This is a genomic window from Nocardioides antri (assembly GCF_008373765.1).
Classification (GTDB): domain Bacteria; phylum Actinomycetota; class Actinomycetes; order Propionibacteriales; family Nocardioidaceae; genus Nocardioides; species Nocardioides antri.
On sequence record NZ_VUJW01000001.1, the window covers coordinates 844,272 to 900,427 of the forward strand.

Consider the following 56,156-nt stretch of genomic DNA (forward strand, 5'->3'; position numbering starts at 1 on the left):
CCTGGAGCGCGCGGGCGTCCCGGAGGACCGGCGCAACGTGGCATCGGCGATCGAGGACCCGGACGGCGCCGGTCCGCGGGTGTTCTTCCAACAGGTGCCCGAGGACAAGGTCGCGAAGAACCGCGTCCACCTCGACCTGCGGGCAGCGCCGGGCCTGGAGGGCGACGAGCGGATGGCCGCGCTGGAGACCGAGTGCGAACGGCTCGTCGCCCTCGGGGCCAGCCGCGTGCGCCGGTTCGAGCCGGAGCCGCCGATGAGTGCCGGTTTCATCGTGATGGCCGACCCCGAGGGCAATGAGTTCTGCCTCGACTGAGGCCGTGCGCTAGTAGTACGTCCTCCGGGTGCCGCCGATCGGAACGAAGTTCAGAACCAGGCCGACGATGATCAGGATGGCGCCGATGACGGCGAGGAGGTTGATCGAGGCTACGAGCCCGATGATGAGCAGGATGACGCCGAGGATGACCATAACTTGTTACTCCATTCGGTCTCCGGGTGGGGAGAGGGAGATACCCGAATGCGGCCCGGCGATCCTCAGGCCCGGGGGCCCGCCGGCCTCCGGCGACCACTAGGGTCGGTGCCATGAGCTTGTCGAAGCAGCTGTTGAACAAGCAGACCAGGCCCGCCGTGGTGAAGGATCTGGTCGAGGTCGTGCGGCAGGAGGTGGCCGCCAAGAAGGGCGTGAGCGGCACCGCGATCAAGGCCGGATACGCCGGCGCGACCAAGATGATGCCCGACCTCGTCCGCCGCGGCGTGCGCAAGCTGCTCCCCGACTTCGCGCGTGCCCTCGACCCGTTCTGGGACGACTTCGTGGCGTCCGGGAGCCAGGACTTCGGCCAGCACCTCGCTGCCCGCGGCCCGGAGGCGTCCGCGGCCCTGCTCGCCGTCACCGACGCCAAGCTGGAGTCGAGCTCGCGGGACCAGCTGAAGAAGGTCTACCGCGCGCTCCGCGGCAAGGCCGACGGGCACGTTCAGGCGGCCCTGCCGCGCCTCGGTGCCGCGCTGCAGCGGCACGCGTCGCAGGCCTGATCCGACGCCCTGGGGTTGACCTCCGAGGTCATTGCCCGGTTGACGCGGGACGTGTCACCGTCGGGCCCATGAGGATTCGAGAAACCCCCGGAGGCACCCTCGCGACGCTGCTCCAGGGGCTGGCGGTGGGACGGATCGCCCTCGGGGCCGGCTCCGTTGCGGCTCCCCGGTCCCTGGTCCGGGCCTTCGGCGTCCGCGACTCTCCCGAAGCCTGCTACCTGACGAGCGTGTTCGGCGGACGGGCGATCGCGCTCGGCGCGGCCTACCTGATGGCCGCGCCCACCGAGCGGCGGCGACTGCAGCGGCTCTGCCTCGGCGTCGACATGTCCGACACCATCGCCGGAATCGGGGCGCTCGCACGGGGCGAGCAGCCGCGCAGGGCGTTCGCGGCGATGGTGGTGTTGACGGGGACGTATGCCGCGATCGGCGCCGCCCGGCTCCTGACCGACCTGCGTCGCTGACCATCGTCACGGGCTGGTCAGCACGACCAGCTGCTGCGTGGCGCGCGTCATCGCGACGTACCGGTCGACGGCGCCCTCGATGCCCGAGCCGAGCCGATCGGGGTCGACGAGGACGACCAGGTCGAACTCGAGACCCTTCGCGAGCGCGGGGGAGAGGGACCGGACGCGGGGGGTGCCCGGGAGGTCCGGGCTGCCGATCACGCACGCGACGCCCTCGGCGTGCTCCTCGAGCCACCGGTCGAGGATCGAGGACAGCTCGGCCGTCGACCCGTGGTGGACGGGGACGCCCGTGCTGCGCACGGACGTCGGCACGTTCGCGTCCGGGAGGGCGGCGCGGATCTCCGGCTCGGCCTCGGCCATGACCTCCTCGGGCGTCCGGTAGTTGATGCTCAGCGACGCGAGCTTGATCGTGTCGATCCCAACGCGGGTCAGCCGTTGCTCCCACGACTCGGTGAAGCCGTGCCGCGCCTGCGCCCGGTCACCCACGATCGTGAGGCTCCGCGTGGGGCAGCGGCGCAGCAGCATCTGCCACTCGGCGTCGGTCAGCTCCTGGGCCTCGTCCACGACGACGTGCGCGAACGGTCCGGCGAGAAGGTCCGGGTCGACGCTCGGCACGGCAGCGTCGTCGACGAGCGCCGCACGGATGCCGTGCTGGCGCAGCTGCGCGTACATGCCCTCCTCGTCGTGCTGGAGGAGCTCGTCGACGACCTGGTCCATCCGAGCCCGGTCGGCTGCTTCCGCGGCCAGCCGGCGACTCCGCCGGCGGGACGCCTCCGGGTCGCCGAGCCGTTGCCGCGCGGCGTCGAGCAGTGGCAGGTCGGACAGGGTCCAGGCCTGGGGCTCCGCCCGCTGGAGCAGCCTGACCTGCTCGGGGGTGAGCCAGGGTGCGCACATCCGGAGGTACGCCGGGACCTCCCACAGGTCGCCGACGACGTCGGTCGCCTCGAGGAGCGGCCACGCCTTGCCGAACGCCGTGCGGAGCCCATCGTTCTGCGCCAGCGAGCGGCGCACCATGTCCGCGGAGACGTCGTCGTCCGCCTCGTGCTTGTCGACCAGGATCGTGAGCAGCGCTTCCCAGACCTCGTCGCGTGCCTCATTGTGAGGCGTGCCGGGATCGGGGGACTCGAACGCCTCGGCCCAGTCGCTGGCGCTGAGCCAGACGTCCGACCAGAGGGTCTCCACGTCCATCCCCTCGGTCGGTGGCTCCTCGTACAGCCGGACGGCCGGCTCGATCGCCTCGACCATCGCGGCCGACGCCTTCAGGCGTGCCACCTCCGGGTCGGCCTCCTCGGGGAACGCGGCGGCGCCGGGGACCAGGTCGCGCAGGGTGCACGTCTGCACCCCTTCCTCCCCGAGGCTCGGGAGCACGTCCGCGACATAGGCGAGGTAGGGCTGGTGCGGTCCGACGAAGAGGACCCGTCCCCGGCGGTCGCCGAGCCGCGGGTCGGCGTAGAGGAGGTACGCCGCGCGGTGCAGCGCCACGACCGTCTTGCCGGTTCCCGGTCCGCCGTCGACGACGAGCGCGCCGCGGGAGCCGGCGCGGATGATCGCGTCCTGGTCGGCCTGGATCGTGCCGAGGACGTCCCGCATCCGTGGCGAGCGGCTGCTGCCGAGACTGGCGATGAAGGCGGACTGGTCGTCGAGCGCGGCATGGCCCTCCATCCCGTCGGGCGTGAACACCTCGTCCCAGTAGTCGGTGATCCGGCCGTTGGTCCAGCGGTACCGCCGCCGGCTGACGAGACCCATCGGCTCCCCGTGGGTCGCGCCGAAGAAGGGCTCGGCCGCGGGGGAGCGCCAGTCGACCAGGAGGCGCCCGCCGTCCCGGTCGGTGAGGCCGAGCCGGCCGACGTACACCGTCTCGCCGCCGGTGCCGACCATCCGCCCGAGGCAGAGGTCGAGGGTGTAGCGGCGCAGGGTGCGGAGGCGGGCGGTCAGCCGGTGGATCTCGAGATCCCGGTCCATGGCCGCCTGGCCGGTCCCGCCGGCCGCCCTGCGCTCCGCGTCGAGGCGCTCGGACAGCTCGGCGATCGACTGATCCAGGCTCTCCGCGATTGCGGTGAAGTGGAGCTCGTCGCTGGCGATGAGTGCGGGGTCCGCCTTGGCCGATAGGTGCGGCGGAAGGGCGAACGCGTGCGTCGTGACGTGGGTCAAATCATCAGCTCCGGAGCGGGTTTCGCAGGGTGGAGCGGAGATTCTCCGACAGCACGGGGGCCTTGCCGCAAGCCCCCCGGTGCGCTATACGTTGAAAACGGAGGGGCGGTCGTCAGGCCAGCAGGGGTGGATCGAAGCCGGCGCGCCGCACGCACACGCTCGTCGATGTGCGTGCACGTACGACGCGCCGGGCTCGCTCAGGTCGTCAGAGCGACGGGTCGAACGGCTCCGTGCCGAGGACCAGCTGCAGGCCTGCGATGCCGGAGTGCGCCTGCGCGTAGGCCAGCTCGTGGGACAGGTCGCCGATGTTGTTCGAGGCCGGCAGCGGCGCCAGCCCCAGCGTCGACAGGGTGCCCACCGCTCGTCCCGAGGCGTCCAGGAACGCGCTGCCCGAGTCACCGGGAACGCCCGGCGTGACGGTGTAGAGCGGGTGCGTCCAGCCGCCGTCGGCCGGGTCCTGGCCGAGGCTGGTGCCGGTCTTCGGCGAGAGCTGCTCCACACCGAAGCGCAGCCCGGAGTTGCCGTAGCTGTAGACCCGGTCACCAGCGGACGTGCCGGTCGTGTTGATGCCCACCGGACCGCCCCAGAACGGGATCGACGGGTTCACCTTCGCGACGTCGGCCGGGTTGACCTTCACCAGGGCGAAGTCGTTGTAGGCGCAGGTGTTCGCGTCCTTCTCACCGCGGGCCTGCATGGTGTTCCACGACGAGTAGGCGAGCGTGCCGGAGCCGACCTGGGTGCCCGAGCTGAGCAGGCTGCCCCCGCGGTTGAAGGTCACCGCCGTGCCGAGCGGAAGGGTGCCGGCCGTGCAGCCGTTGGTGTCGGTCGCAGCGCCCGTGCCGGAGCAGTGAGCGGCCTGACCGAGGTAGACGTTGCCGGCCGCGTCGGTGAACACGAAGTTGGCGGTGCACTGGCCCGAGCCTTCGGTGTTGGTCTGGACGCCCGGCGTGATGGCGGCCGTCGCGGCAGGCGCCCAGGTGGTCGCACCCTGGGCAGGCGCATGATTGGTCACGGCGAAGCCGGTGGCGACCAGGCTGAGGGCGCCGGCGAGGGCGATCCTTCGGACCCGAGAGAACACGTCGTTGCCTTTCGGTTGGGGGAGAACGGGTACGTGTTCTACAACCTCGCTGCGGCGAAATCGTCACGCCACGCGCAGGAACGGGCGGAAGCGCTCGTCGTCACCTACGTCTCGGCCAACCGTTGAACACTGTAAGTCGAGGCTCGGGTCGAGGGGGATCGTCCGACCCAGGTGGTCGGCTGTCGAGGGGCGAGTGTGCAATGGACACGGACGGTCCCGGCTACATCACCCTCTCGATCGAACGCGTCGGCGACCAGGTCGTCATCGAGTTCGACACCGGCGAGACCCTGGTCCTGGGCCATCACGACGCCCTTCGGTTCGCCGAGTCGCTGCGGCACGTCGCGGCCCGAGGCCCTGACAGCCTCGAGAACATCCATGAGGAGCTCCGTCTGACTCGCTCCACTCGGGACGAGTAGCGAGAGTGGCGGCCAGGCGTCCCTGCACCGCCGATAAGTGACATTATGTCAGATTGCGGATCGGGACGCCCCTCCTCTGTCGGTGGCGCGCCCGGTCAGGCCGGCTGGGGTCCCGTCGTCTCGTCGGGCTCGGAGTCGGTGATCACGTCGACCAGCCGGTCGATGGCGATCTGGGTGTAGGCCTCCTGCAGCGCGGACTGGTCGCTGAAGTCCGTGACACCGATGGTGATCACGTTCTTGCCGATCCGCACGTACGACTGGTGGATCGTCAGGTCGTACTCGCTGCCGGAGGGGTCGGTGAAGGTGCCGGACGTCGTGACGTTGACCTGGTCGTCGGTGGCGTCGCTGACGACGGTGTCGTCGTAGCTGACCGTCATGTCCCAGGTGTTGCCCTCACCGTCGGTGCCGGTGACCGACGTGCAGGTGCTCAGCACCGCGTCGAGGTCCTCGAACGCCTGAGCGACCGCGTTCCCGTCCTGGTACGACGAGGCACCGCTGTTGATCACCGGGACGCCCGAGTCCCCGTAGCTGTACTCGACGTCGTGCTCGGCCACCTCGAGCGGGTCGAGGTTGTCACTGATGGTCTCGATCTCGCCGAAGCAGCCAGGCGCCTCGCTGTCCTCATCGGACTCGACCGGTCCACCGGTCCAGCCGTCACCGACGTTCTCCGGCGTCAGCACGACGACCTCGAGCTGCTCCTGGGTCAGGGCCGGCCCGGAGTCGTCCTCCACGTCGTCGCCACCGTCCTCGCCGGACGGGTCGTCGATGACGTTGCCTTCGGTGTCGACGTAGACGGTCTCCGTCTCCTCGGCGTCGGCGTCTCCCCCGTCGTCGCCGCAGCCGACGGCGAGCAGGGACACGAGGGCGAGACAGCCGGCCGTGGCCAGGACTCGGCGCGGGTGACGGGTGCGGACGTGGTTCACGGGAGACCTCCAGTTGAGCGACACTCCCGGATACTTCCACCGGCCTGCCCCCGACCAACGTCGAACGACGGAAATCGTCCGCAGGAACGAGGCCGGGCCGACGGCGTACCGTGGGCGCATGGCCACGCACGACGAGCACGCCAGTGTCCGCTACCTCGTCGACGACGTCGATGAGGCGGTCGAGTTCTACACCACCCACCTCGGCTTCACGCTGGAGATGAATGCCGGCGGCGCGTTCGCCGACGTCCGGCGCGGGCCGCTGCGGCTGCTGCTCTCCGGCGCCGCCAGCTCGGGGGCGCGGGCGACCCCGCACGACCGCGCCGACTTCCCTGGCCGGAACCGGATCCACCTCGTGGTCGACGACATCGAGGCAGAGGTCGCCCGTCTCGCCGAGGCGGGCCTGATCCTCGTCAGCGACCTGGTCTCCGGTCCCGGCGGCAGCCAGATCCTCGTCGAGGACCCCTCGGGCAACCTCGTGGAGATCTTCCAGCCGGCTGCCCGGCAGGACTGACCGGCAGGACTGACCGGCAGGACTGACCGGCAGGACTGACCGGCAGGACTGATCGGCAGGACTGAACGGAAGGTCGGACGCGGAAGGACGGGCCGGCCGCAGCAGGCTCAGAGCTGCTGCATCGCCGGCAGCACGTCGGCGCAGACCTGCTTCGTCCAGGCGACGGGATCGTCCCCGTGCGGCATCAGGGTGACCAGCTCGATCCCGAGCGCGGCGTACTCCCCCATCAGGGTCACGAAGGCGTCGGGCTCCAGCAACGGGTCGGCGGCGATGATCATCGTCTTCCGGATGGCGTCGTAGTCGCTGCCCACGTCGTCGCAGTGGCGCCGGAGCACCGCCAGCTTGTGCTTCATGGCGTCCGGCGTCTCGCCGAAGATGTTGCACCACTGCGCGTACTGCGCCACGAACCGCAGCGTCTTCCGCTCCCCCGCTCCCCCGATCATGACCGGCGGGTGTGGCTGGGCCACGGGGGGCGGCACGCTGACCGTCTCGGCGAGGCGGAAGTGCTTCCCCTCGTACGCGCCGTCGTCGTCGCCCCACATCTGCAGGCAGATCTGCAGGATCTCCTCGAGGCGCTCGAACCGCTCCGCGGTCGGCGGGAAGGGCACGCCGAGCCCGAGGTGCTCCCGCTCGTACCAGCCCGCGCCGATCCCGAGCAACGCCCGGCCGCCGGAGAGCCGGTCGAGAGTCGAGACCGTCTTGGCCAGCAGGCCCGGGTGCCGATAGGTCCCGCCCGTCACCAGCGCGCTGAGCCGGATCCGCTCGGTCACGGCGGCGACGTACGCCAGCGTCGTGTAGGCCTCGAGCATCGGCGCCGCCGGACCGCCGAGGTTCTCCATCTGGAACCAGTGGTCCATGACGGTGAAGAGCTCCGCTCCCCCGTTCTCGGCGGCGCGAGCCGTCGCGACCAGCTGCTCGGTCAGGCCCGACTCCCAGCCCGGATAGGAGAAGTTCGCGTAGTGCACACCCAGTTCCACGGTGCCACCGTACGCAGGTCCGCAACCGCCGGGTGTCTACGATGCCGGTCATGCGCGCTCGCTCCTTCACCCGTCCTGCCCTCGTGGCGTCAGCCCTCGTCCTGACCCTCGGACTCGCCGCGTGCGGGGAGGAGGAGCCGGAGGGCGCCGCGCGGGACGAGACCTCGCCGTCGGCCACGGAGTCTTCCGACACCACAGAGCCCACCGAGACGGCGACCGTCACGGAGACGACCGCCGGTGGCTCCTGCGAGTACGTCCCCGACGGGAGCGCCGCGGACGCCACCGCGCCGCCCGCCTCCCCGACCGTCGAGGGGACGGTTCCGGTCACGGTGACCACGTCGGTCGGCGACCTGGCGTTCGAGCTCGACGCCGCGCGCACCCCGTGCACCGTGAACTCCTTCGTCTCCCTCGCCGAGCAGGGCTACTTCGACGGCACCACCTGCCACCGCATGACCACCGAGGGCATCTACGTCCTCCAGTGCGGCGACCCGACCGGCACCGGCGCGGGCGGCCCGGGCTACTCCTTCGCCGACGAGCTCGACGGCACCGAGACCTACGGTCCCGGCACCCTGGCGATGGCGAACGCGGGGCCCAACACCAACGGCTCCCAGTTCTTCATCGTGTACGACGACAGCCCGCTGCCGCCGTCGTACACCGTGTTCGGCCAGGTCGACGAGGCGACGGTCGACCTCGTGACCGAGGTCGCGGACGCCGGGACCAACCCGCCGGGCGACGGCACGCCGAAGACCGCCGTCGACATCGAGTCCGTCAGCGTCGGCTGACCCGGCCCCGAGCACATCAGAGCGGCTCAGAGCGGCTCAGAGCGGGAAGGTGACCCCGCTCAGCTTCTCCGAGACCTCCCACAGCCGGCGCGCGAGGTCGGCGTCCTGCGAGGCCTTGCTGCGCCGGGCCGGCGCCGGCCAGCCGTGCAGCTCGAGCCTGCCGTGCGGCCCGATGTAGGTGTCGCCCGGGATGTCCATGGTCGCGGCGTAGACGGTGTTGAGCGCGCCGCGCCAGGCAGGCATGCTCACCAGCCGCTGCCCGTGGTAGCCGATCCAGGTGAGGACGGGGTGGCCGGAGCCGCCGGTGATGTTGGTCGACGACGCGCCGGGGTGGGCGCCGACGGCCCGGACGTCCGACCCGGCCGCGGACAGCCGCCGCTGCAGCTCCGACATGAACAGCAGGTTCGCCAGCTTGGACTGGGAGTAGGCGGCGAACGCCCGGTAGCGGCGCCGCTCCCACGCCAGGTCCTCCAGGTCGAGGTCGCTGCCGCCGCGGTGCTCCCGCGAGCTCGTCACCACCACCCGGTCCCGGATGCGCGGGAGCAGCAGGTTGGTGAGCGCGAAGTGTCCGAGGTGGTTGGTCGCGAAGTGCGTCTCGACGCCGTCGACGGTGAGCCCGAACGGCGCGCCGAGGACTCCTGCGTTGTTGACGAGCACGTCGATGCCGTCGACCTCGTCGAGCAGCGACTCGGCGAACGCGCGGACCGAGGACAGGTCCGACACGTCGAGGCGGCGTACGACGACCCGCCCCGCGTCGTGCCCCGGCACCTGTCGCGCCGCCTCCTCGCCCTTCTCCAGGTTGCGGCACGCCAGCACCAGCGTGGCGCCGCGCGACCCGAGGATCCGGGCCGCGTGGAAGCCGACGCCGCTGTTGGCCCCGGTGATCACGAACCGCCGCCCGGACTGGGGCGGCACAGCAGTCCACGGTCGCATGGCGCACAGGGTTCCACACGCCATGCGACCGTGGTGGGGTTCGCTCGTCAGTGGGCGGTCACTTCACCCGGATGTCGATGAACTTGGCCCCGTCGACCACCAAGTCGAGCTCCTCCGAGACCAGCGACGTGCGGAGCTTCCGCTCACCCCGGCCGATCCGGAAGTCGCTCTCGACCTGGTCGTTGCGGGTGCTGTCCTCGAGCGCGGCGAGCACGTCCTCCAGCGTGTCCGCCTCGAAGATGTCCTCGGAGTAGATCTCGTTGCCGCCGATCGCCGCCATGCTGCCGCGGCTGCCGGCGAGTCGCTTCGGGATGTCGAGCGAGACCGGGACGGTCGTCGTGGCCGTGCCCGAGACCAGCGTGACCCGCAGCCGCAGCGTCCGGCCGGCCTGGATGCTCGCGGCCTTCTTCGTGACGTTGACCCAGCCGGAGCGGCGCTTCTGCTCCACCTTCCGGACCGAGTAGCTGTCGGTCTCCCGGCTGATGTCGCCGATGCTGGCGACCGACGTGATCTCGACGCCGGCCAGCCTGCTCAGGACCCACACCACGTCGGCGAGCCCGTAGGACGCCTCGTAGGCGAGGTCGAAGTTCGCGAGGTAGCGGTCGGAGTAGGTGACGCTGAACGGAGCGCCGGTGGCGTCGGTGCCCTCGATCATCCAGGTCTGGACCTCCGACCCGCGGCCGATCTCGTCGAACACCCGGTCGTGGTTGCCAACCGAGCCGCCGAAGACGATGCCCGCGAGCGACTCCGCCACCAGGACATCGGTCTCACCGACGCGGTGCCGGGTGCCGAAGGTCAGGTCGGAGGTGAACGGGATCGCCTCCGGGACCGGGCCGAGCGCCCCGGAGATCCCGGTCAGCCGGTCGTCGGTGATGGTGCCCGCGAGCTCGCCGATGTTCGCCAGCTTGAACGGCACCCCGAGCGGGTCCTCCTGGATGTAGATGGCGTCCGCCGCGGCGAGGCCGTAACTGGTCGGCCCGGCGAACCGCATCGGGTGGCCGAAGCCGACGAGGCGGCCGTCGCAGACCGACGTCACCGTGCCGACACCTGCCGACGTGACGTCGCCCAGCGAGAGCGCGGCGGCGAGGTTGCCGCCGGCGACCAGCGCGTCCCCGTCGGCGGCCGCCGGGTTCGACCGGCCGATGCCCGTGGCGTTGCGGTTGATGTAGGGCTTGCGGTCGGCGCCTGCCAGGCGGTCGACGTCGACGCCGCTGATGCCCATCGGCACCGGAAGGCGCCGGAAGCCCTGCTCGGCCTGGGAGGTCGTGACCTCGCCGGTCGCGGAGATCGCTCGCGCCTCGGCACGCGTCACCTCGACCTTGGCGGCGAGCGGCGGCGCCAGGTAGTCGTCCATGTCCTCGAACGGCGTCACGCCGGCGACGGGCGTGGTCCCCCACGCCAGTCCGTAGGCGACCGCGCCGATCAGGTCACCGGTCGCGTCGTCGTACACCGGCGACCCGGACATGCCCTGCCAGATGCCGCCCGCGTCGGCGATGGCCGGCGAGTCGAGCCGCATCATGATCATGTCGAGGCCTGGCGCGATGCCGTCCTCGAGGACGCCGAGCACCTCCCCGGTGAAGGGCTCCGGAGTCGTGCCGGAGCTGACGGTCAGCCCGTTGACGGTCTGCCCGTCCGTGAGGTCGGCGACGGGGAACGCCGTCGCGCAATCGGGTGTCGGTGCGGCATGGGCACCGGTGCTGTCTGCCAGCACCGGCGCGAGCGTTGCGAGCCCGAGCGCGAGAGCGGCAGGGCCTATGAGTCGTGACATCAGCGTCGTTCCTCCCAAGAATGGACCGCGCGGGGGTCACGCGGTGTGTGGGTGTGACGCGCCGGTCGACGGAAACGTTGCGTCCGCCCGGAAGATACTTTGCAATTGCGGGTCCTAGGGTGGGTTTCGTGACAACCCGTTGGCGGAGCCTGACCAGGGACGAGGCGGTCCGGCGCAAGGAACAGCTGACGGTGACGTCGTACGACGTCCGGCTGGACCTGACGACCGACGACACGACGTTCGGTTCGGTCACCACCATCCGGTTCGAGGCGGCCGGCGGCGAGACGTTCCTCGACGTCAAGCCGGTCGCGCTGCACCGCGCGACCCTCGACGGGGCCGAGCTCGACCCGGAGGCTCTCGAGCAGGGCCGGCTGCCGCTGACCCTCTCCCCGGGCTCGCACGAGGTCGTCGTCGAGGCGACGATGCCGTTCCGCAACGACGGCGAGGGACTCCACCGCAGCGTCGATCCCGCCGACGGCCGCGCCTACGTCTACGGCATGTCGTTCATGGACGCGGCGCCGACCGTCTTCGCCTGCTTCGACCAGCCCGACCTCAAGGCGTCGTACACTCTGCACGTCACCGCGCCCGGCGACTGGCTGGTCGTCGGCAACGCCCGGGCCGAACAGGTGGCCGGGACCGACGACACCCGGGAGTGGTCGATCGGCCCCACTCCCCCGCTGTCGACGTACTTCGTCACGCTGGTGGCCGGGCCCTACCACCGGCTCGCCGACAAGCACGACGGGATCCGCCTCTCGCTCAGCTCGCGGCAGAGCCTCGCCGCCACCCTCGACCGCGAGGCCGACGAGCTCTTCACGCTGACCGGGCAGAGCTTCGACGAGCTCCACCGGCTGTTCGGGATCCGCTACGCCTTCGGCGACTACCACCAGGCGTTCGTCCCCGAGTTCAACGCCGGCGCGATGGAGAACCCCGGCTGCATCACGATCCGTGACCCGCTCCTGTTCGACCGGCCGAGCACCCGGGCCGAGCGCTCCTACCGCGCCGCGCTGATCGCGCACGAGATGGCGCACCAGTGGTTCGGCAACCTGGTCACCCCGAGGTGGTGGGACGACCTGTGGCTCAACGAGTCGTTCGCCGAGTACATCGGGTACCGGGTGGCCGCGACGTCGACCGCCTACACCGACGCCTGGGTCGACCAGTCCTACGCCCGCCGGGTCTGGGGGCTGGAGGCCGACCAGCGGCCGACCACGCACCCGGTCGCCGGCAACGGCGCCGTCGACGCGCTCGCGGCATTGCAGGACTTCGACGGCATCTCCTACGCGCGGGGGTCGAACGTGCTCCGACAGCTGGCCGAGCGGCTCGGGGACGACGTCTTCCTGGCGGGCGTGCGCGACCACTTCGAGCAGCACCGGTTCGGGAACGCCACCATGCACGACCTGTTCGCGAGCTGGACGAAGGCGGGGGCCGGCGAGCTCGACGGGTTCATCAAGGACTGGCTCCTCACGCCCGGCCCCGACCTCCTGGCGCTCGACCGCGCCGCTTCCGTCGTACGACGCACGCCGCCGGCCGCCTTCCCCTCCGACCGCCGGCACCGGCTGACGGTCGCGACGCACGGTCCGGACGGATGGACGCGGACGCCGCTGGAGCTGGCGGGCGACACGACCCTGCTGGAGCTGGGCGACCCCGCCGCTCCGGTGGTCCTGGACGCCGACGAGTCCACCTGGGTGGTGGCTCCGCCCGACCCGGTCACGATGGCCGCGCTGCCGCGGCTGGCGCCGACCCTCGACCCGCAGCTGCGGGCGACGACGTGGAACAGCGTGCGCATGGGGTTCTCCAACGCGCTCGTCGATCCGGCAGCGGTGGCGGACCTGCTGGCTGTCGCACCCCCGATCGAGGACACCGACGACAGCGCCCGGCACCTGATGCCCTGGGTGCTGGACACGGTCGTCCCGCTGGCTCCCCCGGGGACGCTCGACCGCCTCCACTGCGGCCTGGCGGCGGCGGTGGAGCGCACCGAACCCGGGTCGGAGCTGCGCCTGTCGGCGTTCCGGTCGCTGGTGGCGACCAGCTCCGACCCCGACGCGCTCGGCAGGTGGGCGGCCGGCGAGGAGATTCCCGAGGGGGTGGACCTCGACGACGACCTCGGCTGGCGGGTCCGGACGCGCCAGGCCGAGCTCGGTGCGGTGAGCAGGGCGGACCTCGATGCCGCTCTCGACGAGGCGCCCACTGGCCATGCCCTGGTGGCGCACGCCCGAGCCGTCTCCTCGCTGCCCATCGAGGAGGGCAAGGAGTTCGCCTGGGACCGCCTGCTCGGACGGGTGTCGGTCGCGATGTACGAGATCGAGGGCGCCGGCGCCGGTCTGTGGCGCCCGGGTCAGCAGGCCGTGACCGAGCCGTACGTCGCGTCGTACTTCGAGAGCCTGCCGGCCGTCGTGGCGCACCACCAGGGCTGGGTCCAGGCGGTGGCCGTGGAAGCGTTCTTCCCCATCACCCACCTCGACGACGAGACGGTGGCGCAGGCCCGGGCCGCCCTCGACCTCGACCTGCCGCCGGCCGCGCTGCGCCGGCTGCGTGACCGCGTCGACGAGCTGGAACGAAGGCGCGCGGTGGCCGTGGCGTTCCCCGTTTGAGTCGGGCCCTGCTGATTGACTGGCTCCATCATGGAAACCATCGGTCTGCTGCTCATCGGACTGGTCCTCGGCGGGGCCATCGGCTGGCTCGTCCGCGCCCGGATGACCCCGGCGCCGGCAGCGCCGGTCGAGGACCCGGCCGTGCTCGCCGCCCGCCACGAGGCACAGCTGCTGCAGGTGCGCCACGAGGCGGCGGAGGCGGCCGCGGCCGTCCGTGCCGACCTGGCCGCCGCGCTCGCCTCCGAGGAGGCGCTGCGCCAGGCCCTCGAGGACGCCCGCGAGCAGCACCGTGAGCTCGTCGCCGCCCAGCGCGCCCAGCAGCAGGAGCGCGAGCGGGGCGAGTCCGGCCAGACCCAGGTGCTCAAGACGCTGACCCCGGTGGTCGAGCACCTGCGCTCCATGCAGCGCAAGGTCGACGAGCTCGAGAAGTCCCGGGTCGCCCAGCACACCGAGCTCGCCACCCAGATCCGGCACACCCAGCGGTCCGTGGAGGAGTCGCGCAAGGCCGCCGACACGCTGGCCTCGGTGCTCAAGAACAACGCGGTCCGCGGGGCATGGGGCGAGACGCAGCTGCGCACCCTCGTGGAGAGCGCGGGGCTGCTCAACCGCGTCGACTTCGACCTGCAGCACACCGTCGAGGCCGACTCCGGTGACCGCCGTCCCGACATGGTGATCACCCTGCCCGGCGGCAAGCAGATGGCGATCGACGCCAAGGCCCCCTACAACTCCTTCATGGACGCCCACCGGGAGGGCATCGACCCGGAGGCGCGCCAGCGACTGCTGGTCGACCACGCCAAGAAGGTGCGCGGCCACGTCGACGCGCTCTCGCGCAAGGGCTACTGGACCGGGCTCACGGTCAGCCCGGAGTTCACCGTCGCGTTCATCCCCAACGAGCAGCTGCTCAACGCCGCGCTCGACGTCGACCCCTCCCTCATGGAGCACGCGTTCCAGCAGGGCATCGTGCTGGCGACGCCGACCAACCTGTGGAGCATGCTCAAGACGGTCGCCTTCACGTGGAAGCAGGAGGCGCTGACCGAGGACGCGCAGGCGCTCTTCGACCTCGGCCAGGTGCTCTACCGGCGCATCGTGAAGCTCGCCGACCACGTCGACAAGCTCGGCCGCTCGATCCAGCGCAGCGTCAAGGACTACAACGCGTTCACCGGCTCGCTCGAGCGGTCCGTGCTTCCCGCCGCCCGCAAGCTCAACGCCGCCGAGCCGCTGACCGCTCAGATCCCCGCGCCGGCGCCGATCGAGGAGGCGCCTCGCTCGCTGACCAGCGGCGACTTCGAGGCGATCGCCGATCTCGAGCGCGACGAGCTCCCCCACCTGTTCAGCGCGGTCGACCTCGACACCGGTGCGGTCGACGCGGAGATCGTCGAGGACGACCGCGACGCCGGTTGACGGCCCCGTTGTAGTTTCGGGCCATGCCCGGGATCGACAGCACGTTCCTCGCTCTCCCCTACCGACGCCTCGGCGACGTCGCCCTGGCCCGGGCGGCCGACCTCGGGGCGAGCCACGCCGACTTCCGGTTCGAGCGGATCCGCTCGCAACGGATCCTCGTCCGCGACGGTTCGCTCCAGGGTGCGGCCGACGCCGACTCCGTCGGGTTCGCCGTGCGGGTCGTGCACGGCGGTGCCTGGGGCTTCGCGTCCGGAGTGGTGCTGACCGACGACGAGGCCCGGCGCGTCGCGGAGACCGCCGTCTCGGTGGCCCGGGTGGCGGCCGCGATGACCACCACGGCGGTCGAGCTGGCACCCGAGCCGGTCTACGACGACGTGACCTGGGTGTCGTCGTACGAGGTCGACCCGTTCGGCGTACCGACCGCTGACAAGACCGCGGTGCTGGCCGACTGGACCGTCCGCCTCTGCCGCGGCGCGGCGGTCGACCACGCGACCGCGTCGCTGCTCGCCGTTCAGGAGAACAAGTACTACGCCGACCTGGCCGGCACCCGCACGACCCAGCAGCGTGTGCGGCTGCAGCCCGGCTTCGAGGCGATGGGCGGCACGTCCGCGGTGTTCGACTCGATGGCGAGCATCGCGCCGCCGGTCGGCCGCGGCTGGGAGTACGTCGTCGGTGGCACGCCCGGCACGGCATGGGACTGGGACGCCGAGCTCGACGAGGTCCCCGACCTGCTGGCCGACAAGCTCAAGGCGCCCAGCGTCGAGGCCGGCCGCTACGACCTGGTGATCCACCCGTCGAACCTGTGGCTGACCATCCACGAGTCCATCGGCCACGCCACCGAGCTGGACCGGGCGCTCGGCTACGAGGCCAACTACGCCGGCACCAGCTTCGCGACGCCCGACCAGGTCGGCCGGCTCCGCTACGGCAGCCCGGTCATGCACGTCACCGGCGACCGCACGATCGAGCACGGGCTCGCCACGATTGGCTACGACGACGACGGCGTGGCCACCCAGGAGTGGGACATCGTGCGCGACGGGGTCCTGGTCGGCTTCCAGCTCGACCGGCCGATGGCGGCGCTGATGCCCGAGCTCAACGGCGGCCGGTCGAACGGCTGCGCCTACGCCGACTCCCCCGGCCACATCCCGATCCAGCGGATGGCCAACGTCTCGCTCCAGCCGGCCGCCGACGGCCCGAGCACCGAGGAGCTGGTCGGCCGCGTCGAGCGCGGGCTCTACGTCGTCGGCGACAAGTCCTGGTCGATCGACATGCAGCGGTTCAACTTCCAGTTCACCGGCCAGCGGTTCTTCCGGATCGTCGACGGGGAGCTGGCCGGCCAGGTCCGCGACGTCGCCTACCAGGCGACGACCACCGAGTTCTGGGGCTCGATGGAGGCGGTCGGCGGGCCTGACACCTGGCGCCTGGGGGGCGCGTTCAACTGCGGCAAGGCCCAACCGGGGCAGGTCGCCGCCGTCAGCCACGGCTCTCCCACCGCCCTGTTCCGGGACGTACGGATCCTCAACACCACCGAGGAGGGCGGCCAGTGAGCTCGCCGAGCCCGCAGGACCTGGTCGAGCACGCGCTGGCGGCCTCCACCGCCGACGACTGCCTCGTCATCGTCCGCGACACCACCAGCGCCAACCTGCGCTGGGCCAACAACACCCTCACCACCAACGGCCAGATGAGCCGGCGCACCGCGACCGTGGTGTCGTTCGTCGCCGCGGGGGACGGCGTCGCCGCGGCCTCCACGAGCGGGAGCGCCACCACCGCCGACGAGATCGCCGAGATCGCCCGGGCCGCCGACGCTGCCGCCCGGACTGCCGAGCCCGCGGAGGACGCCAACCCTCTCGTCCGCGACCGCACCTCCGCCGACTGGGACGAGCCGCCGGTGCCGACCGACATCACCGTCTACGACACGGTCGCGCCCGCCCTCGGCGAGGCGTTCGGCCGCGCCGGCGGCGCGGGGCGGCTGCTCTACGGCTTCGTCGACCACGCGGTGACCACGACCTACCTGGGCTCCACCACCGGGCTGCGGCTGCGTCACGCCCAGCCGAGCGGCCACTTCGCGTGCACGGCCAAGAGCGCCGACCTCGCCACCAGCGCATGGGTGGCGGCGGCGACCAACGACTTCTCCGACATCGACCCGCTGGCCTACGACGAGGAGCTCGCCCGGCGTCTCGGCTGGGCGGAGCGACGGGTGGACCTGCCGGCCGGCCGCTACGACACGATCCTGCCGCCGACGGCCCTCGCCGACCTCATGATCGACACCTACTGGTACGCCGGTGCCCGCGACGCCTGGGAGGGACAGTCGGTCTACAGCCAGCGTCCGACCGGCACCCGGATCGGGCAGCGCATCACGGCGCCGGGCGTCCACCTCTCCTCCGACCCGGGCCGCGACGGCATCGCGTGCGCGCCCTTCGCCGTCGTCGGCGCGTCGGACTCGGAGAGCTCGGTGTTCGACAACGGGCTCCCGCTCACGCGCACCGACTGGATCCGCGACGGCGAGCTGTCCGCACTCGTCCAGACCCGGCACACCGCCACGATGACCCAGCAGCCGGCGACGCCGTACGTCGACAACCTCGTGCTCGAGATCGACACGGGCACCGGCACGATCGACGACCTCGTCGCCGGCACCGAGCGCGGCCTGCTGCTCACCTCGCTGTGGTACATCCGGGTGGTCGACCCGCAGAGCCTGTTGCTGACCGGCCTCACCCGCGACGGTGTCTACCTCGTCGAGAACGGCGAGATCACCGGCGCCGTCAACAACTTCCGCTGGAACGAGAGCCCGATCGACCTGCTCGGCCGGTTCACCCACGCCTCGGAGACGACCCGCAGCTTCAGCCGCGAGTGGGGCGCCGACTACTTCCCGCGGACGGCCACGCCGGCGCTGCGGGTCCCGGACTTCAACATGTCGAGCGTCTCCCAGGCGATGTAGGACGCCGCCCGGTCGGAGCATGCTGCTTGCACCGGGGAGCTGTGCGACCTCAGGCCGACCTGTCGGCGGCCCGCTCGTCGAACTCCGCGCGGGCGTGCGCGATCTCGTGCTGGTGCTCCTCGGTCCAGTGCACCAGCGACTGGATGATGTCGAGCAGGGTGCAGCCGAGCGCGGTGAGGTGGTACTCCACGCGCGGCGGGATCTCCGGATGGACGGTCCGGCAGACCAGACCGTCGCGCTCGAGGTTGCGCAGCGTCACCGTCAGCATCCGCTGGCTGATCCCGTCGATCGCCCGGCGCAGCTCGTTGAACCGCATGGTCCGCTGCTCCAGCAGCGAGATCACCAGCAGGGACCACTTGTCGGCGATCCGGTCGAGGATCTGCCGCACCTCACAGCCCTCCCGGGTGTCCCACTGGAACGGCTCCGGGCAGCCGCAGTCGGTTACCGCGGAGGAACCCGGTGACGCCGAAGTGCCTTCTTCCGTCATGAACCGATCTTCACCCAGGATGGAGTCAGTTACAACAAGGAACCCAGTAACGATCCATAACCAGGAGGAGACCGACGTGACGACGAGCCCCACCCGAGCGAGCAGCGAACCGCAGATGACGCCCCGCGCGTGGGGCCTACTGCTCGTCGTCTGCGGCGCCCTGTTCCTGGAGGGCAGTGACATCGCGATGCTCAACGTCGCCGTACCCGCGATCGCGGACGACGTCGGGCTGAGCGCCGGCTCGGCGCACTGGGTGATCAGCGCCTACGTGTTGGGGTACGCGGGTTTCATGCTCCTGGGCGGCCGCTCTGCCGACCTCCTCGGCCGGCGCCGGGTCTTCCTCGCCTCCCTCGCCGTCTTCGTCGTCTTCTCCGCCCTCGGAGGTTTTGCCGACGCCGACTGGGTGCTCGTGCTGGCCCGGTTCGCCACCGGGGTCGCGGCCGGGTTCATGACACCGGCCGGCTTCAGCATCGTCACGACGACCTTCCCCGAGGGCCCTCTGCGCGACCGCGCCCTCGTCGTTTACGGCGCCGTCGGCGCTGCCGGGTTCGTCCTCGGGATGGTCGCGGGAGGCCTGCTCACGACCGCGAGCTGGCGCTGGGTCTTTTACGCGCCCGCCCTTCTCGGCGTGGTGCTGCTCGCCGCCGGTGCAAGGCTGATCCGGCCGGACGAGCCGCGAACCGCCGCGGCGGGCGGCTTCGACGTCGCAGGCTCGATCGCCGTGACGACCGGGATGGTGGCGGTCGTGTACGCCGTCATCGAGCTGGGTGAGAGCCGCGACCTCGGCGACACCTGGTTGCCGCTCGCGGTCGCCGCTCTGCTCCTGGTCGCGTTCGTCGTCATCGAGCGCCGCTCCCGGTTCCCGCTGCTGCGGCTCGGACTGCTGCGCGAGGAGCTGCTGCCGCACGCGAGCCTGGCGGGCTTGTTGTTCATGGGTGCGTTCTTCGCCTTCCAGTTCGCCGTGACCTTGTACCTGCAGGAGCTGCGGGGGTGGAGCCCGCTCGAGGCCGGTCTGACCTTCGCGATCATGGGGCTGGACCTGTTGCTGGCACCGCTGGTGACACCGCCGTTGGTGCGGCGGTTCGGGATCGTCGCGGTCCTGACCACGGGGCTCGTGGCCGCCGCCCTCGCCTTCGGCCGGCTGCTCGCGCTCGGCGACGACTGGGGCTACCTGGACCTGCTGCCCAGCCTGCTCCTGGTCGCCGTCTCGTTCGCCCTCGTTTACGGGCCGCTGACCTCCGCCGCCGCGGAGGGGATCGCGGAGACGGAGCAGGGCGCTGCCGGAGGCGTTGTCTACACGGCGTTCCAGTTCGGTGGAGCCCTGGGGCTCGCCGTGGTCACCATCGTCCTGGCCGGCGACGGCACCAGCGCGGTGGCGCTCGACGACTACCGGCGGGCGTTGTGGGTGCCGACCGTTGCTGCCGTGCTGGCGGTCCTGGTCGGTCTCGCAGCCGCACATCGCCGACGGCGCGCCGAGGTGGCGGTCCGCCTGCCCTAGTCGCGGCGGGGTGGTCGGCCTCCATGATGCCCCTTGTCCACGGGACGCCCGCGGTCGACACTGCGGGCATGGGACCGAGGTCGGCCGCGCTCCTCCCGCCGCTGCTGCTCGTGTGCCTCCTGACCAGTGGGTGCGGCAGCTCCGACGAGTCGGCCCGGGGCCCGGCGGAAGCGACGAACGCGCAGAGCTCAGCCGACCCCTCCGGTCGTCCCGAGCGTCGCGCCGAGCGGGAGGAGCGCGAGGCCGCACGCTGTCGTGAGCTGCTCCCCAGGGTCAGGCTCACCTACCGCATCACCGCCACCGACGCGACCGACGGCAGCGAGATCGGCCTGCGGATGGTCCTCGTGAACCGGTCCGACGTCACCGTGGCCGGCAGCACCGCCGGGACCCTCGAGGTGTCGGCCGGCTCGCGGTCGAGCCGGATCAGCTGGGGAGGGTCGAGCGCGGACGAGCTCTCTCTGAAGCCGGGGACGACGCTGCGACGAGAGGTCTGGCACGACCGGAAGCCGCCGGGCTGGCACCCGGTCGGCGACCGGGTGACACGCTTCGGCTTCTACGCCTACACCTACGCTCCCGGCCCGGGGACTGTCACGTGCTTCATCCCCGCGACGATCGTCGCGCCACGAGGTCTCGTCGAGGGCCACCCCTCCGGACGCTGGACCCAGGAGTCCACTCCCCCGTAGCCGCGCTCGCTACTGGTCCTCGTCCTCCAGCGGCTGCTCCGGGTCCGGCGCGATCTGGGTCTGCGGGTCGTCCCGCGGGTTCTCGGCAGGATCGGTGAGCGGACGTTCGGACGGCGTGCCAGTGCTGGTCATGCCGGATGCAGTACCCGCGCCTACTCGGAGTACGCGTCCACCGGCGGGCAGGAGCAGACCAGGTTGCGGTCGCCGTACGCCTGGTCGATGCGGGCCACCGGCGGCCAGTACTTGTCACCGCTGATGCCGGACGGGAAGACCGCCTCCTCGCGGGAGTAGGCACGGTCCCACTCCCCCACCAGCGCGCGGGCGGTGTGCGGGGCGTGGTGCAGCGGGGAGTCGTCGACCTTCCACTCGCCGGACACGACCCGGTCGATCTCGCCCTTGATGGCGCTCATCGCGTCGCAGAACCGGTCGAGCTCGGCGAGGTCCTCGGACTCCGTCGGCTCCACCATCAGCGTGCCGGCGACCGGGAACGACATCGTCGGAGCGTGGAAGCCGTAGTCGATGAGCCGCTTGGCCACGTCGTCCACGGTGACGCCCGTCTGCCTGGTGATCTCGCGCAGGTCGAGGATGCACTCGTGGGCGACCAGGCCGGAGTCGCCGCGGTAGAGCACCGGGAAGTGCTCCCCCAGCCGCGCGGCGACGTAGTTGGCCGACAACACCGCCACGGCGGTGGCCTGGGCGAGTCCCTCGGCGCCCATCATCCGCACGTAGGCCCACGAGATCGGCAGGATCCCGGTGGAGCCGTACGGCGCCGCGCTGATCGCGCCCACGCCCTCGCGCTTGGACTCCTCGGGGTGGAGCGGGTGCGACGGGAGGTACGGCGCCAGGTGCTCGCGCACGGCGACCGGGCCCACGCCCGGTCCGCCCCCGCCGTGGGGGATGCAGAAGGTCTTGTGCAGGTTGAGGTGGGAGACGTCCCCACCGAACTGACCCGGCTTCGCGTAGCCGAGCAGGGCGTTGAAGTTGGCGCCGTCGATGTAGACCTGACCGCCGTGGGCGTGCACGATCTCGCACAGCTCGGTGATGGTCTCCTCGTAGACGCCGTGGGTCGACGGGTAGGTCACCATGATCGCGGCGAGCGTGTCGGCGTGCTGCTCGCACTTGGCGCGCAGGTCGTCGAGGTCGACGGTGCCGTCGTCGTTCGCCTTCACCACGACGACCGACATGCCGGCCATGACCGCGGACGCTGGGTTGGTGCCGTGCGCCGACGACGGGATGAGGCAGACGCGGCGGGCATGCTCGCCCTTCGCGTCGTGGTAGGCACGGATCGCCAGCATCCCGGCGAACTCGCCCTGCGACCCGGCGTTCGGCTGGATCGAGACCGTGTCGTAGCCCGTGACCTCGGCCAGCCAGCTCTCGAGCTCGGCGACCAGCTGGCGGTAGCCGCCGGCGTCCCCGGCCGGCACGAACGGGTGGAGGTCGGCGAAGCCCGGCAGCGAGATCGGCTCCATCTCGGTCGTCGCGTTGAGCTTCATCGTGCAGGAGCCGAGTGGGATCATCCCGCGGTCCAGCGCGTAGTCGCGGTTGGAGAGCCGGTGCAGGTAGCGCAGCATCGACGTCTCGTTGTGGTGGGTGTTGAAGACCGGGTGGGTGAGGAACTCGGTGGTCCGGCGCAGGTCGGCGGGCAGGGCGTCGGACGTGGTGCGGTCGACGCCGTCGATGTCGGTGCCCTCGATGCCGAACGCCCTGAGGACGGTCGACACCGTCGACCTGGTCGTGCACTCCGACGTCGACAGCGCGACGGTGTCGGCGTCGACCAGCCGGAGGTGCACGCCGAGGCTGCGGGCAGCAGTGACGACGTCCGCCGCGCGGCCGGGCACCGGCACGGTCAGGGTGTCGAAGAACTGCTCGGTGGTCGGCGCGAAGCCGCCCGCGGTCAGCGCGTGCGCGAGGACCGCGGCGTAGCGGTGGGTGCGGGTCGCGATCTGCCGGAGGCCCTCCGGCCCGTGGTAGACGGCGTACATCGACGCCGTGACCGCGAGCAGCACCTGGGCGGTGCAGATGTTGGAGGTCGCCTTGTCGCGGCGGATGTGCTGCTCGCGGGTCTGGAGGGCGAGCCGGTAGGCGGGCCGCCCCTCGGCGTCCTGGGAGACCCCGACCAGGCGACCCGGGAGCTGGCGCTCGAGGCCTGCCGTGACGCTCATGAACCCCGCGTGGGGTCCGCCGTAGAAGAGCGGCACGCCGAACCGCTGGCTCGAGCCCACGACGACATCGGCGCCGAGCGAGCCCGGCGCCTCGAGCAGGGTCAGCGAGAGCAGGTCGGCCGCCACCACGGCGAGGCCGCCGCGCTCGTGGACGGCCTCGATGAGCGGGCGCGGGTCCAGGATCCGACCGGACGTGCCGGGGTACTGGATGAGGACGCCCGCCAGCTCGCCGTCGGGCAGGCCGGAGGTCAGGTCGGCGACCACGACCTCGGTGCCGATCGCCTCGGCGCGGGTGAGCACGACGTCGATCGTCTGCGGCAGCGCGTCGGCGTCGATGACGAACGGACCGTTGAGGTTGCGCCGCGCCCGGTGCACCAGCGCGAGCGCCTCCGCAGCCGCGGTGCCCTCGTCGAGCAGGGACGAGCCGGAGGTCGGCAGTCCGGTGAGGTCGCTGATCATCGTCTGGAAGTTGAGAAGCGCCTCGAGCCGGCCCTGCGAGATCTCCGGCTGGTACGGCGTGTAGGCGGTGTACCAGCTCGGGTCCTCGAGCACGTTGCGGCGTACGACGGGCGGCGTGACCGTGGCGTGGTAGCCGAGGCCGATCATCGGCTCGCCCGGCCGGTTGGCCGCGGCGAGGGAGCGGAGCTCCTCGGCGACGGCGGCCTCGCTCAGCGCTGCCGGCAGGTCGAGCGGCTCCGAGGTCCGGATGCCGGCGGGCACGGCGTCCGCCATGAGCGCCTCGATCGAGGGGTACCCGAGCCGGTCGAGCATCGTGGCAGTCGCGGCGTCGTCAGGTCCGAGGTGGCGGCTGACGAACGGCAGCACGCCGTCGAGCTCGGGAAGAGTGGGCTGGTCGGACAACGGAGGGGCTCCTCGGATCGTGTGATCACGTCACCCTCCCCCTCTGTCACCGCAACGCCGCAGCTCCAGAGTCGCCCGTCCGCGCGGTCCTGGTGCCTGAGAGGTTCCGGGGAGGATTTGCCCCTTCGGCGCTGGGTCGGGCCCAGACTCTCCCGCGCGGGATCAGCAGGCCGAGACTACCAGCCGGAGGCTCAGACAGCGTTGCGCGCGGCGCGACGCGCGGCCAGCTCGTCGCTGGCGAGCGGCTCGGTCGGCTCCTGGGCGGCGTGCTCGCTGGGGAGCTGGGCAAGGGTGCCCTCGATCTCACGCCAGACGCCGCCGATCGCGATGCCGAACACGCCCTGGCCGCCCTGCAGCAGGTCGATGACCTCGTCGTTGCTGGTGCAGTAGTAGACCGACGCGCCGTCGCTCATCAGGGTGACCTGGGTGAGGTCGTCGGTGCCGCGCTCCCGAAGGTGGGTGACCGCCGTGCGGATCTGCTGGAGCGAGATGCCCGCGTCGAGAAGGCGCTTGATGACCTTGAGGATGAGGATGTCGCGGAAGCTGTAGAGGCGCTGCGAGCCGCTGCCGCTCGCGCCGCGGACGCTCGGCTCGATCAGGCCGGTGCGGGCCCAGTAGTCGAGCTGGCGGTAGGTGATGCCGGCCGCGTTGCAGGCGGTCGGACCGCGATAACCGAGGTCGCTCGGGAGGGGCGACACGTCGTCGGTGAAGAGCAGGCCCTGCTCCTCGGCGACGCCGGCAGCGACGTTGGCAGCCTGGCTGCCTGCGTCGGGCTGGTGCTCGTTCACGCGGTCCTCCGGTCGAGTCGTGGGGTCCGGATCAATCGGACTCTTCAAGGTACGGCGCGGGGGTGGGCAATGTCCAAGACGTCACCCCGGCGTGTCGCAACTCTCACCCTCAACTTGAGGGTGAGGCAGTCCGTGCGAGCCATCAGTGAGCCTCGAAGTCCTCCGGCGAGACGTGGTCGAGGAACTCCCGGAACTTCTCGACCTCGTCCTCCTGCTCCGCCGGGACGGCGAGACCCGCCTCGTCGAGGACCTCCTCGGAGCAGTAGATCGTGGTGCCGGTGCGCAGCGCGAGCGCGATCGAGTCGGACGGCCGCGCACTCACCTCGGCGCCGGAGCCGAAGACGAGCGTGGCGTAGAAGACGCCGTCCTTGACATCGGTGATCCGCACCTCGGCCAGCTCGTTGCCGGTCGCGGTGAGGATGTCCTTCATCAGGTCGTGCGTCAGCGGCCGTGGCGGCACCACCCCCTGCTGGGCGAAGGCGATCGCGGTGGCCTCGACCGCGCCGATCCAGATCGGCAGGTAGCGGTCCCCCGACACCTCGCGCAGCAGCACGATCGGCTGGTTCGAGGGCATCTCCACCCGCACACCCATCACGTCGACCTCGCGCATGCATCCACCCTACTCCGCGGGCGGAGAGCCGGAGGAGGACCGTCAGAGCCGGCGCAGGCCTGCTTTGACGAGGGTCGCGTGCAGCCGGACGGACAGGGCGGCGATCTCGCTGATCGCCTCCTCCGCCCGGGCGGACGCGGAGGCGTCGCGGCCGCGCCGGACCGGGGCCACGACCTGCTCGACCAGCCCGACCTCGCGGTCGGCGGCGGTCTTGAACGCGCGCAGGTGACGGGGCTCGAGGCCGAACGAGGCGAGCTCCCGGGCAGCCTGGGCGATCACGAGGGCGTCGGTGTCGTAGTGACCGGTCGCGGTCGCCGTGATGAGGCCGTAGTCCTCCAGCTGCTTGAGCAGGTCCTCCTCGATCTCGGCGATCTTGACCAGCTCCTTGCGGGACAGGCGGAACCGGTCGGTGCGCTGGAAGGACTCGGCGGCCGGCAGGCCGTCGGCAGCGAGCGCGACCTTGGGGACGGTGGGGACGACCGGGTCGATCTGGGGCGGCTCGAGGCCGCGATCGATGGCGTCGAGGTGCTCGCGGATGACGTCGAGCGGGAGGTAGTGGTCGCGCTTCATCCGCAGGACGTAGCGCAGCCGGTCGACGTCGGCGTCGGAGAACTTGCGGTAACCCGCCGGCGTGCGCTGGGGCTTGATCAGCCCCTTCTCCTCCCAGAAGCGGATCTTCGGGATCGTGATGTCGGGGAAGTCCGAGCGCAGCAGGTCGAGGACCTGGCCGATGTTGAGGAGCGCCTCGTGGCGCTCTGCGGACTGGATCCCCACGAGCGTCAGACGTCCTCGTGCCCTGCGAAGAACACCAGACGGTACTTCCCGATCTGGACCTCGTCGCTGTCCTTGAGCGGCACCGTCTCGATCCGGTCGCGGTTGACGTAGGTGCCGTTGAGACTGCCGACGTCGCTGACGGTGTAGCCGTCGCCGGAGCGGTTGAAGACCGCGTGGCGACGGGAGACCGTCACGTCGTCGAGGAAGATCTCGCTGTCCGGGTGCCGGCCGGCGTTCACGACGTCCTGGTCGAGGAGGAAGCGGCTGCCGGCGCCGGGCCCCTTCTGGACCACCAGCAGGGCCGAGCCGACCGGCAGTGCGTCGACCGCCGCGGCGTCGATCGGGCTCAGCTGGCGGTCGGAGGTCTCGACCTTCTCACCGCCGGTGAAGCTGATCGTCGCGGTGGCGTCGTTGGGATCGATCGTCGGCTCCGGCGCGACCAGTCGGGTCCCGCACTGGGAGCAGAACTTGGCGTCGTCGGGGTTCTGCCGCCCGCAAGCGGTGCAGAAGGGCATCAGGTCTCCTCGGGCATTCCCTCAGGGTGAGGTTGAGGTCGATGGTTCGAACCTACACCGCTGCGACCGGAGTTGGTCGGAGCAGGTGCGAGTGCCGCCGAGGTCAGCCGGCGATCTGGGCTTCGTAACCGGCCGCGTCGAGCAGCTGGTCGAGCTCGCCGGCATCGGCGGGCACGATCTCGAAGAGCCAGCCGTCGCCGTACGGGTCGCTGTTGACCAGCTCGGGCGTGGCGTCCAGCGCCTCGTTGCGGGCGACGACCTCACCGCCGACCGGGGCGTAGACGTCGCTCACCGACTTCGTCGACTCCAGCTCGCCGCACGCGCTGCCGGCCGCCAGCGTGGTGCCGACCTCGGGGAGGGAGACGTAGACGATGTCGCCGAGAGCGTCCTGCGCGTAGTCGGTGATGCCCACGCGGACCGAGCCCTCCTGCTCCCCGGGAGTGCGCAGCCACTCGTGCTCGACGGTGTACTTGAGGTCGTCAGGCGTCATGGGCTGAAGGCTACTCATCGGGGTCAGGGGTGGAGAAGTCAGGATCCTCGGGCTCGTGCACCGACTCGATGTCGATCGAGCTGCGCTCGTCGACCTCCACCGTCGCGCCGTCCTCCTGGAGCTGGGCCAGCGGCCCGAGCAGGAACCGGAGCGACGACGCGAGGACCGACGGCTCACCGATCACGTCGAGGGTGTACGGCGCCTCGACGAGCTCGCCGTCGACGAGGAACCCGCCCTCGGTCTCCTCGAACGAGGTGTCGGCCACGATCCGCACGGCTCCGTTGAGCTGCATGGCCTCGGCGCCGACGGTGCGCAGCTCCTGGATCGTGTCGAGCAGCGAGGACAGGCTGACCCGTCCCGTCTCCTCCTCGATGGTGATCCGGATCCCGGGGCCGGTGACCGGCACCAGGCCGGCGAGGACGCTGAGCTCGTCCACGTCCGCCTGCGCCTGCTCGAGCGCCGCCCGGCGGGCGCTGGTGTCGTCGCTGAGGTCGTCGCGGACCGCCTCCAGCTCGGCGATCTCGTCCTCCGCACGCTGCCGGGTGCCGGCGAGCGCGGTCAGGATGTCGATCAGCTCCTGCTCCCGGAGGCCGGAGTAGGTGTCGTCGGTCTCGGTGATCCGGACCTGCGTGACGGCGGCGAAGCCGAGCACCGCGAGCAGCAGCCCGACCACGAGCTGGCTGCGGGACGGTCGGAGCAGGCCGGACACGATCCGCTCCCGGGGACCGGGAACGGGGCCGGGACCGGGATCGGGTGCTGACGGGACCTGGTCAGGCATGGAAGACGTGCCTCCGGATCGCGGCGACGTTGGTGAAGATCCGGATCCCGAGGACGACGATGACGCCGGTCGAGAGCTGGCCGCCGACCCCGAGCCGATCGCCGAGGTAGACGATCCCCGACGCGATCACGACGTTGCTGAGGAACGAGACGACGAAGACCTTGTCGTCGAAGATCCCGTCGAGGTAGGCGCGTAGCGCGCCGAAGACCGCGTCGAGCGCCGCGACGACGGCGATCGGGAGGTAGGGCTCGAGCCCGAGCGGCACGTCGGGACGGAAGACGAGTCCGAGAAGGACCCCGACGAGCAGGCCGAGAACTGCGATCACGTGTCTACTCGTCCCCTTCTGGGTGTCGTCCGCTCTCCGTGGCCTGCTCAGCAGACCGTAGTAGCCGAAGCCTGCCCGGCGCAGCCGGGAGCCGCACCTCGCCGACATCATCCACCTCGTAGGTCCAGCCGTACTGACCGGCCAGCACTGCGAAGGCGGCGCCGCTGCTCGTCTCGAGCAGGCGCGACGAGAGGGTGTCGCGGTTGCCGATCGCAGTGACGACGTACGGCGGCGCGATGCCGGTGCTGTTGACCTCGATCGCCGTGCCCGAGTTGCGGATCGCCGTGCGGGAGCTGATCCGCTGGTTGTTGATCGCGATCGCCTCGGCACCGGCGGACCACAGCGCGTTGGTGAGCAGCGCGAGGTCGGAGTCGCGGATGTGCTCGGTGTCGGGGTCGGCGTACGACGCGTTGTCGAGCTCGATGCGGATCCCCTCACCGACCACCGGGGTGAAGCCCGACGCCGCGCCGATCTCGGCCGCCTGGCCCTCGGCGGCGTTGACCGCGTTGCCCAGCTCCAGGAGGTCGGCCTCGGCGTCGGCGTTCTCCTCGCGGAGGTCGGAGATCCGGCCCTGCAGCCGGCGTACGGCCTCGCCGCGTGCCTCGATCCGCTCGATGAGCGAGGCGCGGCTGGCGCTGTCGACGTCGGCGTTGGCGGACGTCTCGACGGCGGCCAGCGTGACCAGCCCGCCGAAGACGAGCGCCACAGCGACCACCCCCGCCCGGCCGGCGGCCTTGCTGGGCCCGCCGGGCGGGCTGCCGCCGGCGGCTCGTCGGCGGGCGACCATCTGGTAGTCGCGCTCCAGCGACTCCGCCGTGATCAGCGCGAGTAGCGGCGTGCGCACCCGAGCGGCCGCGTCGGGCACGGGCGGCGGCTGCTGCGCGGCCTGGGGGTCCGTCATCACGGGCCTGCCGACCGCGCCGGTCGTCGCTCGGTGGTGGCCAGCAGCTTGCGCACCTGCCAGGCGTAGAGCACCCCTGCCCACCAGTAGAGCCCGATCCCCCAGAGCGCCAGCGCCCACCCGAACAGCTGGGCGAGGGTCGCGACCGTGCCGTCGCCATCACCGAGCAGCAGCAGCGGGAACGCGTAGAGCAGGTTGAAGGTGGCGGCCTTGCCGAGGAAGTGCACCGGCAGCGCGCTGTAGCCGCGGGTGCGGAGCAGCGGGACCAGGCCCCAGAGCAGGAGGTCGCGCAGCGGCAGCGACACCGCCAGCCACCAGGGGATGATCTCGCGCAGGGCGAGCCCGATCACGACGGCGAGGATGTAGAGCCGGTCGGCGACGGGGTCGAGGATCTGCCCGAGCGCCGACTGCTGGTCGAGCTTGCGCGCCAGCCAGCCGTCGAGGAAGTCGGTGATGCCCGAGACCATGAGCACCACCAGCGCCCAGGCGTCCTCCTCCGGGCCGAGCACGAGCCACAGGAACAGCGGCACGCCGGCGAGTCGCGCCATGCTCAGCAGGTTGGGAAGCGTGAAGACGTCGCCCGACCCACCTCGATCGCTCGTCGTCGGGCCTGCCACGAGAGACACCCTAGTTTCCTGTCACCCTGATTCGTCGGAGTGGGCGGCATCGCGGATCTCGCCGACGAGCTCCTCGATCACGTCCTCGAGGGCTGCGACACCCAGGGTGGCCCCGTCGTCGGTCACCACGCGGGCCATGTGGGCGCCCCGGCGCTGGAGGTTCTCGAGCACGTCGTGGAGCAGCGCGCCCTCCCCCACGGTCGCGAACGGGCGCACCCAGCGGTCGGCGATCGGCCGCTGCCGGCGGGCCTCGTCGGGCTCCAGCACGTCCTTGATGTGCAGGTAGCCGACCAGCTCGTCGGACCCGGCGTCGACGACCGGGAACCGGCTGTAGCCGGTGGCCGCACAGAGCGCCTCGACGTCGGCGCCGGTGGAACCGCGGCGGACGGTCGTCAGCGAGTCGGGACGCATCATCACCGCCTCCACCGACTTCTCGGTGAAGCCGAGGGCGCCCGAGAGGCGGTCGTACTCGTCCTTCGCCAGCAGGCCCTCGCCCCGCGACTCCTCGACCAGCGCCGCGACCTGCTCCCGGGTGAACGTCGAGCTGAGCTCGTCCTTCGGCTCGACCCGGATCAGCCGCAGGATCGCCTTCGCCATCGCGTCGAGCGCGACGATCCCCGGCCGCAGCACGGTCACGAAGGCCAGCATCGGGGGCGCCAGCAGGAGCGCGGCCCGGTCGGGGCCGGCCAGCGCGATGTTCTTCGGGACCATCTCGCCGAGCACGACGTGGAGGAAGGCGACGATGCTCAACGCGATGGTGAACGCGACCGGGTGCAGCAGGTCGTGCGGGATGTGGACCGCCTCGAACAAAGGCTCGAGGAGGTGGGCGATCGCCGGCTCGGCGATGGCGCCGAGCAGCAGCGAGCAGACCGTGACGCCGAGCTGGATGCCGGCGATCATCAGCGGCATCTGCTCCAGCGCGCGCAGGGTGGTGCGGGCGAGCCGGGAGCCGGCCTGTGCCCGCGGCTCGATCTGGCTGCGGCGGGCCGAGACGAGCGCGAACTCGGTGCCGACGAAAAAAGCGTTGCCGGCGAGCAGCAGCACCGTCAGCGCGAGCGCGGCGACCTCACTCATCGGAGGTCACCTCCCCGTCGCGCAGGACGAGGCGGTCGACCCGGAGCCCATCCATGTGCTCGACGGACAGCACGGCCGTGCGGGCCGGCGCGTCCTCGTCGTCCAGCCGTTCGGTCAGGGGTACGGCGACCTCGTCGCCGCTGCTCGGGATCCGGCCCAGCAGCTTGAGCACGAGCCCGGCGATGGTGTCGTAGTCCTCGCCCTCCGGGAGCGGAATGCCGGTGAGGTCCTCGACCTCGTCGGGCCGCAGCAGGCCCGAGAGCGACCAGCTGCCGTCGCGCCGGAGCCGGCCGCGGCTGCCGAGGCGGTCGTGCTCGTCGGAGATGTCACCGACGATCTCCTCGACCACGTCCTCGAGCGTGACGATGCCGGCGTGCCCGCCGTACTCGTCCAGGACGACTGCCATCTGGAAGCCGTCCTTCCGCAGCAGCGCCATCAGCGGGTCCAGGCGCAGGCTGTCGGGTACGACGATCGGCTTGGCCATCAAGTGTCTGACCCGGGTGGTGGCACGCTCGGGTACGGGCAGCGCCACGGCGTGCTTCACGTGCACCGTCCCGACGACGTTGTCGTGCTCGTCGAGGACCGGGAACCGCGAGTGCCCCGTCTCGCGGGCGAGGTCGATGACCGCGCTCGCCCGGTCGGTCTCCTCCAGCGAGCGGGTCCGGACCCGCGGCGTCATGATCTCGCCCGCCGTGCGGGTGCCGAACTCCACCGAGCGCTCCATCAGCTCTGCGGTCTCGGGGTCGAGCGTCCCGACGTGCGCACTGCGCTGGATCAGCGAGGCCAGCTCGGTCGAGCTCCGGGCCGACCGCAGCTCCTCCTGCGGCTCGATCCCCAGCCGGCGGACGATGGCGTTCGCCGCGCCGTTCAGCACCCGGATCGGCCACTTGATCGCGGACGTGAACGCGCGCATCGGCGCCTGGGTCGCCCGGGCGGTCCGCATCGGGAGCGCGAGCGCGATGTTCTTCGGCACCAGCTCGCCGATCAGCATCGTGATGATGGTGCTGAGGACCAGTCCCGTCGTGAGCGCGATCGGGCCGACCCCGCCTTCCGGCACCCCTGCTGCCTCCAGCGGGCTGCGGAGCAGCTCCGCCATGGCCGGCTCGGCGAGGAACCCGATGCCGAGGTTGGTCGCGGTGATCCCCACCTGCGCGCCCGACAGCTGCGTCGACAGCGACCGGACCGCCCGCTGGACGCCCTGGGCGGTGGCGTCGCCCTCGGCCGCCGCCTTGTCGACCTGGCCACGGTCGACGGTGACGAACGCGAACTCCGCGGCGACGAACATCCCGCACGCGAGCACGAGCAGGATCGCGAGTCCGAGGAGGAGCAGGGCCGTCGTCATCGAGGTTGGCCAGGTGTCATGGTCGGTGAAGCGTACCCACCTGTGCGTACCACTCGAGCAGCTCGGGGGCGTCGACGCTGCCGGGGTCGAGCGCGCCACTGAGGTCCTGGCCGAGCAGCACCTTCTTGACCGGCACCTCGAGCTTCTTGCCGGTGCGCGTGTGCGGGATCCCGGGCGCGGCGATGACGTCGTCGGGCACGTGCCGCGGTGACGCGTGGGTGCGGATCGCGTCCTTGATGCGGGTCTCGAGCGCCTGGTCCAGCTCCACGCCGTCGCCGAGCACCACGAAGAGCGGCATCCAGTAGTCGCCGTCCGGGCGCTCGATGCCGATGACGAGCGCCTCGCGGACCTCCGGCAGCGCCTCGACCGGCTCGTAGATGTCAGCGCTGCCCATCCGGATCCCCTTCCGGTTGAGGGTCGCGTCCGAGCGGCCGTGGATGGCAACCGAGCCGTGGTCGGTGAGGGTGATCCAGTCGCCGTGCCGCCAGATGCCGGGGAAGGTGTCGAAGTACGCGTCGTGGTAGCGCGCGCCGTCGGGGTCGTCCCAGAACATCACCGGCATCGACGGCATCGGCCGGGTCACCACCAGCTCGCCGACCTCGCCGCGGACGGGGGCGCCGGACTCGTCGTAGGCGTCGAGGGCCACGCCCAGGCACGGGCGGGACAGCTCTCCCGCCCACACCGGGGTGGTCGGCGCGGGGCCGACGAACGCGCTGACCACGTCGGTGCCGCCGCTGATCGAGGCGATCTGGACGACCGGCGGGAGGGCGTCCGCGAGGGCGCGGTGGCTGACGGCGGGGAACGTCGAGCCCGAGATGCCGACGCGGCGCAGCCGGGAGAGGTCGTGGCCCTGCGGCCCGACGCCGGCCTTCTGGCAGGCGGCGACGTACGCCGGGCTCATGCCCGTCGCGGTCACACCGTGGTCGGCGGTGATCGCCCAGAGCTGGTCGGTGGCCGGGTGGGCCGGGCTGCCGTCGTACGCGACGACGGAGGCGCCGGTGAGCAGGCCGCCGACGACGAAGTTCCACATCATCCAGGACGGCGTCGTGTACCAGAACAGCCGCTCCCCCGGCCCGAGGTCGAAGTGCAGGGCGGCGACCTTGGCCTGCTCGAGGAGGGCGCCACCGTGGCCGTGCACGATGCCCTTCGGCTTGCCGGTGGTGCCGGAGGAGAAGAGCACCCACAGGGGTCGGTCGAACGTCACCTCGACGAACTCCAGCTCGCGAGCCGGATCGGCGCCGACCGCCTCGGCCCACTCGACGTCCCCCACGTCGATCGTCGCGACGAGCGACGGCAGCGCCGTCCTCAGCTCCGCGACGACCTCGGAGCGGTCGTGCGTCCTCCCACCGTGGACGTACGACGTCGCGTGGACCAGCAGCTTCGGCTCGAGCTGCCCGAACCGGGCCAGCGCGGCGGACGCCGCGTAGTCCATCCCGCACACGGACCAGATCGCGCCGAGGCTCGCGGTCGCGAGGAGGGCGACGATCGTGTCGGGCGTGTTGGGCAGGTAGCCGACCACCCGGTCGCCCTCCCCCACCCCCAGCTCGCGGAACCGGGCGGCGGCGCCGGCCACCTCGGCCCGGAGCTCCGCCCAGGTCAGGGTCCGGGTCCCGCCCGGGTCCTCGGTCAGCCCGACCACTGCCACCTCGTCGTCCGGGCGGCCGTCGAGCACGGCGCGGGCGTAGTTGACCCGCGCGTCGGGGAACCACACCGCGCCGGGCATCCGCTCCTCGGCGAGCGCCGGACCGGGCAGGTCGAGGCCGAGGTACTCCGCGACGCAGCGCCAGAACCCGTCGAGGTCGTCGACGGACCAGCGCCAGAGTGCGTCGTAGCCCTCGACGCCGGGGGCGGTCAGGTCGCGGCCGGCGTAAGCCGCCGAGGACGCCAGCCGGGCGAGCTCCTCGATCCGGTAGGGACGCTCGTGAGTGGACGGCGGTGTCCAGTCGGGGGCACGCATGAGGCGACTCTAGTGAGGCGTCCGACACCCTAGAATGCCGCCTGTGAGCGAGCTGTCCCAGCAGCGCCTGGCCATGCTGTTCTCGGACATCGAGGGCTCCACGCTGCACGCCAACCGGCTGGGCGGCCAGTGGAAGGACGTGCTCCGGCTCCACCGCGAGACGTGCCGCCGCGCCTGGGCCGCTCACCAGGGGCACGAGGTCGACACCGCAGGTGACGGGTTCTTCGTCGTGTTCGGGTCGGTGACCGCCGCCGTTGCCGCGGCGGTCCAGGCCCAGCGCGAGCTCACCGCGCTCGACTGGCCGGGTGGCCGGCCTATCCGCTCGCGGATGGGGCTCCACGTCGGGGTCGTGTCGTCGTACGACGGCAGCTTCGTGGGCTACGACGTCCACCGCGCCGCGCGGATCATGGGGACGGCCAACGGCGGCCAGGTGGTCGCATCGCAGGCCGTCGTGCTCGACTTCCAGACCAAGCCCGACGGCCTCGAGATCACCGACCTCGGCCACCACCCGCTGAAGGACCTGGCCGAGGAGGAGAGGCTCTTCCAGATCCACGCCGAGGGGATGCTGTCGTCGTTCCCGCGGATCAAGTCGCTCGGCACCTCCGGAGCCGCGGCTGCTGCGGTCGCACGCACGCTCTACCGGCCGGCGGCGGTCTCCACGGCCGAGCTGATCATGGACGACGGCCGGACGCTCAAGGTCGACGAGCACGGCCTGCGGATCGGCCGCCAGCCCGACAACGACCTCGTGCTCAACGACGGCAAGGCCAGCCGCCACCACTGCGCCATCACCGGCACGCCCGCGGGCTTCGTGCTGACCGACCTCCAGTCGACGCACGGAACCACCGTCAACGGCGAGCGGGTCACCATGGCCCGTCCGCTCGAGGACGGCGACGAGCTCGTCGTCGGCGACACCCGGATGCGGTTCACCCAGCCGGCGTGACCGGCTGGTCCAGGGGCGCCGGGTTGACGTCGGGCTCGTTGGGCAGCTCCTTCACCGCGGCCCCGAAGACCTGGATCGTCTCCGCCAGCGCCCGCGCCTCGTTCTCCCCGAGCGAGAGCACCTCGAGAGGCGACGTCGCGCGCACGGTGGCGGTCCGCCGGGTCCGTTCGAAGACCGACTTCTCTCCGAAGTGGTCCCCCGGCCCCAGCGTCGTCACCAGCACCTCGCCCTCGGGCGTCTCCCGGATGACGTCGGCGGTCCCGGCCGTGATCACGTAGATCTGCTGGCCGACCTCGCCCTGGCGCACGACGGCCTGTCCGGTCTCGTAGTGCTCTCGCCGCAGGCCGTAGGGGGCGGCCACCTGGACGCCCACAATGTCCCGGCCGAAGAACGGGCCGGCCAGCCAGTCGAACGCGATGTCGGCCTTGCGCTCCCACGTCGGCACGAACCACCAGAAGAACAGCCGCCACAGGATCCACGCCGGCAGGCCGTAGAACCGCATCCCCTTGAGGTGCGAGACCGCCTTGCGGCGGCCGAGCGAGCAAGCGTCACCCAGACCGGCGAACGTGAACGGCTTGGGCGGCCTGCCCTGGATCCGCCGCTCGATGTTGCGCCCGATCTGGCGGCCGCCGTACATGCCGTAGATCGCCACTGCCGGGCAGGTGCCGCCCTGGGGGTGCGGCACGGCGGCGCAGTCGCCCGCCGCCCAGACGTTGTCGGTGCCGGGCACCTGCAGGAACTCGTCGGTGATCATGCGGCCCCGCTCGTCCCGGTCGTACGGCATCAGGTCGAGGAGCGGCGACAGGGCCGTGCCCGAGGAGCTGATGATCGACCGGGTCTGGATCACCTGGCCGTCGGACAGGATCGCCTCGTCCCGGGTCGCCGCCGTGATGCGGGTGCCGGTCAGCACCTCGATGCCACCCTTGGCGATCATCTTCTCGGCGTAGCCGATGAGCTTCGGCTGCCGGGCTGCCAGCTCCGGCAGGATCCGCTGTCCCGAGTGGACCAGCAGCACGCGGATCTCGTCCGGGTCGATCCCGGGGTACTCCTTGCGGGCGAGCCGCCGGAAGTAGTCCATCAGCTCGGTGGCGACCTCCACGCCGCCGAACCCGCCGCCGACGACGATGAAGGTCAGCAGCCGCTGGCGCTCGGCCGGGTCGGTCTCGATCTCCCCCATCTCGAGCATGGCCAGCAGGTGGTTGCGCACCTTGAAGTTGTCGGAGAACGTCTTCAGCTGCAGGGCGTGCTGGGCGATGCCCGGATAGCGGGACAGGTCGTCGGTCGAGCCGAGCGCGACGACGAGGTGGTCGTACTCGAGCACCTTCTCCTTGCCGTCCAGCAACCGGGACGTCGTCACGGTCCTGCTGTCGACGTCGACCGACTTGATCTCGGCGTTGTGGAAGCGCGCGGGCGGGAAGAGCCGCCGGGCCGGGCTCGTGATGTTGGTCGGCGACACCTTGCCCGTGAGCATCTCCGCGATGAACCCGTGGAAGGTGTGGAAGTTGTCGCGGCTGACGATCGTCAGCTGGACGTCACCCCGCTCGATCGCCTTCTTCAGCGAGCGCGCGAGGTAGATGGCGGTCCACCCGCCACCCAGGCAAACGACGCGCACCGGGCGCTGGTCGGTCATCGGTTCTCCTCCCATCGGGAGACGGTCTCGAGGGCCGACCGGTAGCCGACCTCGACGATCTCGTCCAGGTGCCGCATGTCCAAGGTGTCGTACTGCGCGACCGGCGGCGAGATGAAGCGCACGTCGTGCCGCATCCGCTGCGCCGCCGCGGCTCGGTCGCTGGCCAGCGTCGCCGTCCGCTCGAGGATCCGAACGATGCTCGGGAACGCCGTGCCCGCGGACTGGCGGACCCGGTGGCGGAGCACGTCGACCAGGCCGGGCGCCTCCTCCCAGTGCAGGTCGACCGAGAAGGTCCGCGGCGGTGAGACGTCGCTCGCGATGATGGTCCCGGCGCCGGTCCTGCTCATGGGGTCGACCGGGAGGTTGTCGAGCACCCCGCCGTCGACGAGCAGCTCGCCGCGGTCGATGACGGGCGCGACGATGCCCGGGATCGACATGCTCGCCAGGACGTAGCGGTGGAGCGGCCCGCTGGTGTGGATCACGCTGCGGTTGCGGGTCAGGTTGGTGGAGGTGCAGAAGTACTCACGCGGCTGGTCCTCGATCCGCGCGCTGCCGAAGCACCCGGCCATCGCCGTACGACTGCGTCCCGAGCCGTGCAGGGCGACGAACGGGAGCGTGAATCCCTTGAGCGGTCGGATCTCGTGCCACACCTCGCGGTTGCGCTCCACGATGTCCTCCGGGGCGAGGCCGGTCGACCACAGGCCGCCGATGAGGGCGCCCATGCTGCTGCCGCCGATCCGGTCGATCTCGATGCCGGCCTCGGTCAGCGCCCGGAGCACGCCGATGTGGGCGAACCCACGGGCACCGCCGCCGCCGAGCACGAGCCCGGTCGCCCGCCCGGTGAGGTGCCGGGCGAGGCGCTCCCAGTCCCGGTCGGCGTCGGCCGCGACGTGGGACTGGCGGCCGAAACCGCCGGCGTCACGCCACAGCGCGGTGAGCCCCGCAGGCGGCCGTCCGCGCTCGTGCACCAGCAGCAGCTCTCTCGGGACCTCCGGTGCGGTCGCCGCGATCCGGGTCAGCTGGGCGCGGGCGACCCGATCGGGACGCGCCCCGCCGGGCACCGCCACGAGCACCCGGTCCGCGCGCCGGAGGGCGCGCTCGGTCCAGGGCGAGTCCGCCTCCGGGTCGGCGAGCAGGAGGATCAGCGGGTGCTCGAGCTCGGCGTTGTCGAAGTAGTCCGCCAGCGCCCGCTCGTCCGGGGACCCCGCCGGCGAACGGGCGGCGCCGGGCCCGACCGCCTCGTCGATCGCCGCCGGGTCGAGCGCGCGCAGGACCGTGGCGGCACCCAGCCGGGTTGCCACCTCACGGGCGTCGTACCCCGCGGCGGGGACGATCGCGACGGTCGCCGGCGCACTGGTACGACGAGGCGGGCTGCCGGGCAGCAGCCAGCCCGCGACGACCCGGGTGAGCTGGAGCGCGCTGCGCGGGTCCTCCTCCATCAGCCGCTCGAACGACGCGCGGGACAGCCGCCCGACCAGGGTGTCCCGGACCGCTCGGACGGTGGCGGTGCGCGGCGACCCGGTGAGCAGCGCGACCTCACCCACGGTGGAGCCGCGGCCGATCTCGCGGACGACGGTCTCGGTGCCGTCCATGCCCACGAGCGAGACGTTGAGCCGGCCACCCGCGACCACGTAGAGGTCGTCCCCCGGGTCGCCGGCGCGCATCAGCGTCTCGCCCCGGTCGAGCACGGTCCACTCCATCGAGCGCGCGAGCTCCTCGAGACGTGCCTCGGACATGCCCCGGAACACAGTGCAGCCGGCGAGCGCGCCGACCGCGTTCCGCGGCTCAGCCCGGATGGTGCGCATCACCTGCTCCGGGCTGGACGAGGCGCGCGAGCCGCTTGACGTTGCGGAGGTTCGTGAACGTGACGTTGTCCGTCGTGGAGTTGCCGCCGAAGGTCCCGCACCCCAGTGTCAGCGACGGCACCAAGCCGGTCGTGACGCCGAAGACGCCGTGCGCGCCCGGTGAGTTGGCCAGGATCCTGCTGGTCGGCATCGCGGCGCCGAAGGCGGCGATGCGGTCGGGGTCGTTGCTGTGCACGATCGACGTGTGCCCGCTGCCCATGAAGTCGAGGAGCCGCCGGGAGAGCGCGATCGCCTCGTCGTCGCCGGAGACCTCGAAGAGCGAGAGGACCGGCGTCATCTTCTCCCCGGCCAGCTGGGAGTCCTCGCCGTCCCACACGGCCGGGACCACGATGACCTTGATCTCGTAGGGGCGTTCGAGTCCCGTGAACCCCGCGATCGTGGCCGCGGACTGGCCGATCATCTCGCCCCGGAACCGGTTGGTCGCGGGGTCGATCACCGTCTTCAGGAAGCCCTCGGCCTCCTCCGGACTGAGTACGGCGGCGCCGGCGCTCTCGAGCTGCGCGACGAAGTCGTCCCGCACCTGCCGGTCGACCACGAGGTTGTGCTCGGCGCCGCAGATGACGCCGTTGTCGAACGACTTCGACATCACGATCGACGCGGCCGCGGCGGCGAGGTCGGCGTCGGGCGCGACCCAGCACGGCGTGTTGCCGGGACCCACGCCGAGCGCCGGCGTACCGGAGCTGTAGGCCGCCTGCACCATCGCGGCGCCGCCGGTGGCGAGGATCAGCTTCACGTCGGGGTGGCTCATGAACTGCTGGGTGAGCTTGCGGCTTCCCCGCTTCCTGATCCAGAGCACGAGGTCGGTCGGTGCGCCCTCCGCCTCGAGCACGCCGTGGATCAGCTCGCCGACCTTGGTGCCGACGCCGAGCACGGCGTGGTGGAAGCTCAGGATGACGGCGTTGCGGGACTTCAGGCTGATCAGGGTCTTGAAGTACGCCGTCGCCACCGGGTTCGTGACCGGCACCAGCCCGAAGATCACGCCGACGGCCTCAGCGATCTCGGTGACCTGGGTGGCGTCGTCGGTGCCGAGCGGCCCGGCCCCGACGCGTCCGACCAGCGACTCGTAGACGCCCTGCGCGGCCACCATGTTCTTCAGGGTCTTGTCGCCGGCGTTGCCGATGTGGGTCTCCTCGACCGTCGCCTCGGCGAGGGCCTGCGCGTGCTCGACAAAGGTGCTGGTCAGCCGTCCGAGCAGGGCGTCGACGCGGTCCTCGGGCCAGCCGGCGAACTGCCGCTGGGCGGCGGCGGCCCGGCCCACCAGCTCGTCGACGACCGGGTCGGGTGCGACGGCGAACATCAGGTCGGACACCTGGTTGGTCAGGGTCCGCAGCTTGGCGGTGGCGTCCCGCGCCAGCTCCAGGGTGAGCGCCAGCGCGGCCGCTGGCTCGCGCCTGGCCAGCTCGTCGATCCCGTCGGTCGTGATCTTCCGGGCCCGGACGCGGGTGTCGGCGATCGCCGTCGCCGACCGGGGCAGCCGGTCCAGCAGGGCGACCTCGCCGAGCGTCGCGCCCGGCCCCTCGTAGCGCAGCACCGACTCGGTGTCGACCTCGGGCAGCTCGAGCTCGATCCGGACGTCACCCTCGTCGATGAAGTACGCCGCGTCGCCCTCGTCGCCCTCCGTGAAGATCGTGGTGCCGGGGTCGAACTCGACCTCGGTGAGGAGCTTCGCGACGGCCTCCCGGTGCTCGTCGGAGAGAGCGTCGAAGAATCCGGGCAGGCTCATCGGGCTTCGCCTCCTGGGGGGCGTGGGGGGACGAGGGCCGCCCGGTCGACCGTCGCCATGCTAGGACTCCAGCCTGCGCCCCCACCACCGCCGATCGGGCGATATCGGCCTAAATCAGTTCACGGCTCCGCTGTCGAGATCGACCATCAGCGACGAGGTGTCGACCGCGACGAACGCGTCGGCCGGGATCTGCTTCAGGTCCGCGATCAGCCGCTCCGGCCAGGCCCGGTGCTGCTCGCCCTGGAAGAACCAGGGGCTGCCGTTGTCGGCGAGGACCAGGCCGTAGGTCTGGAACGCGCGGATCACGCGGCGTGCGAGCCGGCCGTAGCCGGTCGTGTCGAACCCGGGGTCGAGCCGGAAGCGGGCGCCCATCGGCGGGTAGGCCAGCGAGGTGTGGGAGCCGGCGTCGTGGCGGGCCGGCCAGAGGTGGTGGCTGCTCGTCTCGTCGGTGGTGAACCGGATCGCGTGGTCGATCCGGTCGTCGCGGACCTCCCGCCAGCGCAGCAGCCCCGGCAGGACCGGCAGGCCCGCGGCGTCCGCGGACGTCCAGCCGTCCGGCCGGAGGTCGTTGGACCGCAGGCTCCAGACCGCGCCCGAGCCGGCACGCCAGCGCCCGTCGCGGACGCGGGTCGCCCAGGTCTCGTAGAGCCGGCACCGGTCGCGGTCCACCACGATCGCGTGCCGGTCGCCGTCGCTGCGGCGCCCGCCCTCGATGCGGGTGTCACGGCCGAACGGGTAGCGCACGCGGTCGCTCTCGCTCGCGTAGGTGAACCGGACACGCACCTTGCGGTGGTCTCCCCGGACGACGGTCACCGGGATGCCGTACGCCGGCCCGTCGCCGTACGACGGTCCGAAGTCGGGATGCAGGTCGCTCTCGGGTGACATCCGGGCGAGCCAGTCCGCGCTGCGGTCGTGCACCGGCAGGTCGGAGATGTCGGCATGCCACCAGTTGTCGGCCGGGAAGACCCGGCATCCGGCGACAGGCGCGGCAGCCGAGGGTCGCTGCCCGCTGCCGGTGCAGGCGACGACCGCGACGACGAGCAGCAGGAGAGCGCCGACCCGGGTCACCGCAGTGAACCCGCGAGAACCATCAGCCCGATGGCCCGTTGGCACCTGCCCATCCTCGATCTCCCTTCGAGCCCGGAGCAGGACCAGCGTAGGAACCTGCCGTGCTCGTGTCCTCGGAACGGCGATTCGCAGGTGCGCAGGTGCGACGGCTCCTAGACTTGCGGGCGAGGGGCTGGTCGGGCACTGGATCTGCTGCCGGAAGAACGAGGGATTGTCACGATGAGCAGCGAGCGCGGCGACCAGCCGCTGCACGCAGAGACCGAGCACGAGCGCAGGCTCCGGCTCGTCATCGAGGCTGCCCCGAACGCCATGGTCCTGGTCGACCGGCACGGAGCGATCGTGCTGGTGAACTCGGAGGCCGAGCGGCTCTTCGGGTATCCCCGCGACGCGCTGCTGTCGATGGCCGTCGAGGACCTGCTGCCGGAGCGGCTCCGCGCCGGACATCGCGGCGACCGCACGGCCTTCGTCGCCGCTCCGTCCCGCCGCGACATGGGTGTCGGACGCACCCTGTTCGGGCTCCGCAGCGACGGCGCCGAGGTGCCGGTCGAGATCGGGCTCAACCCGATCCAGATCGACGACCAGCCGTTCGTGCTGGCGTCGATCATCGACATCCGCGCCCGGGTCGACGCGCACGCGGCCGAGCAGGACGCCCTGCGCCGCACGATCCTCGACAGCATCCCGTTCAGCATCCTCGCCACCGATCCGTCCGGCCGGATCGTCAGCGCCAACGCCGCCGCCGAGCGGCTCCTCGGCTACCCGGCCTCCGAGCTGGTCGGCGCTTCGCTCGACAAGATCGATGCCGCCCCGCGAGCGGGAGCCGGCGACTGGCAGCGGGTGCTCGAGGCCGCAGTCGGCACCGAGAAGGAGTGGGCCTACCGCCGGAAGGACGGCGAGGACGTCCCGGTGAGCGAGGCCATCACCCCGCTGGACGGCCCCGACCCGGGATCCCCCGTCGGCTACCTGGCCGTCGCCTACGACATCACCCAGCGCAAGCGGGCCCAGGCCGAGGTCGAGTTCCTCGAGAACCACGACCCCCTGACGAAGCTGCCCACCCGCACCCGTCTGCTCGCTCGGCTCAGCGAGGCGATCGCCACCGCCGAGCAGGAGGGCACCGAGGTCGCCGTCCTGGTCGTCGACCTCGACCACCTCAAGCGGGTCAACGACGCGCTCGGCCTCCAGGCCGGCGACGAGCTGCTGACGCGGATCGCCGACCGGCTCCGCGCCTGGGTCCGCAGCTCTGACCTGGTCGCCCGTCTCGGCGGCGACGAGTTCGCGATCGTGCTCCCCGGCCTCCCGCAGGCCGCAGCCGTGACGTCGCGCGTCGAGGCGCTGCTCGAGGACCTGCTGACGACGGTGACGATCGGCGGCCATCCGCTCGCGGTCACGGTCAGCATCGGCGGGGCGGTGCACCCGCCCGGCGGCTCCGAGCCTGACGAGCTGCTCAAGCGGGCCGACCTCGCGATGGAGCACGCCAAGGCATCGGGCCGCAACAACTTCCAGTGGTTCGACGAGGACATGCTCGATGGGGGCGACGACGCGCTCACGCTCGCCTCCGCGCTGCGCCAGACCCTCCGCGACGGCGGGCTGTCGATCGCCTACCAGCCGCAGGTCGACATCCGCACCGGACGTGTCGTGGGCATCGAGGCCCTGGCCCGGTGGACCCATCCCGACCTCGGCGAGGTGCCCCCCGACCGGTTCATCCCCATCGCGGAGGACGACGGCATGATCGTCCAGCTCGGCGGCTGGATCCTGCGCAAGGCGTGCCGTGACGTGGCATCGCTCCAACGCGCGCTCGGGCGTCCGCTGCGGGTCGCCGTGAACGTCTCTCCCTACCAGATCCGCAGCGCGGGCTTCCTCGGCGAGATCGTCGGTGCGCTCAACGACTCCGGGCTGGCGTCGTCCCAGCTCGAGCTGGAGATCACCGAGAGCATCCTGATGGACGAGCGCTCGGGGGCCACCGACACGCTCCACGCCATCCGTCGCCTCGGCACCTCCATCGCCGTGGACGACTTCGGCCGCGGCTACTCCAGCCTGGCGTACCTGAGCCGGCTCCCCATCGACAAGATCAAGATCGACCGGTCGTTCGTGGAGGAGCTGACCGCCGGCCAGCACTCCCCCGTGATCGACGCGATCATCTCGCTGGCCCACGAGCTCGGGATGACGGTGGTCGCCGAAGGCGTCGAGACCGCCGAGCAGGAGAGGTACCTCCGCGAGCGCGGGTGCGACGAGGTGCAGGGGTTCTACTACAGCCGCGGCGTGCCGACCGAGGACGTCGTGCGCACCGTGCAGACCATCAGCGTCTTCTGACCGCTCATCCCGTCCAGCCGCGGGCCAGCACGTTCTCGAAGATCGCGGAACGTGCGGTCATGTCCAGCGGGCGCGCGTCCATCAGGACGCGGTCCTCCCGCGTCGGCATGAGCACCCGGACCGTCGTACCGGCGCGCTCGAGGCGGCGGGCCTCGGCCCGCAGCTGGCGCTGGGCGACCCTGCGGAGCAGTCCGTCCTCCCCCGCCATCGGCGCGAGCACGACGACCTCGTCGAGCCCCGCATCGGCCACGACGTCGGCGTTCGTGGTCGAGTGCGCGCCGCCGTCGACGTACCGCCGTCCGTCGATGACCACCGGCGGGAACTGCCCCGGGACCGTGCACGAGGCCCGGACCGCGTCGAGGAAGGGCGGCTGCGGCCAGCCGGGAGCGCCGAAGCAGATCCGACGCCCGGAGTCGTAGTCGAGGGCCGTCACCCAGGTCGCCGGGTGCGGCACCCAGACGTCGTCGCCGACCACCGCTGCCAGCGGCGCGAGGAACGCGTCGAGGGAGCCGGTGCCGACCGGGAGCAGGCCGGACAGAGCGGCGAGCGGCATGATCCGCCGGGGTCCGACGGCACGCGCGAGCAGCGTCGGCGACGCCGGGAGCGGCAGCCCACGCCTGCCGGACGCTTCGGCACGACGGGCGGCCCGGGAGCGCAGCGGGTGGGTCTCCGGCAGCTCCCGGCGGTACCACCGCGTGAGGTCCTGGGTCGCGACGCTGCTGGCCAGCAGGCCGGACAGGAACGCACCCTGGGACGTGCCGACCAGGACGTCGGCGGTGCGCGGGTCCCAGCCGGTGGCCTCCTCGAGCGCGGCGAGCGTGCCGCTCGACCACGCCAGGCCGGTCACTCCCCCGGCTCCGATCACGAGTCCCCGCTTGGTCATGCGGAGATCAGACCAGTCTCGCGTCCGCGGTGCAAAGATGGGCTGCTGCCCCTGCCGCGAGGAGGCTCGCATGTATGCCTGGAACGAGACCGAGCTGGCGATCCAGGACGCCGTGCGCCAGTTCGTCGACACCGAGATCCGGCCCCGCCGCGAGGAGCTCGAGTTCGGCGGGACCCCGCCGTACGACGTGCTCCGGAAGCTCTGGACGACGTTCGGCATCGACGTGATGGCGTCCGACGCCCTGACGTCGCTGCTCGAGAAGGAGCGCTCCGGCGGCGAGCGGGCCTTCGGCTCGCTGACCGGCGGGGGCGACCAGGCCGGGATGGGCGTCATCCTCGTCAAGGAGCTGTGCCGCGTCTCCCCCGGTCTGGTCGGCTGCTTCGGGGTGAGCCTCGGGCTCGCCGCGTCGACGATCCTGGCGCGCGGGACGCTGCGGCAGAAGAAGCGTTGGCTGCCCCGGCTCGTCACCCTCGAGGAGATCGGCGCCTGGGCACTCACCGAGCCGGGCTCGGGATCCGACGCCTTCGGCGCGATGAGGACCTGTGTCCGGCGCGACGGGGACGAGTACGTCCTCAACGGCCAGAAGACGTTCATCACCAACGGGCCGTACGCCGACACGGTGGTCGTCTACGCCAAGCTCGACGAGCCCGGGGTGGATCCACGTGAGCGTAGGATCCTGACCTTCGTGCTCGACGCCGGGATGCCCGGGTTCACCCAGGGCAAGCCGTTCCGGAAGATGGGCTTCCACTCCTCCCCGACCGGCGAGCTCTTCTTCGACGACGTCCGGCTCGGCAGGGACCGTCTTCTCGGCGAGACGGAGGACCACGACACCGGCGACGGTCGCGACTCCGCCAGGAGGGGCTTCGTCGCGGAGCGCACCGGAGTCGCCGCGATGAGCCTCGGGATCATCGAGGAGTGCCTCGACGTGTGCACGGCGTACGCGAAGGAGCGGGTCCAGTTCGGGCACGCCATCGCCGACTACCAGCTGATCCAGCTGAAGCTGGCGAAGATGGAGATCGCACGGGTCAACGTCCAGAACATGGTCTTCCGGACCCTGGAGATGGCGAAGGACGGCAAGCAGCCCTCACTGGCCGAGGCGTCGGCGATCAAGGTCTACTCCTCCCAGGCAGCGACCGACGTGGCCATGGACGCCGTCCAGCTCTTCGGCGGCAACGGCTACATGTCGGAGTACCCGGTCGAGCAGCTCGCCCGGGACGCGAAGTCGCTGATGATCTACGCCGGCAGCAACGAGGTCCAGATCACCCACGTCGCCAGGGGTGTGCTCGGTCGCGACGACGAGGCGTAGATCATGCACCTGGCCGTCGTCCCTTTCCTCCCCGGCCGACGGCCCACGGACGAGGATCGCTGGCCCGGGTTCGGGTCGAGCGACCGTGCGGCACTGGTCACCGACGGGCGGCGTCCCAACACCGCCGTCGTTCTCGTCGAGACATACGACCTGCCCGAGACGGCCTCCCTCGAGGCGACGATCACCATCGACGGCCGGTCCGCCGGACGAGCCCGGGTGTCCGCGCCCCATTCGGCCGAGGCTCGCCAACGCGTGGTGCTGCACCCCGACGTGGACTTCGCCGGAGTCGACCTGAGTCTCGCCGCCGGCTTCCTTCGACAGGCGCAGGTCGAGGTGCGCGCGATGGACCACGGCAACCTGGTGGCGGCCGACACGGCGAGTCTCGACGTCTGCGACGTCCGCCTTCTCGGCTCGTTGTACCGGCGGATCACCGATCAGCTGGTGGAGCCGGACATGGTGCGGCAAGCCCGGGCGGCCGGCGTCGCGGACCCGGGCGTGGCCTACCACCCGTGGTACCCGGTCCTGCTGATCGGCGGCGAGAAGGTCGCCAACTACGTCCGGGCCCTGGTGGCCGACATCGTCGGCAAGGAGGACCACCTGACTGATCCCGTCTGGCTCCTGCGCGTCGGCATCTACCTCGAGCTGCTCACCTGTCTCGGAGTGATCGAGGCCGTGAAGGATGACGTCGGAGACCTGCTCGAGCCGCGGGAGCGTGCTGCTCTGGAGGAGAGTGCTCACTTCGCCGATATCCGCGCGCGGATCGACCCCGGGGCGTGGCGAGCGGTGTGGGAACGGCGTGAGGTGAGCTTCGCTCGCTTCGGCACACCACGGCTGGGCCCGGTGTCGGGGCTGAACCTCCTGCGGAAGCGGGAGGCCACGCTCCAGTTCCTGCGCACCCACCACGAGGACCTCAAGCACGCCATCGAGCTCGCAGGACCCAACAGCTTCAACGCGCAGGAGACCTGGCAGCGGGTGTTCCGGGACGCGGAGCGGGCGGTGCTCAGCGTGACAGCGGTCGGCCTTCCCGAGCTCCGGTTCCTGCCGGCCGCTGCGCGCGAGGCGGTTCTGTGGCGCCGCCGGGGACCCGCCGCAGCGCACGGCGTCTACCCGACCGCGTGCGACCAGTACCGCGCCTCCATGAACGAGGTCGCGGACTGGGCCCAGCGCCATGGACTGATGGAGCACGCGGGTGCCGAGTGCATCCCGCGCGAGGTGAGCCTGCTGTGGAATCTCATGGCCTCTCCTGCCCGGGTGGCGGTACTCCAGCGACAGGACGGTCTCGGTCCCGACGTCACCATCGGTGAGCCGGTCGTGACAGAGACGCCGGCGACCCGGGAGATCGAGGACCTCCTGAGCGGGGTGCCGATCTTCCGCATGTTGACGCGGGACCAGCTCCACGACCTTGCCGAAGGCGCGAGACCGTTGTTCTTCGGACCGACGCAACGCTTCGTCGTCCAGGGTCACCGAGGCACGTCACTGTTCGTCGTCGCCGAAGGTGCGATCGAGGTTCGTCGGCGCGAGCCGGACGGCAGGGAGTGGCTGGTGGACACGATGGGGCCCGGGTAGGTGGTCGGCGAGATGTCGCTCCTGACCGGGGCCCCCCGGTCTGCAACGGTGCGCTCCAGGGAGGAGACCCTGGTCTTCGAGATCGGCCGGCAGGCGTACCTGCCCTTGGTCCAGGCGCATCCGGAGTGGGTCGACGAGCTGGCAGCGGTCATGGAGGCACGCCTCCGACGCCGATCCGTCCGCATGGCCGAGCTGCAGGCGGTCGGCACGGACCTCCGGACGCGGATCCGCCGCACGCTGCTGGGGTAGCCGGAAGAACAAGACCGCCTCCGCCCGGCATCTGCGCCGGGCGGAGGCGGCTTCTCGGTCGGGCTGACAGGATTTGAACCTGCGACCCCTTGACCCCCAGTCAAGTGCGCTACCAAGCTGCGCCACAGCCCGAAGCTCCGTCCGGGATCGCCGTCCGAAGCGGATGGAACACTACCGCAGGGTCCTGGCCCCACCCGAATCCGGCCCCGGTAGCCCATTGGCACTACGCCCGCGACCGATCGATCCGATCTGACGCGAAAGTCGGACGCCGGACCTTCTCGCGTGCCACCGTCCGATCAAGGACGACAGGGGGCAGGGATGCGGATCGGGGACGTCGATGCGGTCGGCAAGCGCGCCGCCCTCGTCGCTGTGTACCTGGCGGCCTCCCTGGTCGGGCGGGCGAGCGTCATCGACAGCGACCCCATGGCCCTGGTGTGGCCAGCAGGAGGGCTCGTCGTCGCGTGGCTGGTGACCCGTCCGACGGTCCGCGAATGGCTGGTCGACATCCCCCTGATCGCCCTCGCGGGGGCGGCGGTCCTGCTGCTCACCGGAACCGACGGGCCTGCGGTCGGGGTGCTGGCGACCTCCAACCTCGTGGGGGTGCTGACCGTCGTGCTCGCCCTCCGGCGGTGGAGCCCGACGAGCATCGCTCGTGGCGCCCCGCCGTTGCGCACACCACAGGCGACGCTCGGGTTCCTCGGCGCCGTGATCGTCGGATCCTTCGTCGGGGTGGCCAGCGGCGGCGCCGGGTTGTTGCTCGCCGGGTTCGACGTCTCCGCCACCGATCTCCTGGTCTGGTTCGGCCGGAACGTCTGTGGGATCACCGCGGTCGGCGTGACCGCCCTCCTGATCCTGGACCACGTCCGGCGCGGGCGCCGTACGGACGACCCCGCCATCGCCTGGCCCGAGCTGGCCGCGCTGTTCGCCGCGACCGGCGCCCTGATCGCGGGCGACTACCTCACCGACGTCCCCGTGAGCTTCCTGCTGCCGGCCGCCGTGGTGTGGGCAGGCAGCCGGTTCCCACCGCTCGCGGTCGCGGTCCACGCGCTCACGGGAGGGGCCGGCATCCTGTGGTTGACGTACGTCGGATCCGGCCCGTTCGCCGGTCCGGCCGACGAACGCGCCGAGATCCTGCTGGCGCAGCTGTTCATCGCGATGACGCTGGTCGTCGGGCTCCTCCTTGCCGCAGCCCGCGAGGAACGGGCGAGCATGAGCCACGAGCTGCAGACCTTCGCCCGCCGGGTCGCCCACGACCTGCGCAACCCGATCTCGGTCGTCGAGTCGTGGACGACCGAGCTGGCGGCCACGCTCGCGGCCGACCCGGCAGGACCTCCGCCCGGCGCCCCCAGAATGGTCGCCGGCATCGAGCGGGCGACGGCACACATGCGCCACCTGGTCGACGCCCTGCTCGCGGATGCGTCAGCCCGCGACCGTGCCACCACGCCGGCGGTGGTGGACCTCGCCGAGCTGGTGGAGGACGTGGCGGAGGAGTACGGCGCCGCGGATCGCGTCCGCTCCGACGGCGTCCGGAGCGTGTCGGGCGACCCGGTGCTGCTGCGCCAGCTCGTCGACAACCTCGTCGGCAACGCGCTGAAGTACGCCCGGCCGGACGAGCCGCCCGACATCGCGGTCTCGGCCCGCCACACGGCCGACCGGGTCGTCGTCCGGGTCACCGACAACGGCGTCGGCATCCCGAGCGGTGCTCACGAGTGGATCTTCGAGCCGTTCCGTCGCGCGCACGACGACACGTATCCCGGCACCGGACTGGGTCTCAGCACCTGTCGCCGGATCGTCGAGCGGCACGGCGGCTCGATGCGTGCCCTCTCCCGCGAGGACGCCCCCGGCACCGTCTTCGAGTTCGACCTTCCGCCAGCACTGGCAACGACACCGGCATGACACCGGCATGACACCGGCATGACACCGGCATGACAACGGCATGACCCAGAGGAGACGACCATGAAGAAGTCCACCGAGAAGCTCCGCCAGGAGCTGGAGGACACCCAGCGGGAGCTGGCGGACCTCCAGGCCCGCGTCGCGAACGCCCAGCAGCTGGCCAACATGGGCGACTACGACTGGCACATCGCGACCGACACCAACTCCTGGTCCGACCAGCTCTACCGCATCTACGGCTACGAGCCGCAGGAGTTCAACGCGTCGTACGACCGCTTCCTGTCGATGGTGCACCCGGACGACCGCGACGCCGTCACCGCGGTCCACCGGCAGGTCTACGAGACGGGTGGGAGCTGGACGATCACCGAGCGGATCGTGCGCCCCGACGGCGACGTCCGGCACCTCGCGACCAACGGAGTGGTGGTGACGGACGACGACGGCACCCCGGTCCGGATGCGGGGCACCTGCGTCGACATCACCGACCGGGTGCGCGCCGAGGCCGCCAGCGAGGAGCTCGCCGCGAGCCTCCGTGAGTGGCAGGTGCGCCGCCGGCACGCCTTCGAGATCAACGACAACGTGGTGCAGGGCATCAGCGCCGCGGTGCTGGCGCTCCAGCTCGGCGACCTCGAGGCGGTCTCGTCGTACCTCGAGCGCACGCTGCGCGCAGCCCGCGGGATGATGGGTGACCTGCTGCTCGACCGGGTCGCCGACGACGCTCCCGAGGCGGGCAGCCTGGTGCGGTCGACGCCGGCGGAGGCCGGCACGACGCCCGCGCCCGTCGCTCCGCGTTCCGACCCGTCGAAGGTCCGGGTCCTCCTCGCCGACGACTACCACGACCTGCGTGACCTCATGCGGTTCCAGCTGGAGCGGGCAGGCTACGACGTCATCGCCGAGGCCACCGACGGCGAGCAGGCCGTCGCCCTGGTCGGCGAGCACACCCCGGACGTCATCGTCCTCGACCTCGCCATGCCGAAGCTGGACGGGCTCCAGGCGCTCCCGACCCTGCTGGAGATCTCCCCGGACTCGGCGGTCATCGTCGTGTCCGGCTTCGCCAACGGCCTGATGGCCGACCGGGTGATCGCCGCTGGCGCCTCCCGGTTCGTGGAGAAGGGTGTCGGGCTCGACGTCGTCGGGCTCGTCGAGGATGTGGTGGCGGAGCGGGCCGGCTAGGCGTAGTTTCCGTGGGTGGGCCCGGCGAGGGCCCGGGAGCCTCGGCCGGTCCTGGCGCCACCGCGCGCCCGACCCCAGGAGGCACCATGTTCATCCAGATCATCCAAGGCAAGTGCACGCAGCAGGACGAGCTCCACGCCCTCGTCGACGAGTGGCGTCGCGACCTCTCCCCCGGTGCGACCGGCTGGCTCGGCGGCACCTACGGCTTCACCGACGACGACATGTTCGTCGGCGTGGTCCGCTTCGAGTCGCGCGAGGCCGCGATGGCGAACTCCGACCGTCCCGAGCAGGGTGAGTGGGCCGAGCGGATGATGGCGCTCATGGACGGTGAGGTCGAGTTCCACGACTGCGACGACGTGACGCTCATGCTCGACGGCGGGTCGGACCAGGCCGGCTTCGTCCAGGTCATCCGCGGCACGATCGACGACCCCGAGCGGCTCAAGGCGATGCTCGCCGACACCGACACGATCCACGAGATGCGGCCCGACATCCTGGGTGCTTCCCTCGCCGTCGAGCCGGACGGCACGTTCACCGAGACCGTGGCCTTCACGTCCGAGGAGGCCGCCCGGGCCGGTGAGCAGATGGAGCCGCCCGAGGAGATGCGCCGCGACCTGGAGGACGCCATGAAGGACGCGAAGTTCTACGACCTCCACCACCCGTGGTTCGCGTCGCCGTGAGCCGCGCGCGTCGTCACGCGGAGTAGCCGCAGCCGTCCTTCAGCTTCACGACCTGCTGGTCGGGGCCGGGCTCGACGAGACGTACGTCGTCGTCCCCGGCCGCGTAGTGGACCTGGATCCGGAAGGCGGATCCACCACGGTCCGCCGACAACGAGCGGACCCGGCTGCGCGCCCTGGCGAGCGCTGCCCGGAAGTCGCTGGCCCACACCGCGACCTGAGCAACCTCTCCGTCCTCGATCTCCACCGTCACCCGGATCGTCGTCCGTTCGGCGGTGTGCCAGTCGATGGTGCTGTCGTGGAAGAACGGCGCGGAGAGGAATCCCAGGACCGATGCCAGCGGCGCGTCGGCCGTGATCTCGTCGTGGAGCGCCGTGGTGAACTCGACCGGCTCCAGGGCCTCGAGCAGGGTGAGATAGCCGGGCCTCCCGGCAGACATCGCACCGATGCCGAACAGCGCGGCGTTCGGGGGAGTGAGCATCCAGCAGTCCCTGCTCACTCTCGGCCAGGACGAGACCTGGATCCACAGCCGGTCCTCGACCGCGCGGGCCCGGATGGTGGAGTGCTCGTCGAAGTAGCCGAGATCGGTGGAGGCCTGCCAACCGCCGGGAACAGCGGTGCCCCTCGTGTGCTCCAGGAGCCGGCCGTCGACCGTGTGGATCTCGAAGTCGAGGGTGTCATGGGCCAGCGTCCGCTCGACGGCCTCGGCCAGGACGGCGTCGACGTCGTCCGGGGCAGGCGTGGACGACGTGGCCCCACGCTGGTCGGTCCCGCCGCCGGTGCAGGCGCCGAGGAGCACCAGCACGGCCACCGTCGCAGCACGTCGGAGTCCCTGCACGTCCAGCAATCTACGGCGTTCGAGCCACACGGCGGACCTCGGTGCGCTTCACTTTTCGGGTGAAGTCAGGACTCCTCGCCGCCCTTCTGGTCCCGCTGCTCCTCACCGGGTGCGGCGACGACGACAAGGACTCGTCGGCGGATGACGAGACCGCGGCGACAGCCGGCCTGAGCCCGGACGAGGCAGCAGTGCACGAGGCACTCGTGAAATCCCTGCTGGACCCGGACTGCGACCTCCTCACCGAGGAGTACCTGCTGGAGATGTCGGTGCTCGGAGCGGAGACGCCCGAGGAGGCGTGCGAGGAGCGGCAGAACCTCTGGCAGGAGCCGCAGTACGACGAGGACGACATCCTGGTCTCCGACATCGTCGTGGACGGCGACGTCGCGACGGCGGTCATCGGGTCGGAGTACGTCAACATCACCACGACCTACGAGCTGCAGCGGGTCGACGGCGAGTGGAAGGTCAGCTGCGACGACTTCACCTGCGACCGCCTGGACGAGCCGTCAGCGGAAGTCTCGTGACGACTGCCGCGCCTGGAGCGCGGTGCCTGCCCCGGGGACGAGCACGTCGAGCGGCACGACCTGGTCGGCCACCAGGTTGACCACCCCGTCGTTGCGCTCGACCTTCCCGCGGATGATGACGGCGACCCGGTTCCGTGCTGCCTGCCGGTGCGCCCGCATCACCCCCTGGGAGCAGATCACGTTGAGCATGCCGGTCTCGTCCTCGAGGTTGAGGAAGGTGATGCCCAGGGCGGTGCCCGGCCGCTGCCGGTGGGTGACCAGACCGGCGACCCGGACCCGGCGGCCGGGGTCCGTGGTCCAGAGCGTGGTGATCGGGAGGATCCCGGCGATGTCCAGGTCGGCGCGGAGGTGCTCGATCGGGTGTCGCTCGGGCGAGACCTTGGTCGCCCAGAGGTCGGCGAGGGTGAGCTCCTCGTCGCTCATCCCCGGCAGCGTCGGCGGCGGTGGCGCGGGAGTGCTGCCCGGCAGCTGGCCGTCGGACTCGGCGTAGCCCGACATCCACAGCGCCTGCCGACGGTCGAGACCGAAGCCGTCGAAGGCTCCGGCGGTGGCCAGCGCCTCGAGCTGCGCGGCCGTCAGCCCCGCCCTGCGCGAGAGGTCCACGATGCTGTCGTACGGCGCCACCTCCCGCTCTGCCACGATCCGCTCGGCCACCTCGGCGCCGATGCCCCGGACCGAGTCGAGCCCGAGCCGCACCGCCAGGTCGGCGTCATACCGCAGCGGCTCCTCGACCGGCTCGATCCTCTCGAGGCCGGCCTGGGCGCCGGAGAGCAGAATGTCCGGGCGCAGCACCGTCACCCCGTGCCGCCGGGCATCCGCCACCAGCGACTGCGGTGAGTAGAAGCCCATCGGCTGGTTGCGCAGCAGTCCGGCGAGGAACGCGGCCGGGTAGTGGAGCTTGAACCACGAGGACGCGTAGACGAGCAGCGCGAAGCTGAGCGCGTGCGACTCGGCGAAGCCGAAGTTCGCGAACGACAGGATCTTGACGTAGATGCCGTCGGCGCGGTCTCCGGTGATGCCGCGACGGGCCATGCCGGCGTACAGCTTCTCCTTGACCTTCTCGATCCGCTCCACGCCGCGCTTGGACCCCATCGCGCGGCGCAGGAGGTCGGCATCATCCCGGCTGCAGTCCCCCAGCGTGACGGCCATCGCCATCAGCTGCTCCTGGAAGAGAGGCACGCCGAGGGTGCGCCCCAGCACCGGCTCGAGCGAGGGGTGGTCGTAGGTGACCGGCTCCTTGCCGGTGGCGCGGCGGATGTAGGGGTGGACTGCGCCGCCCTGGATCGGGCCCGGCCGGATCAGGGCGATCTCGATGGCGAGGTCGTAGAAGCTGCGGGGCTTCAGCCGGGGCAGGGTACCGATCTGGGCGCGGCTCTCGACCTGGAAGACGCCGATCGAGTCCGCGCGGCACAGCATGTCGTAGACCTCGGGCTCCTCCTTGGGGATGCTCTCCAGCGTCCACCTCGGGCCGCAGTGCTCCTCGATCAGGCGCATCATGTGGTCGAGCGCCCCCAGCATCCCGAGCCCGAGCAGGTCGAACTTCACCAGCCCCATCGACTCGCAGCCGTCCTTGTCCCACTGCAGGACGGTGCGGCCGGGCATCCGCGCCCGCTCGATCGGGCAGACCTCGCCGATCGGGCGCTCGGTCAGCACCATCCCGCCGGAGTGGATGCCGAGGTGGCGGGGAGCCGACATCAGCTCCTCGGCGAGCGCCACCACCGGCTGCGGGATCTCCGACTCCGTCTCGACCTCCCTCGCCCATCCGTCCACCGACTTCGACCAGGCGTCCTGCTGGCCGGTGGAGAAGCCGAGTGCCTTGGCGGCGTCGCGGACCGCCATCCGCGGCCGGTAGCTGATCACGTTGCAGACCTGAGCGGCGTTGCGTCGGCCGTAGGTCTCGTAGACCCACTGGATGACCTCCTCCCGCCGGTCGGAGTCGAAGTCGACGTCGATGTCGGGCTCCTCCTCGCGGTGCTCGGAGATGAAGCGCTCGAACGGCAGCTGGTAGTAGACGGCGTCGATGGCGGTGATCCCGAGCGCGAAGCAGACGGCCGAGCTGGCGGCCGATCCCCGTCCCTGGCAGAGGATGCCGCGATCGCGGGCGAACTTCACGATGTCGTGGACGATGACGAAGTAGCCCGCGAAGTCCTTGCGGAGGATCACCTCGAGCTCCGCGTCGACGCGCTCCCGGGCCTCGCGCTCGTGCGGCGCGCCGGCGTAGCGCTCCCGGAAGCCCTGCTCGGTGAGCCTCCGCAGCCAGGACCCCGGCGTCTCGCCCTCGGGGATCCCCTGCTTCGGCAGCCGCGGTGAGGCCTTGCGGAGGTCGAAGGCGAGCTCGTCGGCCAGGGTGATGCTGGTGCTGATCGCACCCGGGTAGCGGCCGAAGAGCCGCTCCATCTCCGCGCCGCTGCGCAGGTGGGCGGAGCCCGAGAGGTCCAGCCAGCCGTCGAGCTCGGCGATGCTGCGGCGGGCGCGGATCGCAGCCATCGCAGCGGCGAGCCGGCGCTTGTCCGGCGTGGCGTGGTGGACGTTGCCGGTGGCGACGACCGGCAGCCGCCGCTCCCGGGCGAGCCCGGCGAGAAGGTCGTTGGTCTCGTCGTCACCGGGCTTGCCCTGGCCGCTGAGCTCGACGACCACGTTGTCCCTGCCGAACCTGGCGACCAGGTCGTCGATCGCCTCCGGCGATCGCATCCCCTTGCGACAGCCGGTGAGGACGACCCAGTGGTCACGGCCGCGCTCGGCGAGCTCGTCGAGGTCGTACGACGGCCTGCCCTTCTCGTCCCCGGTCAGGTGCGCCTCGGTCATCGCCGCAGCCAGCCGGTGGTAACCCTCCACTCCCCTGGCCAGCACGAGCAGGTGGGTGCCCTCGGGGTCGGGGACGCCGTTCTGCGGAGCGGTCAGGCCGAGACTGAGCTCGGCGCCGTAGACGGTCGGGAGGCAGTAGAGCGAGCTCGCCTCGGCGAAGAGCGGGGCGCCGGCGAAGTTGTCGTGGTCGGTGAGGGCCAGGGCGCTGAGCCCGAGCCGCGTCGCCTCGGTGACCAGGTCCACCGGCGAGCTGGCACCGTCCAGGAAGCTGAAGTGGCTGTGGCAGTGCAGCTCGGCGTACGGCGTCGCGTCCTCAGGACGGGCGACCTCCAGCGCCTCGACCGACGGCCGCTTCCGCCGGGAGACGGGCGCGTCCTCGACCCCGGGCACCCGCCCGGAGAGCCGTCGCTCGATCTCCCGCCACGGGACAGGGGGGTTGCTCCAACCCATATCGGCTCGCTCAGGCGACGAGGGTGAAGACGCCGGGACGATCCTTGACCCAGCGCGGCTCACGCCAGCCGACAGGTGGCGGCACCGTGCTCCGGTACCGATGGCCGCTGGGCGTGACAGTCTCGACCGCGTGGCGGAGATCCGACAATGTCTGCTGATGCCAGTCGGGAGCCTGCTTGGCGTGGTTGCAGGTCTCGCACAGACCTTGACCGTTGTCAGCAGTGGTCGGCCCGCCTTCTCCGGCTGAGGCGACATGGTCACCGTGACGGATCGTGGCGTCACAGAACGGTGTGCGGCAGATGCCGAGATCCCGGACGCTGAGAAATTCAGCCAGCCCGTCCGCGAAGAACCGTCGCTTGCTGGTCATCCCCACCAGCCGGCCGGTGTGGTTGACGTAGAGCTGTCGGATCCAGCTCGTCAGGCCGGACGTGAGTGCCCGGGCTGCCAGCTGCCGACCGATCT

Annotated in this window: 51 protein-coding genes, 1 tRNA gene and 1 riboswitch (2 of these 53 cut by a window edge); of the genes, 21 read left to right on the forward strand and 31 right to left on the reverse strand. The window is 71.4% G+C overall.

The window, feature by feature from the left end; all coding sequences use genetic code 11:
- Nucleotides 1–313: the 3' portion of a VOC family protein gene (locus F0U47_RS04140; RefSeq protein WP_149749004.1), read on the forward strand. 149 nt of this gene lie to the left of the window's left edge; the window shows 313 of its 462 coding nt (coding positions 150–462); its start codon lies beyond the left edge, outside the window; the stop codon is at nucleotides 311–313.
- A 9-nt stretch (nucleotides 314–322) separates the two neighbouring features.
- On the opposite strand, the gene F0U47_RS20980 is transcribed toward F0U47_RS04140, so the two are convergent.
- Entirely contained in the window at nucleotides 323–466 is a 144-nt protein-coding gene (locus F0U47_RS20980) for a hypothetical protein (protein ID WP_188111150.1), read from the reverse strand.
- A gap of 113 nt (nucleotides 467–579) precedes the next feature.
- On the opposite strand from F0U47_RS20980, the gene F0U47_RS04145 reads away from it, so the two are divergent.
- Both F0U47_RS04145 and F0U47_RS04150 read left to right on the forward strand, forming a co-directional pair.
- Nucleotides 580–1,026 carry a DUF6918 family protein gene (locus F0U47_RS04145; protein WP_149749005.1) on the forward strand — a complete coding sequence of 149 codons (447 nt, stop codon included), beginning with the start codon at nucleotides 580–582 and terminating at the stop codon, nucleotides 1,024–1,026.
- Between the two features lie 68 nt (nucleotides 1,027–1,094).
- Nucleotides 1,095–1,487: a hypothetical protein gene (locus F0U47_RS04150; RefSeq protein ID WP_149749006.1), complete on the forward strand. Its 393-nt coding sequence runs from the start codon at nucleotides 1,095–1,097 to the stop codon at nucleotides 1,485–1,487.
- A 6-nt stretch (nucleotides 1,488–1,493) separates the two neighbouring features.
- Here F0U47_RS04150 and helR read toward each other — a convergent pair whose 3' ends face one another.
- Both helR and F0U47_RS04160 read right to left on the reverse strand, forming a co-directional pair.
- On the reverse strand, nucleotides 1,494–3,638 hold the full coding sequence (helR, locus tag F0U47_RS04155; RefSeq protein ID WP_149749007.1) for an RNA polymerase recycling motor ATPase HelR: 2,145 nt from the start codon (nucleotides 3,636–3,638) through the stop codon (nucleotides 1,494–1,496).
- Nucleotides 3,639–3,843: 205 nt separating this feature from the next.
- Nucleotides 3,844–4,716 (reverse strand): chymotrypsin family serine protease, encoded by an 873-nt coding sequence (locus F0U47_RS04160; protein ID WP_149749008.1) that lies wholly within the window; start codon nucleotides 4,714–4,716, stop codon nucleotides 3,844–3,846.
- A gap of 200 nt (nucleotides 4,717–4,916) precedes the next feature.
- Here F0U47_RS04160 and F0U47_RS04165 point away from each other — a divergent pair, with 200 nt between their 5' ends.
- Complete coding sequence (locus tag F0U47_RS04165; RefSeq protein ID WP_149749009.1) at nucleotides 4,917–5,132, forward strand: hypothetical protein; 216 nt, start codon at nucleotides 4,917–4,919, stop codon at nucleotides 5,130–5,132.
- Nucleotides 5,133–5,227: 95 nt separating this feature from the next.
- Here the strand turns inward: F0U47_RS04165 and F0U47_RS04170 are convergent, their stop codons facing one another.
- The gene (locus F0U47_RS04170) at nucleotides 5,228–6,055 is read right to left on the reverse strand and encodes a hypothetical protein (protein WP_149749010.1); all 828 of its coding nucleotides are present in this window, start codon (nucleotides 6,053–6,055) and stop codon (nucleotides 5,228–5,230) included.
- A 118-nt stretch (nucleotides 6,056–6,173) separates the two neighbouring features.
- Here F0U47_RS04170 and F0U47_RS04175 point away from each other — a divergent pair, with 118 nt between their 5' ends.
- Nucleotides 6,174–6,566: a VOC family protein gene (locus F0U47_RS04175; protein WP_149749011.1), complete on the forward strand. Its 393-nt coding sequence runs from the start codon at nucleotides 6,174–6,176 to the stop codon at nucleotides 6,564–6,566.
- A 107-nt stretch (nucleotides 6,567–6,673) separates the two neighbouring features.
- On the opposite strand, the gene F0U47_RS04180 is transcribed toward F0U47_RS04175, so the two are convergent.
- On the reverse strand, nucleotides 6,674–7,543 hold the full coding sequence (locus F0U47_RS04180) for an LLM class F420-dependent oxidoreductase (protein WP_149749012.1): 870 nt from the start codon (nucleotides 7,541–7,543) through the stop codon (nucleotides 6,674–6,676).
- 50 nt (nucleotides 7,544–7,593) lie between these two features.
- On the opposite strand from F0U47_RS04180, the gene F0U47_RS04185 reads away from it, so the two are divergent.
- Entirely contained in the window at nucleotides 7,594–8,325 is a 732-nt protein-coding gene (locus F0U47_RS04185) for a peptidylprolyl isomerase (RefSeq protein ID WP_223162632.1), read from the forward strand.
- 36 nt (nucleotides 8,326–8,361) lie between these two features.
- On the opposite strand, the gene F0U47_RS04190 is transcribed toward F0U47_RS04185, so the two are convergent.
- Nucleotides 8,362–9,258, reverse strand: a complete 897-nt coding sequence (locus F0U47_RS04190; protein WP_149749014.1) for an oxidoreductase — start codon at nucleotides 9,256–9,258, stop codon at nucleotides 8,362–8,364.
- Nucleotides 9,259–9,316: 58 nt separating this feature from the next.
- Nucleotides 9,317–11,026, reverse strand: a complete 1,710-nt coding sequence (locus F0U47_RS04195; protein ID WP_149749015.1) for a SpoIVB peptidase S55 domain-containing protein — start codon at nucleotides 11,024–11,026, stop codon at nucleotides 9,317–9,319.
- 128 nt (nucleotides 11,027–11,154) lie between these two features.
- Between F0U47_RS04195 and pepN the strand changes: the two genes are divergently transcribed.
- The 4 genes from pepN to F0U47_RS04215 are packed head-to-tail and all read left to right on the forward strand — an operon-like array spanning nucleotide 11,155 to nucleotide 17,947.
- A complete protein-coding gene (gene pepN / locus F0U47_RS04200; protein WP_149749016.1) occupies nucleotides 11,155–13,614 on the forward strand; it encodes an aminopeptidase N in 2,460 nt (819 codons plus the stop codon).
- Between the two features lie 30 nt (nucleotides 13,615–13,644).
- Nucleotides 13,645–15,015: a DNA recombination protein RmuC gene (locus F0U47_RS04205; protein ID WP_149749017.1), complete on the forward strand. Its 1,371-nt coding sequence runs from the start codon at nucleotides 13,645–13,647 to the stop codon at nucleotides 15,013–15,015.
- 23 nt (nucleotides 15,016–15,038) lie between these two features.
- Nucleotides 15,039–16,559: a TldD/PmbA family protein gene (locus F0U47_RS04210; RefSeq protein WP_149749018.1), complete on the forward strand. Its 1,521-nt coding sequence runs from the start codon at nucleotides 15,039–15,041 to the stop codon at nucleotides 16,557–16,559.
- The gene (locus F0U47_RS04215) at nucleotides 16,556–17,947 is read left to right on the forward strand and encodes a metallopeptidase TldD-related protein (RefSeq protein ID WP_149749019.1); all 1,392 of its coding nucleotides are present in this window, start codon (nucleotides 16,556–16,558) and stop codon (nucleotides 17,945–17,947) included. The genes F0U47_RS04210 and F0U47_RS04215 overlap by 4 nt, the downstream gene beginning before the upstream one ends.
- A gap of 49 nt (nucleotides 17,948–17,996) precedes the next feature.
- Here F0U47_RS04215 and F0U47_RS04220 read toward each other — a convergent pair whose 3' ends face one another.
- Nucleotides 17,997–18,434 (reverse strand): winged helix-turn-helix transcriptional regulator, encoded by a 438-nt coding sequence (locus tag F0U47_RS04220; RefSeq protein WP_149749020.1) that lies wholly within the window; start codon nucleotides 18,432–18,434, stop codon nucleotides 17,997–17,999.
- 76 nt (nucleotides 18,435–18,510) lie between these two features.
- On the opposite strand from F0U47_RS04220, the gene F0U47_RS04225 reads away from it, so the two are divergent.
- Both F0U47_RS04225 and F0U47_RS04230 read left to right on the forward strand, forming a co-directional pair.
- Complete coding sequence (locus tag F0U47_RS04225) at nucleotides 18,511–19,932, forward strand: MFS transporter (RefSeq protein ID WP_246159421.1); 1,422 nt, start codon at nucleotides 18,511–18,513, stop codon at nucleotides 19,930–19,932.
- A gap of 68 nt (nucleotides 19,933–20,000) precedes the next feature.
- Nucleotides 20,001–20,615 carry a hypothetical protein gene (locus F0U47_RS04230; protein WP_149749021.1) on the forward strand — a complete coding sequence of 205 codons (615 nt, stop codon included), beginning with the start codon at nucleotides 20,001–20,003 and terminating at the stop codon, nucleotides 20,613–20,615.
- Nucleotides 20,616–20,624: 9 nt separating this feature from the next.
- Here the strand turns inward: F0U47_RS04230 and F0U47_RS21980 are convergent, their stop codons facing one another.
- The 14 genes from F0U47_RS21980 to F0U47_RS04295 all read right to left on the reverse strand — a co-directional run bounded on the left by F0U47_RS21980 (nucleotide 20,625) and on the right by F0U47_RS04295 (nucleotide 33,809).
- Nucleotides 20,625–20,747, reverse strand: a complete 123-nt coding sequence (locus F0U47_RS21980) for a hypothetical protein (RefSeq protein WP_281290962.1) — start codon at nucleotides 20,745–20,747, stop codon at nucleotides 20,625–20,627.
- Between the two features lie 20 nt (nucleotides 20,748–20,767).
- Nucleotides 20,768–23,638 (reverse strand): aminomethyl-transferring glycine dehydrogenase, encoded by a 2,871-nt coding sequence (gene gcvP / locus F0U47_RS04235; RefSeq protein WP_149749022.1) that lies wholly within the window; start codon nucleotides 23,636–23,638, stop codon nucleotides 20,768–20,770.
- Nucleotides 23,639–23,712: 74 nt separating this feature from the next.
- Nucleotides 23,713–23,803: riboswitch (glycine riboswitch) on the reverse strand.
- A 26-nt stretch (nucleotides 23,804–23,829) separates the two neighbouring features.
- A complete protein-coding gene (locus F0U47_RS04240; RefSeq protein ID WP_149749023.1) occupies nucleotides 23,830–24,426 on the reverse strand; it encodes a MerR family transcriptional regulator in 597 nt (198 codons plus the stop codon).
- Nucleotides 24,427–24,568: 142 nt separating this feature from the next.
- The gene (locus tag F0U47_RS04245; protein WP_149749024.1) at nucleotides 24,569–25,036 is read right to left on the reverse strand and encodes a bifunctional nuclease family protein; all 468 of its coding nucleotides are present in this window, start codon (nucleotides 25,034–25,036) and stop codon (nucleotides 24,569–24,571) included.
- A gap of 42 nt (nucleotides 25,037–25,078) precedes the next feature.
- Complete coding sequence (gene ftsR / locus F0U47_RS04250; protein WP_246159422.1) at nucleotides 25,079–25,810, reverse strand: transcriptional regulator FtsR; 732 nt, start codon at nucleotides 25,808–25,810, stop codon at nucleotides 25,079–25,081.
- 5 nt (nucleotides 25,811–25,815) lie between these two features.
- Nucleotides 25,816–26,325, reverse strand: a complete 510-nt coding sequence (locus F0U47_RS04255; RefSeq protein WP_149749025.1) for a zinc-ribbon and FHA domain-containing protein — start codon at nucleotides 26,323–26,325, stop codon at nucleotides 25,816–25,818.
- 103 nt (nucleotides 26,326–26,428) lie between these two features.
- A complete protein-coding gene (gcvH, locus tag F0U47_RS04260) occupies nucleotides 26,429–26,815 on the reverse strand; it encodes a glycine cleavage system protein GcvH (protein WP_149749026.1) in 387 nt (128 codons plus the stop codon).
- A 10-nt stretch (nucleotides 26,816–26,825) separates the two neighbouring features.
- Nucleotides 26,826–27,593, reverse strand: coding sequence for a DUF881 domain-containing protein (locus F0U47_RS04265; protein WP_149749027.1), 768 nt, complete (start codon nucleotides 27,591–27,593; stop codon nucleotides 26,826–26,828).
- A complete protein-coding gene (locus F0U47_RS04270) occupies nucleotides 27,586–27,918 on the reverse strand; it encodes a small basic family protein (RefSeq protein WP_149749028.1) in 333 nt (110 codons plus the stop codon). Before F0U47_RS04270 ends, F0U47_RS04265 begins: the two co-directional genes overlap by 8 nt.
- A 4-nt stretch (nucleotides 27,919–27,922) precedes the next feature.
- Entirely contained in the window at nucleotides 27,923–28,819 is an 897-nt protein-coding gene (locus F0U47_RS04275; protein WP_149749029.1) for a DUF881 domain-containing protein, read from the reverse strand.
- A complete protein-coding gene (clsA, locus tag F0U47_RS04280) occupies nucleotides 28,819–29,367 on the reverse strand; it encodes a cardiolipin synthase ClsA (protein WP_223162659.1) in 549 nt (182 codons plus the stop codon). Before clsA ends, F0U47_RS04275 begins: the two co-directional genes overlap by 1 nt.
- 90 nt (nucleotides 29,368–29,457) lie before the next feature.
- Nucleotides 29,458–30,510, reverse strand: coding sequence for a hemolysin family protein (locus F0U47_RS04285; RefSeq protein WP_149749031.1), 1,053 nt, complete (start codon nucleotides 30,508–30,510; stop codon nucleotides 29,458–29,460).
- Nucleotides 30,503–31,852 (reverse strand): hemolysin family protein, encoded by a 1,350-nt coding sequence (locus tag F0U47_RS04290; protein ID WP_149749032.1) that lies wholly within the window; start codon nucleotides 31,850–31,852, stop codon nucleotides 30,503–30,505. Before F0U47_RS04290 ends, F0U47_RS04285 begins: the two co-directional genes overlap by 8 nt.
- A gap of 16 nt (nucleotides 31,853–31,868) precedes the next feature.
- Nucleotides 31,869–33,809, reverse strand: coding sequence for an acetoacetate--CoA ligase (locus F0U47_RS04295; RefSeq protein WP_149749033.1), 1,941 nt, complete (start codon nucleotides 33,807–33,809; stop codon nucleotides 31,869–31,871).
- A 43-nt stretch (nucleotides 33,810–33,852) separates the two neighbouring features.
- Between F0U47_RS04295 and F0U47_RS04300 the strand changes: the two genes are divergently transcribed.
- Nucleotides 33,853–34,749, forward strand: coding sequence for an adenylate/guanylate cyclase domain-containing protein (locus F0U47_RS04300; RefSeq protein WP_188111151.1), 897 nt, complete (start codon nucleotides 33,853–33,855; stop codon nucleotides 34,747–34,749).
- On the opposite strand, the gene F0U47_RS04305 is transcribed toward F0U47_RS04300, so the two are convergent.
- The 4 genes from F0U47_RS04305 to F0U47_RS04320 form a co-directional block, all read right to left on the reverse strand.
- Complete coding sequence (locus F0U47_RS04305) at nucleotides 34,733–36,379, reverse strand: FAD-dependent oxidoreductase (RefSeq protein WP_188111152.1); 1,647 nt, start codon at nucleotides 36,377–36,379, stop codon at nucleotides 34,733–34,735. The two genes, F0U47_RS04300 and F0U47_RS04305, sit on opposite strands and share 17 nt — an antisense overlap.
- Nucleotides 36,376–38,184, reverse strand: coding sequence for a patatin-like phospholipase family protein (locus F0U47_RS04310; protein ID WP_149749036.1), 1,809 nt, complete (start codon nucleotides 38,182–38,184; stop codon nucleotides 36,376–36,378). The genes F0U47_RS04305 and F0U47_RS04310 overlap by 4 nt, the downstream gene beginning before the upstream one ends.
- On the reverse strand, nucleotides 38,165–39,967 hold the full coding sequence (locus tag F0U47_RS04315) for an aldehyde dehydrogenase family protein (RefSeq protein ID WP_149749037.1): 1,803 nt from the start codon (nucleotides 39,965–39,967) through the stop codon (nucleotides 38,165–38,167). Before F0U47_RS04315 ends, F0U47_RS04310 begins: the two co-directional genes overlap by 20 nt.
- Before the next feature lie 114 nt (nucleotides 39,968–40,081).
- On the reverse strand, nucleotides 40,082–41,080 hold the full coding sequence (locus tag F0U47_RS04320; RefSeq protein WP_149749038.1) for a hypothetical protein: 999 nt from the start codon (nucleotides 41,078–41,080) through the stop codon (nucleotides 40,082–40,084).
- A 174-nt stretch (nucleotides 41,081–41,254) separates the two neighbouring features.
- Here F0U47_RS04320 and F0U47_RS04325 point away from each other — a divergent pair, with 174 nt between their 5' ends.
- A complete protein-coding gene (locus F0U47_RS04325; RefSeq protein WP_149749039.1) occupies nucleotides 41,255–43,342 on the forward strand; it encodes a putative bifunctional diguanylate cyclase/phosphodiesterase in 2,088 nt (695 codons plus the stop codon).
- Nucleotides 43,343–43,346: 4 nt separating this feature from the next.
- Here the strand turns inward: F0U47_RS04325 and F0U47_RS04330 are convergent, their stop codons facing one another.
- Nucleotides 43,347–44,225, reverse strand: a complete 879-nt coding sequence (locus F0U47_RS04330) for a patatin-like phospholipase family protein (protein ID WP_188111153.1) — start codon at nucleotides 44,223–44,225, stop codon at nucleotides 43,347–43,349.
- Between the two features lie 70 nt (nucleotides 44,226–44,295).
- Here F0U47_RS04330 and F0U47_RS04335 point away from each other — a divergent pair, with 70 nt between their 5' ends.
- From F0U47_RS04335 to F0U47_RS04345, 3 genes are read left to right on the forward strand one after another with little or no spacing between them, the layout of a single operon-like run.
- Nucleotides 44,296–45,531 carry an acyl-CoA dehydrogenase family protein gene (locus F0U47_RS04335; RefSeq protein ID WP_149749041.1) on the forward strand — a complete coding sequence of 412 codons (1,236 nt, stop codon included), beginning with the start codon at nucleotides 44,296–44,298 and terminating at the stop codon, nucleotides 45,529–45,531.
- A gap of 3 nt (nucleotides 45,532–45,534) precedes the next feature.
- Nucleotides 45,535–47,097, forward strand: coding sequence for a cyclic nucleotide-binding domain-containing protein (locus F0U47_RS04340; protein ID WP_149749042.1), 1,563 nt, complete (start codon nucleotides 45,535–45,537; stop codon nucleotides 47,095–47,097).
- Nucleotides 47,098–47,109: 12 nt separating this feature from the next.
- On the forward strand, nucleotides 47,110–47,346 hold the full coding sequence (locus F0U47_RS04345; protein ID WP_149749043.1) for a cyclic nucleotide-binding domain-containing protein: 237 nt from the start codon (nucleotides 47,110–47,112) through the stop codon (nucleotides 47,344–47,346).
- Nucleotides 47,347–47,404: 58 nt separating this feature from the next.
- Here the strand turns inward: F0U47_RS04345 and F0U47_RS04350 are convergent.
- A tRNA-Pro gene (locus F0U47_RS04350) sits at nucleotides 47,405–47,478 on the reverse strand.
- Nucleotides 47,479–47,664: 186 nt separating this feature from the next.
- On the opposite strand from F0U47_RS04350, the gene F0U47_RS04355 reads away from it, so the two are divergent.
- From F0U47_RS04355 to F0U47_RS04365, 3 genes are all read left to right on the forward strand, one after another.
- On the forward strand, nucleotides 47,665–49,242 hold the full coding sequence (locus F0U47_RS04355) for a sensor histidine kinase (protein WP_149749044.1): 1,578 nt from the start codon (nucleotides 47,665–47,667) through the stop codon (nucleotides 49,240–49,242).
- 60 nt (nucleotides 49,243–49,302) lie between these two features.
- Complete coding sequence (locus tag F0U47_RS04360) at nucleotides 49,303–50,406, forward strand: response regulator (protein ID WP_149749045.1); 1,104 nt, start codon at nucleotides 49,303–49,305, stop codon at nucleotides 50,404–50,406.
- An 86-nt stretch (nucleotides 50,407–50,492) separates the two neighbouring features.
- A complete protein-coding gene (locus F0U47_RS04365) occupies nucleotides 50,493–51,083 on the forward strand; it encodes a hypothetical protein (RefSeq protein WP_149749046.1) in 591 nt (196 codons plus the stop codon).
- Nucleotides 51,084–51,096: 13 nt separating this feature from the next.
- Here F0U47_RS04365 and F0U47_RS04370 read toward each other — a convergent pair whose 3' ends face one another.
- Nucleotides 51,097–51,918 (reverse strand): hypothetical protein, encoded by an 822-nt coding sequence (locus F0U47_RS04370; protein WP_149749047.1) that lies wholly within the window; start codon nucleotides 51,916–51,918, stop codon nucleotides 51,097–51,099.
- A gap of 59 nt (nucleotides 51,919–51,977) precedes the next feature.
- On the opposite strand from F0U47_RS04370, the gene F0U47_RS04375 reads away from it, so the two are divergent.
- A complete protein-coding gene (locus F0U47_RS04375; protein ID WP_149749048.1) occupies nucleotides 51,978–52,439 on the forward strand; it encodes a hypothetical protein in 462 nt (153 codons plus the stop codon).
- Here the strand turns inward: F0U47_RS04375 and F0U47_RS04380 are convergent.
- Nucleotides 52,422–55,694 carry an error-prone DNA polymerase gene (locus tag F0U47_RS04380; RefSeq protein WP_149749049.1) on the reverse strand — a complete coding sequence of 1,091 codons (3,273 nt, stop codon included), beginning with the start codon at nucleotides 55,692–55,694 and terminating at the stop codon, nucleotides 52,422–52,424. The two genes, F0U47_RS04375 and F0U47_RS04380, sit on opposite strands and share 18 nt — an antisense overlap.
- Before the next feature lie 10 nt (nucleotides 55,695–55,704).
- On the reverse strand, nucleotides 55,705–56,156 hold the 3' end of the coding sequence (locus F0U47_RS04385; RefSeq protein ID WP_149749050.1) for an HNH endonuclease. 880 nt of this gene lie beyond the right edge of the window; only the last 452 of its 1,332 coding nucleotides appear in the window; its start codon lies off the right edge, out of view — the gene reads right to left on this strand; it ends in the stop codon at nucleotides 55,705–55,707.

What these genes read in the sequence shown, in the direction of transcription:
- F0U47_RS20980 (WP_188111150.1), bottom strand. Translation starts at nt 466, where the DNA reads ATGGTCATCCTCGGCGTCATCCTGCTCATCATCGGGCTCGTAGCCTCG.
- F0U47_RS04330 (WP_188111153.1), bottom strand. Translation starts at nt 44,225, where the DNA reads ATGACCAAGCGGGGACTCGTGATCGGAGCCGGGGGAGTGACCGGCCTG.
- F0U47_RS04315 (WP_149749037.1), bottom strand. Translation starts at nt 39,967, where the DNA reads ATGAGCCTGCCCGGATTCTTCGACGCTCTCTCCGACGAGCACCGGGAG.
- F0U47_RS04205 (WP_149749017.1), top strand. Translation starts at nt 13,645, where the DNA reads ATGGAAACCATCGGTCTGCTGCTCATCGGACTGGTCCTCGGCGGGGCC.
- F0U47_RS04175 (WP_149749011.1), top strand. Translation starts at nt 6,174, where the DNA reads ATGGCCACGCACGACGAGCACGCCAGTGTCCGCTACCTCGTCGACGAC.
- F0U47_RS04340 (WP_149749042.1), top strand. Translation starts at nt 45,535, where the DNA reads ATGCACCTGGCCGTCGTCCCTTTCCTCCCCGGCCGACGGCCCACGGAC.
- F0U47_RS04285 (WP_149749031.1), bottom strand. Translation starts at nt 30,510, where the DNA reads ATGAGTGAGGTCGCCGCGCTCGCGCTGACGGTGCTGCTGCTCGCCGGC.
- F0U47_RS04310 (WP_149749036.1), bottom strand. Translation starts at nt 38,184, where the DNA reads ATGCGCACCATCCGGGCTGAGCCGCGGAACGCGGTCGGCGCGCTCGCC.
- F0U47_RS04335 (WP_149749041.1), top strand. Translation starts at nt 44,296, where the DNA reads ATGTATGCCTGGAACGAGACCGAGCTGGCGATCCAGGACGCCGTGCGC.
- F0U47_RS04165 (WP_149749009.1), top strand. Translation starts at nt 4,917, where the DNA reads ATGGACACGGACGGTCCCGGCTACATCACCCTCTCGATCGAACGCGTC.
- F0U47_RS04325 (WP_149749039.1), top strand. Translation starts at nt 41,255, where the DNA reads ATGAGCAGCGAGCGCGGCGACCAGCCGCTGCACGCAGAGACCGAGCAC.
- F0U47_RS04365 (WP_149749046.1), top strand. Translation starts at nt 50,493, where the DNA reads ATGTTCATCCAGATCATCCAAGGCAAGTGCACGCAGCAGGACGAGCTC.
- F0U47_RS04255 (WP_149749025.1), bottom strand. Translation starts at nt 26,325, where the DNA reads ATGCCCTTCTGCACCGCTTGCGGGCGGCAGAACCCCGACGACGCCAAG.
- F0U47_RS21980 (WP_281290962.1), bottom strand. Translation starts at nt 20,747, where the DNA reads ATGACCAGCACTGGCACGCCGTCCGAACGTCCGCTCACCGATCCTGCC.
- F0U47_RS04145 (WP_149749005.1), top strand. Translation starts at nt 580, where the DNA reads ATGAGCTTGTCGAAGCAGCTGTTGAACAAGCAGACCAGGCCCGCCGTG.
- clsA (WP_223162659.1), bottom strand. Translation starts at nt 29,367, where the DNA reads ATGGCGCGACTCGCCGGCGTGCCGCTGTTCCTGTGGCTCGTGCTCGGC.
- F0U47_RS04210 (WP_149749018.1), top strand. Translation starts at nt 15,039, where the DNA reads ATGCCCGGGATCGACAGCACGTTCCTCGCTCTCCCCTACCGACGCCTC.
- F0U47_RS04295 (WP_149749033.1), bottom strand. Translation starts at nt 33,809, where the DNA reads ATGCGTGCCCCCGACTGGACACCGCCGTCCACTCACGAGCGTCCCTAC.
- F0U47_RS04185 (WP_223162632.1), top strand. Translation starts at nt 7,594, where the DNA reads ATGCGCGCTCGCTCCTTCACCCGTCCTGCCCTCGTGGCGTCAGCCCTC.
- F0U47_RS04380 (WP_149749049.1), bottom strand. Translation starts at nt 55,694, where the DNA reads ATGGGTTGGAGCAACCCCCCTGTCCCGTGGCGGGAGATCGAGCGACGG.
- F0U47_RS04190 (WP_149749014.1), bottom strand. Translation starts at nt 9,258, where the DNA reads ATGCGACCGTGGACTGCTGTGCCGCCCCAGTCCGGGCGGCGGTTCGTG.
- F0U47_RS04355 (WP_149749044.1), top strand. Translation starts at nt 47,665, where the DNA reads ATGCGGATCGGGGACGTCGATGCGGTCGGCAAGCGCGCCGCCCTCGTC.
- F0U47_RS04345 (WP_149749043.1), top strand. Translation starts at nt 47,110, where the DNA reads ATGTCGCTCCTGACCGGGGCCCCCCGGTCTGCAACGGTGCGCTCCAGG.
- gcvH (WP_149749026.1), bottom strand. Translation starts at nt 26,815, where the DNA reads ATGACGCCTGACGACCTCAAGTACACCGTCGAGCACGAGTGGCTGCGC.
- F0U47_RS04275 (WP_149749029.1), bottom strand. Translation starts at nt 28,819, where the DNA reads ATGACGGACCCCCAGGCCGCGCAGCAGCCGCCGCCCGTGCCCGACGCG.
- F0U47_RS04265 (WP_149749027.1), bottom strand. Translation starts at nt 27,593, where the DNA reads ATGCCTGACCAGGTCCCGTCAGCACCCGATCCCGGTCCCGGCCCCGTT.
- F0U47_RS04305 (WP_188111152.1), bottom strand. Translation starts at nt 36,379, where the DNA reads ATGACCGACCAGCGCCCGGTGCGCGTCGTTTGCCTGGGTGGCGGGTGG.
- F0U47_RS04360 (WP_149749045.1), top strand. Translation starts at nt 49,303, where the DNA reads ATGAAGAAGTCCACCGAGAAGCTCCGCCAGGAGCTGGAGGACACCCAG.
- F0U47_RS04195 (WP_149749015.1), bottom strand. Translation starts at nt 11,026, where the DNA reads ATGTCACGACTCATAGGCCCTGCCGCTCTCGCGCTCGGGCTCGCAACG.
- F0U47_RS04245 (WP_149749024.1), bottom strand. Translation starts at nt 25,036, where the DNA reads ATGCGCGAGGTCGACGTGATGGGTGTGCGGGTGGAGATGCCCTCGAAC.
- F0U47_RS04220 (WP_149749020.1), bottom strand. Translation starts at nt 18,434, where the DNA reads ATGACGGAAGAAGGCACTTCGGCGTCACCGGGTTCCTCCGCGGTAACC.
- F0U47_RS04150 (WP_149749006.1), top strand. Translation starts at nt 1,095, where the DNA reads ATGAGGATTCGAGAAACCCCCGGAGGCACCCTCGCGACGCTGCTCCAG.
- F0U47_RS04230 (WP_149749021.1), top strand. Translation starts at nt 20,001, where the DNA reads ATGGGACCGAGGTCGGCCGCGCTCCTCCCGCCGCTGCTGCTCGTGTGC.
- F0U47_RS04290 (WP_149749032.1), bottom strand. Translation starts at nt 31,852, where the DNA reads ATGACGACGGCCCTGCTCCTCCTCGGACTCGCGATCCTGCTCGTGCTC.